This is a genomic window from Streptomyces sp. NRRL F-5126 (assembly GCF_000721265.1).
Taxonomy (GTDB): domain Bacteria; phylum Actinomycetota; class Actinomycetes; order Streptomycetales; family Streptomycetaceae; genus Streptomyces.
The window spans coordinates 57,432-114,083 of the sequence record NZ_JOFZ01000007.1; the positions used below are offsets into that span (position 1 = coordinate 57,432).

Here is a 56,652-nt window from a genome sequence, read left to right on the forward strand (position 1 = left end):
GCCCACGACAAGGCGGTCACCGAGGCCACGGCCACCGGATCCGCCGAACGCATCGACGACGAGACGCAGGGCCTGCTGCCGTCCTCCGCCACGGGCTCGGCGGGCGGCACCATCGCCGGCGTGCTCAGGCGGCCGCGCTCCTGCTACATCTGCAAGACCCGCTACGTCGAGGTCGACGCCTTCTACCACCAGCTCTGCCACACGTGCGCGGCCGAGAACCGGGCGCGCCGCGACGCGCGTACGGACCTCACGGGCAAGCGTGCCCTGCTCACCGGCGGCCGGGCCAAGATCGGCATGTACATCGCGCTGCGGCTGCTGCGCGACGGCGCCCACACCACCGTGACGACACGTTTCCCCGCCGACGCCATCCGGCGGTTCAAGGCCATGGAGGACAGCGCCGACTGGATCCACCGGCTGAAGATCGTCGGGATCGACCTGCGCGACCCGGCGCAGGTGGTCGCGCTCGCCGACTCGGTCGCCGCGGCGGGGCCGCTCGACATCCTGATCAACAACGCGGCCCAGACCGTGCGCCGCTCGCCCGGCGCCTACAGCGAGCTGCTCGCGGCGGAGTCCGCGCCCATGCCCGCCGGCGAGCTGCCGGCGGCCGAGGTCATCGGCGCGTTCGGCAGCGGCGCCCAGACCGTGCTCCCGTCCGGCCGCGAGTCGCTGACCGCCGCGGACGTCACGGAACTCGCGCTCGTCGGCGGATCCGCCTCGCTCGCGCGGATCGAGGCCGGTACCGCCATCGACGCCGGCGGCCTCGTGCCCGACCTGCACGACACCAACAGCTGGGTCCAGACGGTCTCCGACGTGGACCCCGTCGAGCTGCTCGAAGTGCAGCTGTGCAACTCGACCGCGCCGTTCATCCTGATCAGCAGGTTGCGCCCGGCCATGGCGAGGACCGGCGGCGAACGTGCCTACGTCGTCAACGTGTCCGCCATGGAGGGCGTCTTCGCCCGCGGGTACAAGGGAGCGGGCCACCCGCACACCAACATGGCGAAGGCCGCGCTCAACATGCTCACGCGTACCAGCGCGCAGGAGATGTTCCAGACCGACCGCATCCTCATGACCGCAGTGGACACCGGCTGGATCACCGACGAACGGCCGCATCCGGACAAGGTGCGCCTCGCCGAGGCCGGGTTCCACGCCCCACTCGACCTGGTGGACGGCGCAGCCCGCGTCTACGACCCGATCGTGCGCGGCGAGCGCGGCGAGGACCTCTACGGCTGCTTCCTCAAGGACTACGCGCCCGCCAACTGGTAGGGGCCGAGTGGCCCGAAAGACCCCCCGAAAGTGAGCTCTACGGAGCGAGAAGACGCTCATCTGGTTAACCTTGGACGCACGGACGGCCGACAAGGGATCCACCATCCCGACGCCCGCCCGCTGGGACAGGCCATGCACACGGTCCAGGTCCCGTTCCGAGTAACGGCGCCACCGCGACGGAACTGCCCCTGTCCCAGAGGTACGCGACACGAAGGAGTGCGCGGTGACACCAGAGATGGCACAAGCGGAACCACACCCCGAGAACGGCGCCGAACGGCGGTCCCAGGACCCCGAGAAGCTCGGCAGCCTTGAGGTGTGGGCGAGGTCGGCCCCCATCCGGCTCGCGGGCTACGAGGACGACCTCGCCGAGCCGCACATCCTGCAGGGCGTCGACTGACCCGGCGCGCCCTGCCGGCGGCAGGGGGCGAACCGGACGCGGGTGCTCGCGGCACCCGAACTTCGGCGGAATTTCACCGAACGCTCTCCGTCGGCCCCTGCCCGCGGAACTAATATCCCGTTCCGTGCCGACACGCAACGACGACATCGACGACGCGCCGCCCGCGGCGCCGCCGGCCGAGCCGGCCCCCGGCCGCGGACTCCGGCGCCACGTGCGCGGCGGGTGGGTACTGCTCGCCGCGTGCGTCGTGGCGGCCGCCGCGGTCGGTGGCGTCGCCCTCGCCCTGACCGGGGGCGGCGACGCCCCGGCCGCGGCCGCCCCCGCCGACGGCCTGCACCACACCGCCGTGGAGGCGGCCGACTCCGCGGAGCAGTGCGGGAAAGGGTGGCTCCACCCGCGACCCGGCCTCCAGGTCTTCGACGTGCACAACATCGCCACCGGCGCGGCCGAGGTCTACCTGACCGATTCGTCCGGCGCGTTGCTCGGCGAGGTCGACGGCCTCGGACCCGGTACCACCCGGTCCATCCGGGTACGGCTCGGCAAGGGCAGCTACCGGTTCCGCTGCCTGGTCGAGGAGACCGACGCGGTGAGCGGCCCCACCGTGCGGATCGCCTCGGGCCCGGCGAAGAGCGGCCCCGCCGTGCGCCCCGTCAACCAGCACGACGTCATCCCGCCGACCCTCACGTACCAGAAATGGGTGGCGAAGGGGTTCAAGGACGTGCTCGGCAAGGTCGGCGACCTCAAGTCCGCCGTCGACGGCGGCGACCTCGCGGCGGCGCGGCGAGCCTGGCTGCCGGCCCACCTCGCGTACACCAGGCTCGGCGGCGCCTACGGGGCGTTCGGCGACCTCGGCGACGCTGTCGACGGCACGGACGCGGGGATCGCCGGCGGCGTTCACGCCAAGGACTTCACCGGCTTCCACCGGGTGGAGTACGGCCTGTGGCACGGGCAGTCCGCCAAGGAGTTGCAGGGCCCGACCGACCGGCTCGCCGACGACCTGCGCCGCCTCAGCGACCAGTGGTCCACGACCAGGATGGACCCGCTGGACACCGGCCTGCGCGCGCACGAGATCACCGAGGACAGCATCCAGCTCGACCTGACGGGCCGCTCCGACTTCGGCAGCGGCACCTCGCTCGCCACCGCGAGGGCCGGGCTCGACGGCACGGCAGAACTGCTCGACGTGCTGCGCCCGCTGCTCGCCCCCAGGGACCCGGCGCTGCCCCGGCTCGACGCCGCCGTCAAGGCGGCGAAGGCCGATCTCGACGCGCTGCACAAGGACGGCGGCTGGCGCGCCCCGCGCACGCTGTCGAGGACGCGACGGGAACGCGTCGACGCGGACTTCGGCGACCTCGCGGAGCAACTCGCCCCCGTCGCCGTCATCTTCGACATCCGGAGGACCTCATGACCGTCCGCGCAAGACCGGGCGAAGGCGAACGCGACCCGGCCGGGGAGGGCGGCGGCGAGAGCAGCCCCTCCGGTGTGGGCCGGCGCTCCTTCCTGCACCGCGCGCTCGCCGCGTCCGCGGCGGGCGCCGCCGTCGGGGCGGGTGGCGTGGGCGCGGCGAGCGCGGCGGACGGCGGCCAGGACCCGAGCGCCGGCTCCGGCGGGCAGGGCGGCGGCGCGCCGGGCGACCGCCGCTTCGCCTTCCACGGCGAGCACCAGGCCGGCATCCTCACCCCGCTCCAGCGCAGCGCGGTCTTCACGTCCTTCGACGTCACGGCGCGCGATCGGGCGGAACTCGCGGACACGCTCAGGACGGTGACGGACCGGCTGCGGTTCCTCACGAAGGGCGGAACCCCGGAACCACTCGGCATCTCCGCGCCGCAGCCCGACTCGGGCGTCCTCGGCCCCGTGGTGCCGGCGGACGGCCTGACCGGGACACTGGGCGTCGGCTCCGGCCTCTTCGACGGCCGTTTCGGGCTCGCCGCGCGCAAGCCGCGCAGGCTGCGCCCGATGGACACCTTCCCCGACGACGACCTCGACCCCGCGTGGTGCCACGGCGACCTGATGCTCCAGCTGTGCGCCGACCATCCCGACACCGTCACCCACGCGCTCCGCGACATCGCCAGGCACACCAGGGGCGCGCTGCAGATCCGCTGGCGCCTCGAAGGGTTCGTCTCCCCGCCGCGCCCGTCCGGAACGCCCCGCAACCTGCTGGGGTTCAAGGACGGCACGGCCAACCCGTCCACCACCGACGCGAGAGCGATGGACCGGCTGGTGTGGGTGGCGAAGGACTCGGGGGAGCCCGCATGGGCCGCGGGCGGCAGCTATCAGGTGGTGCGGGTCATCCGCATGCTGGTGGAGTTCTGGGACCGCGTCTCCCTGCGCGAGCAGGAGCGCATGTTCGGCAGGTCGAGGGAGACCGGCGCCCCGCTGGACGGGCAGCGCGAGTTCGACCGGCCGCAGTTCGCCAAGGACCCGCAGGGCAACGTCATCCCGCTGGACTCGCACATCCGGCTGGCCAACCCCCGCACGGCGGCCACCGCGGACATGCGGATGATCCGCCGCGGCTACAACTACGACCGGGGAGTGCGGGACAACGGCGACCTGGACACGGGCCTGGTCTTCTGCTGCTACCAGCAGGACCTCGACCGGCAGTTCGCGGCCGTGCAGAAGCGCCTGGCCGGCGAGCCGCTGGTGGACTACATCACGCCGTACGGCGGCGGGTACTTCTACGCCCTGCCCGGCGTGCGCGACGCCTCCGACTGGCTCGGCAGGACCCTGCTGGTCTGAACGAAGAACCCATCGGGCGCCGCGGCGTCCGCCGCCGTCAGGCCGCAGCGACGCGCCGCAGCGTGCGCCCGAGGCGGCGGGCGTACGCGTGTTGCAGCGGCGGCAGGAGGGGACCTACCGCTCGCGTGTACCACCGGTTCGGCCTGCTGAAGGCCATGACGGTGAACCAGACCGACCCGTCCTCCCGCATGTCGACCACGAACGACTCCTCGCCGTGCAGCGGGTGCCCCGTCACGGCGCCGTAGCCGAAGCCCGTCCTGTCGCGCTCGTAGAGCGCCCACACCACCCGGCACCGCGCGGGGATCCGCAGCGGACCCGCGCCGAGGGCCACCTCGACCACGGTGCCGGGCCGCACCCATGCGGACGCGGCCCGCACGCGCGCGCCGGAGAGCCGGTGCATGCGCCAGGTGGTCACGGCCGTCCCAGCGAGGTCGAACGCCGTCCTGCCACGGCCGATGCGGGTGCGGTAATGGAGGTGGCGGTAGCCGTCCGGCAGCGGCCCGAGCCGGGTGGCACCCACTTCGGGATAGTTGAAGGACTCGCTCGTGCGGGCCGCCTCGGGTTTGCTCATTCGGGGCCTCTCCTCGGCACGACCGGCCGCCGCGGCGACGGGGCGGTCCCACGGGCGGCCCAGCGCGGCGCCACGGGATTCACAAGACGGGCGAGGCGCCGCGCGGTGACGGAGCGGCGGCGGCGACCGTCCGGCACTCCCGGCGTACACACCCGTCTGACCAGCGAGAACATGCCGCCCAAGCGAATTTGAACGTGTTCAAGTAGCGGCTACGAGCCTATGCCACAACCGCGGAGCGGGCAAGGGCAGGACCCCGGCGGCCGCCGCCACCACGAGGGCCCGCTTGCGGACCCGATCATGATCGGGCAGACAGGGATTGACACTCGGTCAGGAGCAGGCGGGAGAACTCTGGTGCGCTCACCCAACCGTCGTCGGCTCGCGGCGCTCGCCGCGCTGTCCGTGGGAGTCCTGTGCACGGCGGGCTGCGGCGGGGGAGCGGGGGCCGACGAGGCCGCGAACGTCCAGAAGCTCTACTTCGAGTCCGCCGGTGCGCGCGGTCCCGCGCCCTTCACGCCGTCCACCGTCTCCCACGCCCAGAGTGCGCCACGCACCCCTTCCGCCTCCGCGGGCACCGCCACCGCGGGGACGGGCAAGGCCGCGGGCGCCGAGGCGAGCGGCCGTGCACGCACGCTGCCGGGGTCCACGCCGGGCCTCTACGGAGGAGTCCAGGGGGTCTCCAGCTGCGATGTGGAACGCGAGGTTCGCTTCCTGACCGAGGACAAGGCCAGGTCGGTCGCGTTCGCGAAGGCCGCGCGCGCCGGAGGCGACGGGGTGCCCGGGTTCCTGCGCGGCCTGACCCCCGTCGTGCTGCGCGCCGACACCAGGGTCACCAGCCACGGGTACCACGACGGAGCGCCGACGTCCTTCCAGTCGGTGCTCCAGGCGGGCACCGCCGTCCTGGCCGACGGCCGCGGCATGCCGCGCGTACGGTGCAGCTGCGGCAACCCGCTCGGACCCGCCGTCCCCATGGAGGGGCCCGTCTCGCACCGCGGCACCGTCTGGCACGGCTACCGTCCCGGCCGTGTCCTGCTGATCTCACCCGCCCGGCGGCCCCTGCCGACCCTGACCGTCGTCAACAGCGCGAACAACACCTGGATGGACCGGGCGACGGGCACGGCGGGCGACGAAGACGGTGCCCCCGGCGTGACGCCGCCGTACGGCCCGGGCGCCGACCTCTTCGACCCCGACCAGGTGAGCCCGCAGGAGCCGATGCCCGACTCCCCGTCGGACAGCCCCAGCGCTGCGCCCAGCGGCACCACGCCGCCGCCGTCCACCGCACCGCCGCGTCCCAGTGCGCCGCCCGTACCCACGGGCGCCCCCACGGACGCCCCCGACAACCCGCTGCCGTCCGAGCAGCAGGCCGCGCCGGGAGGCAGCCCCGTCCCCGCCGCCCCGCAGCCGAGTGACGTCCTCTTCGGGCCGGACAGCGGACGGGGCTGAGCGGGACCGTCCGCGCGGGGCCGAAGAATGCGATAAACGGCAAACGATGACAGAGTGGCTCCATGGTTGATAGGGCAGCAGGTCCCCTGTCGCTCCCCGAAGACTGGCCCGCCCGATCGGACATCAGCCTCTCCCTCAACCGCATGGGCACGTTCGATTGGGACCTCGACAGTGGGCTGATGCACATGGACAGGCCGGCCCTCGGGGTCTTCGACCTGCGCCCCGAGGAGTACGACGGCAGGCCCGACACGCTGGCGGCGCGCGTACCGGGGGACGAGGGGACCAGGCTCGACGCCCTCATCAGGCAGGCCGTCGACGACGGCAGCGACAACTACGGCGCCTACTTCAAGGTCAGGCGCCGCGACGGCTCGCTGCGCTGGAGCCACACGCAGGGCAGCCTGCGCAGGGACGACGAGGGCCGCCCGTACCGCATCATCGGCATTGTCAGGGACGCCGCCCAGGAGCTCGCGGACTCAGCGGCCCGCCTCGAACTCGACGCGGCACGCCGCGTGCGCACCAGCGTCGTCGAGGGCACCACGGCGGCGCTCGCCCACGCGAGGACCGTCCTGGACGTCATCAACGTCCTCAAGGAGTCGAGCGGCCTCGCGCACCTCGGCGCGAGCAGCGTGGTGATGGGCCTGGTGGAGTCCGGCCGCATCCACTTGGTCGCGGAGGGCCCCGAGGGATCCTTCGTGCCAGGCACCCGGGTCACGCGCATCGACGACCGCTATCCGATGAGCGACGCCGTGCGCACCCTCAGCCCGTGCTTCATCGACTCCGCCGAGGACTTCGCCGCCGGCTACCCGGAGCTCTGGCGGCACATAGGCGCGCTCGGCATCACCGCGGCCGCCTACCTGCCGCTGATCGCGCAGGGCAGGCCCATCGGGGCCATCGGCCTGCTGTACGGGGACAAGAGCGGGTTCAGCGGCGAGGACCGCAACCTGCTGGTCGCCCTCGGCAGCAGCATCGCGCAGAGCCTGCAGCGCGCCATGCTCTTCGAGCAGGAGCACGACCTGGCCGAAGGGCTCCAGCAGGCGATGCTGCCCCGGCGCATCCCCCAGGTGCCCGGCGCGCAGATCGCGGTGCGCTACCGCTCCGCGCGGCTCGGCCGGGACATCGGCGGCGACTGGTACGACGTGATCCCGCTGCCCGGGGGCAGGATCGGCGCGGTCATCGGCGACGTACAGGGCCACGACACACACGCCGCCGCCGTCATGGGCCAGCTGCGGATCGTGCTGCGTGCCTACGCCGCCGAGGGGCACGAACCCGCGACGGTGATGGCCCGTGCCTCGTCCTTCTTGCAGGAGCTCGACACCGACAGGTTCGCGACCTGCATCTACGCGGAGGCCGACCTCACCACGGGCGTGGTCCAGCTGGTGCGGGCGGGGCACGTCGACCCGATGCTGCGCGACACCGACGGCAGCTCGCGCAGGCTGCCGGTGCCCGGCGGCATGCCGCTCGGTCTCTCCGCACTCTTCGGGACGCTCGAGTACCCGGTCAAGACGCTGGAACTCGATCCGGGCCAGGCGCTCGTCATGTACACCGACGGCCTCGTGGAGCGGCCGGGAGCCGATCTCGACGACGGACTGCTCGAACTGGCGGAACTGGTACGCACCGGGCCGCACGACCTCCAGGCGCTCGCCGACCGGCTCTGCGCCGTCGTGGACGAGCGGGGCGGCGAGGACGACGTCGCCGTGCTGCTGCTGCGCCGCAGGGGCGCGTACGTGCCCCAGTCGGGCGGCCGGCTCCAGCAGCGTGTACCGCCCGGCGACCCGCAGGCGCTGCGCTCGGCACGGCAGATGATCCGCGCGGCCGTCGGGGCGTGGGGCGGACGCGAGCGCTCCGACGACATCGAGCTGGCGGCCGACGAGCTGATCACCAACGCCCTGGTGCACACCTCGGGGGACGCCGTCGTCGTGGTACGCGTCGTCACCGGCGCGCAGCGGCGGCTGCGTGTCGAGGTCGAGGACGGTTCGAGCGCGCTGCCCCGCAGGCGCGAGGCGGGCGGCTCCGGCGTCTCGGGGCGTGGCCTGGTGCTCGTGGGCTCGCTCGCCGAGTCCTGGGGCGTCGAGTCGAGGGGCAGCGGGAAGTGCGTGTGGTGCGAGTTCGTCGTGCCCCGGGGGAGCCACCACCTCAGGTGAGTCCTGATGCACCGGTGGGCACGGAGATGTTGACGCCGCCGTGAGGTGCGATCAGCATGCGACTGCGACCGCCGCGCCCAGGAGCTCTGACCGCCTGATGCCACTCCCCGACCTCGTCGACGCCCACCACCACTTCTGGGACCTCTCCGTGCGCGACCAGGCGTGGATCAACGGGCCCGCGATGGACCCCATCCGCCGCGACTTCGGCCCGGCCGACCTGGAGCCCGAGACGCGTGCCGCCGGCGTCACCGCCACGGTCCTCGTCCAGACGGTGCACGACGCGCGCGAGACGCCCGAGTTCCTCGCGCTGGCACAGGGCAGCCGGCTCGTCGCGGGCGTCGTCGGCTGGACCGACCTCACCCACCCTGCCGTCGCCGACCGCATCGCCGCGCTCACGGAGGCGCCCGGCGGCAACCGGCTCGTCGCCATCCGCCACCAGGTACAGGCCGAACCCGACCCCGAGTGGCTCCTGCGCCCCGATGTCAGGCGCGGCCTCGCGGCCGTCGCCGCCGCCGGTCTCGCCTACGACCTCGTGCTGGTCCCCCACCAGCTGCCGGCCGCGGCGCGAGCCGCCGCCCTGCTGCCCGGGCTGACCTTCGTGCTCGACCACCTCGGCAAGCCCCGGATCGCGGCCGGGCAGCGGGAGCCGTGGGCCCGGGACGTCGCCAGGCTCGCGGAGCACGCCAACACCGCCTGCAAGCTCTCCGGGCTCGTCACCGAGGCCGCCTGGGACGCGTGGAGTACCGGGGACCTGCGGCCGTACGCCGATACGGTCATCGAGGCGTTCGGTCCCGACCGCCTGATGTTCGGCTCCGACTGGCCGGTCTGCACACTGGCCGCCACGTACGGTGAGGTGCTGGACGCGGCACGCTCGCTGGTGGCGGGCCTCGGCGGAGCCGAGCGCGCGGCGGTCCTCGCCGGCACGGCCCGCCGCCTCTACGGGCTCGGCCCGGCCTGACGCGCCCGGCTAGGCGCGCTGCACGGGGCTCGTGTCGTCCAGCAGCCCCTGGCGTACGACATCGGGCAGCGGGCCCGCGCCCAGCAGCCCCTCGACCGTGCGGACGGTCAGCGACTGCCAGGTGACGGCCCTGCGCAGCATGGTGTGCTCGCCGCGCGCGACGAGGACGGCGCACGCCCGGGCGCCCGCCCGCCTGGCCCGCGCCGCGAACTCGACGCTCTCCCGCGGCTGCGTGGTCCGATCGCGCTCGCCGTGCAGCAGCACCGCCCGCCGCCCGGCGAGCTGGTGCACCGGCTCACCGGGCGGGCACCACGGAGCGAGCGCCACCACGCCCTCCACCAGGTCGTGGCCCCCGGCGGACAGTGCCGCCCTGCCGCCCATCGAGTGGCCCACCAGCACCACCGGCAGCCTGCCGAGCAGCAGCCCGAGCTCGTCCAGCGCGCGCAGCGTGTCGCGCGCCGCGTCCGCACGGGCCCCGTTCCAGCCGCGGCAGCGGTAGCGGACCCGCCCGACCACGACCCCGAGCCCCTCGGTCGCCCGCAGCAGGCCGCGTGTGACCGGCCGCATCCGGCCCGCGGCCACGTTCAGCCGGGGTGGCGGTCCCTCGCCCTCGGCGCTTCCGCCGTGCAGGACGAGGACCGCGGCGCGCGGCCGCGTCTCGGTCCTGTCGAGGACCAGCGCGGGCCGCACCGGGGCCCGCTCTCGTACCGATGCGTGCACGGTCTCTTCCTTCCGTGGTCCGCCGGGCGTTCACGCCCCACTTCCGGCACGCTGGAGACATGCCGGAAGTTCCCGAAGTCGAAGCGCTGCGCGCGTTCCTCGACGCGCATCTGGTGGGCAGGGAGATCGTGCGTGTCCTGCCTCTCACGGTCAATGTCCTCAAGACGTACGATCCGCCGCTGAACGCCTTTGAGGGAACAACCGTGACCGGTGTCGGCCGTCGTGGCAAATATCTCGACATCGCCGGGAGCCGGGCAGGCGGCCCGCCGCTGCACCTGGCCGTCCATCTCGCCCGGGCCGGCTGGCTCCGCTGGAAGGACTCCTTCCCCGAAACTCCGCCGCGACCCGGAAAGGGGCCGCTCGCGTTGCGCGTCGTCCTCGCTGACGGATCGGGGTTCGAACTGACCGAGCAGGGCACCACCAAGCGGCTCGCGGTCCACCTGGTACGCGAGCTCGCCGACGTCCCGGGCGTCGCGACCCTCGGGCCCGAGCCGCTCGACCCCTCCTTCGACCGCGCGGCGTTCGCCCTGCTGCTCGCGGGCGAGCGGCGCCGGATCAAAGGCGCGCTGCGGGACCAGCGCCTCATCGCCGGCATCGGCAACGCCTACAGCGACGAGATCCTGCACGCCGCGAAGATGTCGCCGTTCAAGCAGGTGCAGAACCTGTCGGACGAGGAAATCACCACCCTGTACGACACGATGAAGGCCGTCCTGACCGAGGCCGTGGAGCGCTCGCAGGGCGTGGCCGCGGGACGGCTCAAGGCGGAGAAGAAGAGCGGCCTGCGCGTGCACGGCAGGGCGGGCGAGAAGTGCCCGGTCTGCGGGGACACCATCAGGTCGGTCTCGTATCGCGACTCGTCGCTCCAGTACTGCCCGACGTGCCAGACGGGCGGCAAACCGCTCGCCGACCGCAGGCTCTCCCGGCTGCTCAAGTAGCGCGCGGCGGCGCTCCGCGGTCAGAACAGGTGCATCGACAGGTGACCGAGGGGAAGGCCGAGTTGCCACGCGGGCGTCCACACCTGCGGGCCCTCCTGCTCGGCGCGGCGCGGCGCCGTGAGCGACGGTGGCACCACGGCGTCCAGGTCGGGCGCGAGCAGCTCCGTCTCCTCCAGGCGGCGCCAGGCGGCGCAGGCCAGTTCGAGGTCCGCCGAGCCGGGCGCGCTGCCCGTCCCGCCCTCCGGGCCGATGGAGAGCGCCTCCAGCGCGCCGAGGCGCTCGCACACCCACGCGCGCCAAGCGGGCCCGTACTCCGTCAGTTCGCGCCACTGCGCGATCCTGTCCGCACTCAGGCCGTGCGACCGGCCCCCGGAAAGGAACACGGTGAGGGCGAGCGCGGCGTGACCCGCCCGGTACTCCAGCGTGGACGGCGGCATCAGGTCGCCGCCGCGCAGCAGTTCGTCCGCGATGTACTCCGCGTGCATCCACGCCATCGGCACCAGTAGGCCGCCATCGGGCCCTTCGGTACGTTCCTGACGCATGGTCCCCGCCTTCCTCGTTCCGGCCGCTGTGCGCGGCCCTGCTTCACGGAGCATTGAACCGGCGGCGGACGCTCCGCGTGGCCAGAAGCGGCGGATCGGAGGCCCCGGGAGCCGGGATTGTGACGCGCGCGCCCGGTGGGGTTCCAGGGGCGCCGCACGGTCGCCCGTTCGTCACTCTCCGTCAATGGTGTGACGCGATCGACACCGGACGCGCGGCGGTTACGGGACCACGGTCACCGGCCAGCGCCCCGCCTTGACGAGGCGCACCGCGACCGACCCGATGATCCTGTGCCCGGCCGACTCGGAGGCGCCGACGACGACGGCGTCCGCCGTCAGTTCCTCCGCCGCGGTGACCAGCCCGTTGAACGGGTCGCCGCGGAACGTGTGGAACTCCCAGCGCAGGTCCCATATCCCCTTGATGCGCTCGGAGTTCTTCCGCAACTCCTCGATCAGGCCCTCCGCGATCTCGCCCGTGGTGTCGGCGACGGGCGCGCCGAGCGCGGAGCCCGCCGGCAGCACCGGCTGGACGTAGACGATGGCGAGGAGCGCGTTCTGCCGGCGGGCGAGACCCGACGCGTACGCCGCCGCCCTGTAGGCGGACTGCGATCCGTCGACGCCCACGACGATCACCTTCGGACCGTCGGTACCGCGTTCGAACTGGGTGTGCTGCTGTTCGGGCTCCGTCACGGCAGGCAGGTTATACGGTTCCGCGCCACAGTCCAGGTCCCGCGGTGCCACTCGGAGCGGTAAGGCGCGGCCGCGCACGGCAAGGCTGCCTGCCCGCTGTCAAGCCGAGACTCCGCTGCGTAGCCAGATCAGGTGCTTGTCGCCCCCCGGCCGTGTTGGTGAGCGGTGCCGGGCTTCGGCCGTGCGAGCTATTAATCATGAAAAACGATCAAATGATTCATGGGCGCCGCCGTGTGCTGCGCCTCGGCGCGGGGCTCGGCGCCGCGGCCGCCACCGGTCTGGTCGCCGCCTGCCAGGCCGCCGCCCCAGAGCGCCACGCCGCCGCGAAGGCCACCGCGCCCGCCGCGGGACCGCAGGCCGCCGTCCAGCGCAACCCCGCCGCGTACCGGCTGCGGCCCATGACGGCGGGGGTGGCACCCGCGCGCGGGAAGGCGGCCCCGCCGGTGCGCGAGAAGCCGTTCTACGAACTGCCGGTCGCGGGCCGCGCCGTGGTGCTCACCTTCGACGACGGGCCCGAGCCCACGTACACGCCCGAGGTGCTCGACGCCCTCGCCGCGCACGACGTCAAAGCCATGTTCTTCGTCTGCGGCGAGATGGTGTCCTACTTCCCCGACCTGGTACGCCGGGCCGCGGACGAGGGCCACCTCATCGGCAACCACACCTGGAGCCACCCGGCGCTGCCGAGGATGTCCATGGACAAGATCAAGGACGAGATGGGGCGCACCAGCGACATCGTCGAGAAGACCACGGGGGTCGCGCCGAGCTGGTTCCGTGCCCCGTACGGGTGGTGGGACAAGAGGACCTTCACCTACGGCGCGCACCTCGGCATGGAGCCGCTCGCCTGGTACGTGGACACCATGGACTGGTCCGAGCCGGGCACGGACAAGATCGTGAAAACGGTGCTCGACGGCCTCGGGACCGGCCGGGTGATCCTCCACCACGACGGCGGCGGCGTGCGCAAGCAGACCGTCGCCGCCCTCCACCGCTACCTGCCGCAACTGGCCTCCCACGGCTACACGACCTCGCTGCCCCGCCCCTGACACCCCTCGGGCCGGCCCGTGGGCGCACGGGCCGGCCCGAGGGCAGCACTGTCAGGTGTCGCGGTCAGCTCTTCTTCGCTCCGTGCGTGGCGACCAGCCGCGCGAAGACCACCACGTTGCCCTGGTAGCCGGTCGCCTTGGTGTAGCCGCCCCCGCAGGTCAGCACGCGCAGTTCCGGGTACCCCGTGTCCGCGTAGACCCGTACGCCCGGGAAGTTCTTCTTCGAGAACACCTCGATGTCGTAGATCTCGAACACGGCGACCCGGCCGTCGAACCGCACGGCGTCGATGTGCTCGCCGCGCTTGAGGGCGCCGAGACCGTAGAAGACGGCGGGTCCGGTCTCGTTGTCGACGTGGCCCACGACCACCGCGGTCCCCGACTGGCCGGGGGAGACCCCGTTCTGGTACCAGCCGGCCATGTTGCGGTCGGACGGCGGCGGCGCCTCGATCCAGCCGTCCTTGTCGAGACCGACGTCCATCACGGGGGTGTCGACCTTGATCTCCGGGATCCGCACCCGCGCGAGGGGCGCGTAGGGCAGCGGCTTGACGGGAGTCGCGGGCAGCGCGTCGGCGGCCGGGTCGCGGTGCAGAGCGTCCAGCGACGCCGCGGCCGCCGGCTGCGGCGGACCGGACGGCGTGTCCACGCCGTTGCGCATCAGCGCGACGCCCGTGAGCATGACGAGCGCGAGAGCCCCCCAGGGTGAGCGTCTCCTCTTCTCCTGGCCCAGGTGATCCCGGCGCATGAGTCTCCCTTCGTGGGCAGCGGCCTGTAGGCAACGTAAGGGCGCGCCGCCGCGACGGCGATCACTGGCGGGCGAACGGGTGGCGTGCCGGGCCGCTACGACCCGTCGGAGTACTGGCCGGGCAAAACTTCTGACGCCGCAAAACCCATGGTGACCTGCTGCTTCACCGCCAGATCCGGCTTCCTGACGGCGTGTCGGGCGCTTCGGTGCGCCGAGGCCGAAATGCACCCTTTCAACCCTGAGGTGAGGGTTCGTCATGGAGGGCGTCCTCGTCGATCATGCCGGAGCGCCGCTTCGGAGCGCCTTCCGTGGAGGTTCAACGATGCGTGTTTCACGCGTTCTCGCGGTGACCGCGGGCGCCTGTGCCGCGATGGCGTTCTCCGCACCGCTGGCCAGTGCCAACAGCGGTCCGGTCAATGTCCAGGTCACCCCGTACCGGGTGCACCAGGGCGGCACGCTCCGGGTCACCGTGGACGGCTGCGGCCACGGCGGCACGGTGACGTCCAACGCCTTCCGGTCCACCCGGCTCTCGGTGAACTCGTCGGGGCATTCGAGTGCCACGGCGCGGGTCTACGACAGGGCCACGCCCGGCAAGTACAACCTGGCCGTCAAGTGCAGCGACAACCAGAGGCTGGCCACGAAGGAGTTCACCGTGGTCTCCGGGCGCGGCGCGCTCGGCGGCCTCGGCGGTTCCGTCGGCCCGAGCTCGACCGAGATGACCGTCGGCGCCGGGCTGGTGGCCAGTGCGGCGATCGGCGGGTCGATCTTCGTCCTCCGCCGCCGCCGCGCTCTCGGGGAATTCTGATCACAGCCCCGGCTCCGCCGCCTTGTCGTGGCAGCGGAGCCGGGGCTGTCGCGGGTCAGTGCCCGCGGCTCGCGGTGCGCCTGCGGGCCGCGTACACGGTCCCGCTCGCGGCGATCAGGACGAGCGCGGCACCCGCCGCGATCTCCGGCGTGCCGGAGCCGATGGAGCCGCCGAGGCCGCCACGCACCCCGGAGGGCACGATCGGGGTCGGCGTCGGTGCCGGCCCGGCACCCGCGATGGTCAGGCTCGTGGTGCCCGACCTGCCGTCACAGGTGAAGGTCACCCGGTACGTCGCACCGCGCCTGGCGTCCCGGTCGACCGTGGCGTGGGCGGTGCCGCCCCTCGGAATCCTGGTCCTGTCGAAGACCGCGGAAGAGGCGTAGGCGGTGTGGTCGCAGTCGCTGACGGACAGCGTGACCCGGCCGCCGGCCGCGATCGTCGAGGGGGTCACGGAGAAGCCGAAGGGCGTGATGTTGCCGCCTTCGGTCGCCGCTGAGGCGACCGGGGCGGTCAGGGAGATGGCGGCCACCGTCAGCAGGGCGGCGGATGCGGCACGTATCGTGCGCATGGGGCGGTCCTCCGAGTCCCGAGGGGCAGCCGCGGAACCGGTTTCCGCTGGTCATGGGAGATGCACCTCGACGTACACGACGCTAGGAGCGCCGTACCACGGCCGCGATCGCTGACGGACGAATGGGGCACGCGTGTCCCCCGGGCGGCGGACACGCGTGTCGTGGACGTCAGGATCCGATGCCCGGGAACAGGTCGAGGAACGGACCCGATGTCGCCGAGATGCCCCGGCCGTAGGGTGCGTCGAAGTCCCAGATCAGGAACAGCAGGAACGCGATCAGAACGCTGAAGAGCCCCGCGAGGAGCAGCTCCCTGAAAGTGCGTCTGATCTGGAGCAGGAAGATCAGCCCCACCGTGACCACCGCCCCGGCGATCAGGCCGAACCAGACGACGCCCGGCATGGTGGCGCCCGCGTTCTGGCCGCGCGCGCCCCTGGCGTCGTCGGCCGCCGCGATGTCGTCCATCAGCGGCTGGTAGACCTGCCCCTCCAGGTCGGTGCGCGGCGCGTACGAGGCCGCGTCCGTGCGCAGCTTGTCGAACAGCCGGGTGCCGCGTGGGCTGAGCGCCTCGTGCTCCGCCATGTGCGGCCATTCCTTGTGCACCACGTAACCGACGTACGCGTCCACGTCGCCCCTGATCTTCGCCCGGACCGCCGGCGGGTAGACCTGCACCCGCTCGCTGATCTCGTGCAGGGTCTGCGCCTCCTGGCGCACCGTGTCCTGGGCGGCGCTGCGCGCCTCCCAGACTCCCGCGATCGCGAGCCCCAGCACGATCGCGTAGATCACGCCGATCATCATCACCATGTAGTCGAGGACGTCGGGCGTCTGGGTGGGGTCGTCGTCGTCGCCCACCCGCCGCCTCACCCAGCGGTGGTTGACGACGACGATGGAGAGGACGACCGCGCAGGCGGCGGCCATCGCGATGCTCAGAACGAGCCATTCCGTCATGGAGTCTCCGGGTTCAGCGGGATCGGGGGCGCAGCACGGCGACGGCGAGAACCGCCGGCGCGGTGATCAGGAGCATCAGCAGCACCGGCGAGGTGTGGCGCGCGGGCTCCTTGCGCACGGTCTTGTGGTAATCCGGCAGCGCCACGGCCGACGGGGCGGGCCTGGGGCTCGCACGGCTCGGCTTCGGCTTCGGCTTCGGTTTGGGTTTCGGTTTGGGCGGTGGCGCCGGGGGCGGCGGTGGAGCGTGCGTCACCGGTGGGGGCGGCGGCCTGCGGACGGCGGGCATCGGCGGCGGGGCATGCCGCACGGGTGGCTTCGGCGTCGCCTTCGGCGGCGGGGGAGTGGGCGGTGGCTCGGGCGTGCGGGACGGCGTCGGGGTCGGCGTGGGCGTGGGGGTCGGCGTGGGCGTCGGTTCGGGCGGCGGGCAGGGGCGGCAGTGGTGGCCGCCGGCCACCGCGACCGCCCACACCCCGTCGGGCCCCGTCGAGGCGTAGGCGCAGCTGTCCGCCGCGGCGGGCGTGGGCAGTGCCGCGGCGGACAAGCACACGAGGGCGCAGGCGGCCAACAGCCGTCCTGCGTGGGATCCGTACACGGCGGAGAGCCTGGTCCGCGCGCAGGGCCGCCACTCCGAAAGTCAGAGGAATCCCCCGAATAGGGGGAACTCGCCGGCCTCGATTCGAAGAACGAGCGATTTCATTCGTCACCCGATCCGGCACACACGGCAACGCGCTTGTATGCTCCCTGAGTTAGCGGAGCACGAAGCGGAGTGCCGAACAGCGGGGCCCGGCTGTGCCGGTGGCGCGCGGTTGCGCGCATACGGTCACTTCCGGACGGCCGAGAGTCACGGGAGGCGCGAGGGGAAGGCACATGCCGGTGGTGTGTGACCAAGAACGGGGCGCGGATTGCCGTTCGGGCTCGCTCTCCTGGCATCCGATCAGTAGCCTCGGCTCGAACACCGGGCCGGGCGAGAGGCCATGACCCGTGGCGGACACTCGTTGGAGACCTGGATGGAACGTCCCGCGTGGGCCCCGCAGGGCATCGACATACCGATGCCGGGCGTTTCCCGCATGTACGGCAACGACCTGGGCGGTTCGGACAACTTCGAGGCCGGCGCGGGGCGCACCGCGTGAGCGTCCCCCCGCCCGCGCCGGGCACCCACGACGAGGAAGCGCTCGAGGACAGGCTCCGGCGGTTCGCCACGATCTGGAGCCGCGCGGTCTTCCCGGCGTCCGCCACGTCGCTGACGCGCCCGGAGCTCGAAGAACACCTGCTGCCGCTGGCCAGGCAGATGCGGGAGGCGCTGCACGCCCGCCCGTTCGACACCGCCCCGGCCCACAGGACCGGCGCCGCACTCGTGGCCGCCCACTGCACCGACCCCGAGGCACTGGCCCGCACCCTCGGCGTCATCGACTCGTACCTCGTCCTCTACTGCGGCGGTGGCGACCTCGGGGGCGAGGAGAACAGGGCCAGGTGCGCCCGGCTCCAGCACGCACTCGCGGGCGGCTTCGCGCAGGCCCTGCGCGAGCGGACGCTCTCGGAGCAGGAGGCCATCGCACGGTCCGCGCTCACGGCGCGCTCCGACGCGGAGGAGGCGCTGCGCGCCACCGAGGCGCGGTTCCTCGCGGTCTTCGAGGGCGCGGCCATCGGCATCGGCATCGCCGACCTCGAAGGCAACATCCTGGAGGTCAACGACCGGCTCACCACGATGTTCGGCGGCCTCGAACACCACGTGCGCAGCCGCAGCGTGACCGAGTGGGTGCACCCGGAGGACAAGCCGCAGGTCTGGCGGATGCACGGAGAGCTGGTGCGCGGCGAGCGCGAGCACTTCAGCATCGAGAAGCCCTTCTACCGGGGCGACGGCACCGTCCTGTGGACGAACCTCACCGTCTCCCTGCTGCGGGACGCCGGGGGCGCGCCGCAGTACCAGCTGGTGCTGATCGAGGACACCACGGAGCGCCGCCTGCTCAACCTGCGACTGCGCTACGAGGCGACGCACGACGCGCTCACCGGGCTGCCCAACAGGACTCTCTTCTTCGAGCGCCTGGACAAGACGCTCGCGGCGGGTGACGGCGCCCGTTTCGGCCTGTGCTATCTGGACCTGGACGGCTTCAAGGCCATCAACGACAGCCTCGGCCACTCGTCGGGCGACCGGCTGCTCGTCGAGGTGGCCGACCGGCTGCAGAGCTGCGCCACCGGGCCCGGCGAGATGGTGGCACGGCTCGGCGGCGACGAGTTCGTCGCACTGACCACGGGTGCCGCCCTGACCACGGGGCAGGACACCGGGGAGGAAGCCCTGGAACTGGCCACCCGCATGCTGAACGCGCTCGGGTCCCCCGTCCGTCTCGACGGCCGGGAGTTCACCGTGCGGGGCAGCATCGGCATCGTGGAGGGCGTCGCCGCCGAACACACCGCGGCCGAGGTGCTGCGCAGCGCCGACATCACCATGTACCGGGCGAAGGCCGCGGGCGGCAACCGCTACGAGACGGCCGACCCCGAGTCGGACGAGCGCGCCATCACCCGGCACGGCCTGACGACGGCGCTGCCCGCCGCGCTCGAACGGGACGAGTTCTTCGTCGAGTACCAGCCACTCGTCCACCTCGGCGACGCCTCGGTGCACGGCGCCGAGGCCCTCGTGCGCTGGAACCACCCGCAGCACGGGATACTCGGACCCGACCGGTTCATCGCGCTGGCGGAGCGCACGGGGCTGATCGTGCCGCTCGGGCGCTGGGTCCTCGAACAGTCCGCGCGCCAGGCGAAGCAGTGGCTCGACGACCGCCCGCCGGGCGAGCGCGACCGTCCGCTGCGCGTCAACGTGAACCTGTCGCCCGCCCAGCTGCACCACCCGGCACTCGTGTCCGACACCGTCGACGTGCTGGACCGGGTCGGCCTGCCGCCGGGCGCCCTGTGCCTCGAAGTGACCGAGTCGGCGCTGATCGGCGCGGACGAGGACCTGCTCAAACCGCTGCGTCAGCTCGCCGAGATGGGCGTGCACATCGCACTCGACGACTTCGGCACCGGCTACTCCAACCTCGCCAACCTGCGCAGGCTGCCCGTCGGCGTGCTGAAGCTGGATCGTTCCTTCACCCAGGGCATGCAGCAGCACCCCGCGGACCCGGTGGACCTGAAGATCGTCGAGGGGATCGTCTCCCTCGCGCACAGCCTGGACCTGACGGTCACCGTGGAAGGCGTGGAGACCGGCGCCCAGGCCGACCATCTGCGCCGGCTCGGCTGCGACACCGCGCAGGGCTGGTACTACGCCCGCCCGGGCCCGCCGGAGCGCCTGCGCGAGCTGTCGCTGACGGACGCCGTGTAAGCGCTCTCAGCCGGGTCCGGCGGCCCGCTCGGACAGCCGGACCCCGTGGTCCGGGATGCGGCCCCGGGCGCGGGTGGCGCGGCGGTACCGATCCGGGCCGCGGCGCGGAGCCCGTATCCTCCCGCGCGACCGCGGGTGCCGGGGAGGGTCGCGCGGGGGCGGCCCCACACGGTCCGGGAGACGGGCACGGCGCGGGTGGCGCGGGATCGCGACGGCGGTCTGTGCCGGTCCGGCCGCGCCGCGGAGCCCGTATCTCCGGCGCGACAGCCGGTGGGATCGCGACGGCGGTCTGTGCCGGTCCGGGGCGCGGAGCCCGTATGCCTCGCGCGACCGCGAGGGTCGGCCCCACACGGTCCGGGATGCGCCCCGGGCGCGGGTGGCGCGTTGCCGCCGTGGCGGCGAGGGAGCAAGAAGGCGGTCGGTGCCGGTCCGGGCCGGGCCGCGGAGCCCGTATGCCCGGCTCAGTGCCCGTCGCCGGCCGGCGACGGGCGGGAGGCGAGCAGCAGTCGCTGGAGCTCGCGCGCCGCGCGCGGAGGTGCCACGTCGCTGCGGTGCGCCAGCGCGATCGTCCTGCGCAGCCCCGGCGGCGCCAGCGCCGTGACGCGCAGGTCGCGGCCCGCCCGCTCCGCGACCATGCTCGGCACGACGGCGACGCCGAGACCCGCCCGCACGAAGCCGAGCACCGCGTCCATCTCGCCGCCCTCCACGATGAACGACGGCTCGAACCCCTCGGCGTGGCACGCGGCGACCGTCAGCTCGCGCAGGTCGTAGCCGTGGCGGAACATCACGAGCGGCTCACCCTGCAGGTCCGCGATGCGCACCGGCCGCCGGGGCGCGGGGCCCGCGGCAGACGACACCACGACCAGGTCCTCCTGGAGCAGCTCGACCGTGGTCAGCGCGGGCGAGGGCGTCGGCAGCGGCAGGACCACCAGCGCCAGGTCAAGCCCGCCGCGCGCCAGCTCGCGCACCAGGTCGTGCGAGCCGCTCTCCTCGATGCGCAGCTCGATGCCCGGATGCAGGTCGTGGAAGGCGCGCAGCACGTCGGGCAGCAGGCCGGTGCACAGGCTCGGCGTGGCGCCCAGCCTGATCCGGCCGCGCCGCAGCTGCACCAGCTCCTGCACCTCCTGGCGCGCGGTGTCCGCGTCCGCCAGGATGCGCCGGGCCAGCGGCAGCAGCGCCTCACCCGCCTCGGTCAGCGCCACGTTGCCGCGAGCCCTGCTGAACAACGTGGCCCCCAGCTCGTGTTCGAGCGCACGGATCTGCTGGGACAGCGAGGGCTGCGACACGTGGACGTGCTCCGCGGCGCGCGTGAAGTGGCGCGTCTCGGCGACGGCGACGAAGTAGTGGAGCTGATGGAACTGCACCCGCTCATGATAGGCGCAGTCTATGGACATGAGCCAGACCATGTCTTGGACCTCTGGTGGGTCGCGGCCTTACGTTCACCCCATGGCTCTGGCTACGCGCACGGACAAGCGGCCTTCCCTGCCCAGAACGGTCTGGGACTCCACGGTCGGCAAGAAGACGGTGATGGCCGTCAGCGGCCTGCTCATGCTGGCCTACCTCGTGGCCCACATGTACGGGAACCTGAAGATCTTCTTCGGCCCCGGCACGTTCGACGGCTACGCGCACTGGCTGCGCGTCATGGGCGAGCCGCTCCTCCACTACGCGTGGGCGCTGTGGATCATCCGCGTCGTGCTGGCCGCGGCGGTCGTCGCGCACGCCGTCACCGCCTACCAGCTCAGCCGCCGCGACCGCGCCGCACGCCCCACCAAGTACGTGCACAGGAAGGCGCGCACCAGCTACGCGACCCGCACCATGCGCTGGGGCGGTGTGATCCTCGGCCTGTTCATCGTCTGGCACATCCTGGACCTCACCACCGGCACCGTGCAGCCGGGGTTCGTGCCCGGCCACCCGTACGCCAACGTCGTCGCGGCTTTCCACGAGTGGTGGAACGACGTCGTCTACATCGTCGCGATGCTCGCGCTCGGCCTCCACATCCAGCACGGCTTCTGGAGCGCGGCACAGACCCTCGGCGCGGGCAGCAAGGCCCGCGACCGCACCTTCAAGACCCTCGCGAACCTGCTGGCGCTCGTGCTGACGCTGGGATTCGTCGCCGTACCCGTCGCCGTCATGACCGGACTGGTGAGCTGACATGAACGAATACACCCGATACACCGCGGGCGAGCCCGTGGTGGACACCAAGGCCCCCGCCGGGCCCGTCGAGGAGCGCTGGAGCCGGCGTCGTTTCGAGGCCAAGCTCGTCAACCCCGCTAACCGCAGGGGGCGCACCGTCATCGTCGTCGGAACCGGCCTCGCCGGCGGCGCCGCCGGCGCCACGCTCGCCGAACAGGGCTACCACGTGGTGCAGTTCTGCTACCAGGACTCGCCGCGCCGCGCCCACTCCATCGCCGCGCAGGGCGGCATCAACGCGGCGAAGAACTACCGCAACGACGGCGACTCGATTTACCGCCTGTTCTACGACACCGTCAAGGGCGGCGACTTCCGCTCCCGCGAGTCCAACGTGCACCGCCTCGCCGAGGTGTCCGTCGAGATCATCGACCAGTGCGTCGCGCAGGGCGTGCCGTTCGCCCGCGAGTACGGCGGCCTGCTCGACACCCGCTCCTTCGGCGGTGTCCAGGTCTCCCGCACCTTCTACGCGCGCGGCCAGACGGGGCAGCAACTCCTGCTCGGCGCCTACCAGGCGCTCTCCCGCCAGATCGCGGCGGGCAACGTCGAGATGCACCCGCGCACCGAGATGCTCGACCTGATCGTCGCCGACGGCCGGGCCCGCGGCATCGTCGCCCGCGACCTGATCACCGGCGAGATCTCCACCTACTTCGCGGACGCCGTCGTGCTCGCCTCCGGCGGCTACGGCAACGTCTTCTACCTGTCGACCAACGCGAAGAACAGCAACGCGACCGCCGCCTGGCGCGCGCACCGCCGCGGCGCGTACTTCGCGAACCCCTGCTACACGCAGATCCACCCCACCTGCATCCCGCGCTCCGGCGACCACCAGTCGAAGCTGACGCTGATGAGCGAGTCGCTGCGCAACGACGGCCGCATCTGGGTCCCCAAGCAGCGTGGCGACGACCGGCCGCCGAACGAGATCCCCGAGGACGAGCGCGACTACTACCTGGAGCGCATCTACCCGTCCTACGGCAACCTCGTCCCGCGCGACATCGCCTCCCGCGCCGCGAAGAACGCCTGCGACGAGGGCCGCGGCGTCGGCCCGGGCGGCCAGGGCGTCTACCTGGACTTCGCCGACGCCATCCGGCGGATGGGCCGGGGCGCCGTGGAGGAGAAGTACGGCAACCTCTTCGAGATGTACGAGCGCATCACCGCGGAGAACCCCTACGAGGTCCCGATGCGCATCTACCCGGCGATCCACTACACGATGGGCGGGCTGTGGGTCGACTACGACCTCCAGACCACCGTGCCCGGCCTGTTCGCCATCGGCGAGGCCAACTTCTCCGACCACGGCGCCAACCGGCTCGGCGCGTCCGCGCTGATGCAGGGTCTGGCCGACGGCTACTTCGTCCTGCCGCCCTCGCTCGGCGACTACCTGGCGCGCAACCCGGGCCTCGCGCCGCTGGACGACGACCACCCCGCGGTCGCCGAGGCCGTCGCCGAGACCGAGGACCGGCTCCGGCTGCTGCTGTCCGTCGACGGCGACCGCACCCCCGACTCCTTCCACAAGGAGATCGGCGAACTGCTGTGGGAGCTGTGCGGCATGGCGCGCACCGACGAGGGGCTGCGCAAAGCCCTCGACCGCATCCCCCAGATCCGCGAGGAGTTCTGGCGCCGGATCAAGGTCCCCGGCACCGGCGACGAGCTCAACCAGGCCCTGGAGAAGGCCAACCGCGTCGTCGACTACCTGGAACTCGCAGAACTGCTCTGCCTCGACGCGCTGCACCGCACGGAGTCGTGCGGATGCCACTTCCGCGAGGAGTCCCAGACCGGCACGGGCGAGGCCGCACGCAAGGACGAGGAGTTCAGCTACGCCGCGGCCTGGGAGTTCACCGGCACCGGCACGGCACCCGTCCTGCACAGGGAAGACCTCGCCTTCGAATACGTCCACCCCACCCAGCGGAGCTACGCATGAGGCTCACCCTGCGCATCTGGCGGCAGGCGAACGCCGGCGCCGACGGCGCCATGGCAACCTACGAGATCGACGGCATCACCGAGGACATGTCCTTCCTCGAGATGCTCGACGCGCTCAACGAGAAGCTCATCCTGGCGGGCGACACCCCCGTCGCCTTCGACCACGACTGCCGCGAGGGCATCTGCGGTGCCTGCGGCGTCGTCATCAACGGCGACGCGCACGGCCCCGAGCGCACCACCACCTGCCAACTGCACATGCGGCACTTCGACGACGGCGACACCATCGACGTCGAGCCGTGGCGCGCCGGGGCGTTCCCCGTCGTCAAGGACCTCGTCGTGGACCGCTCGGCGTTCGACCGGATCATCGGCTCGGGCGGCTACGTCACCGCGCCGACCGGCGCGGCGCCCGAGGCGCACGCGACGGCGGTGCCCAAGCCGGCCGCGGACTCCGCCTTCGAGCACGCCGAGTGCATCGGCTGCGGCGCCTGCGTCGCGGCGTGCCCCAACGGCGCGGCCATGCTGTTCACGTCGGCGAAGGTCAACCACCTGAACGTGCTGCCGCAGGGGGCCCCGGAGCGCGAGACCCGCGTGCTCGACATGGTGGCGCGGATGGACGAGGAGGGGTTCGGCGGCTGCACCCTGGCAGGCGAGTGTGCGACGGCCTGCCCCAAGGGCATCCCCCTGACGTCCATCACCTCGATGAACAGGGAGTGGCTGAGGGCCACCCGCAAGGCCGGCCGCTGAGCGGGACCGCCGCGGCGCGCCACCCGTTCGGAGCAGTCGCGCGTGAGCGGCGCGCCGGCCGGCCGCGCCGCCGGTCGGACGCCGCCCGGTACCCCCTAACGGGCGGTTCGGTGCACCGGACGGCCCTGTCCGCTTCGCTCCTCGCGCGATCATGACTTCCACTGGAGGTCAGACGGCCCCACTCGGGTGAGCCGTGCCCGCCTTCATGGCGGCTTCCGAAGGAGTCCGGATGAAGAAAACCGCTGTGAGAGCTGCCGCCATGGTGGCGGCCGCTCTCTTCGCGTCGACGGCGACCGCCTGTTCGAGCAGCGGCTCGTCCTCGCACCACAAGGGGGACACGGCCGAGCACGTCAAGGCCGCGGCCGACAGCGCCTCCCCGTCGTCGTCCATGTCCGCCGGCATGAAGGACGCCGCGGCGACCATCATGACGAGCAAGGTGCCGGGACTCGGCGAGATCCTCGTGGACGGCAAGGGCCACACGCTCTACATGTTCGCCAAGGACACGACGGACAAGTCGATGTGCACGGGCTCGTGCGCCAAGGCGTGGCCGCCGGCCATCGTGACGGCCACGCCGAAGGCCGGGACCATGTCCGCCTCGCCGACCATGTCCGAGACGATGTCGCCCACCGCGTCGGCTTCGGCGTCGAAGCCGGCCTCGCCGAGCCCGTCGTCGTCCGGCATGGTCAAGGAGTCGCTGCTCGGCACGGTCAAGCGCAGCGACGGCACGCTCCAGGCCACCTACGACAAGCACCCGCTCTACTACTTCGCCGAGGACAAGAAGGCGGGCGACGCGCTCGGCCAGGGGTCGACGGCCTTCGGCGCGAAGTGGTACGTGCTGGACGCCCAGGGCCAGCGCGTCACGGCGATGCCGACGAACAGCGCGAGCCCGAGCAGCACCGGCAGCCCCACCTCGACCGCGTCGCCGACGAGCGGCAGCAGCGGCAGCCAGTACTGACGCCGCCCGTGGGCCCCTCGGGGCCCACGCCTGTGCCGGGGCCCCCGGACGCGACCGGCGTCCGGGGGCCCCGCGGCATGTCGCACGGCCGCCACGATGTCAACACAGCATTGACATGCGGGCTTCTGAAGGCCCGTTCGGGGGCGCATCCGGGCATCGCCGCCCGCGGCCGGCGACGGACGGCGGGGGACGCGCGCCCCGGCACGCTTCCGTGCCCTCTGCCTGTCTCACCGCATGGACGTGATCTGCGTCATGGCGAGCTGCTGCGCTGACCTGCCGTTTCGACCAGTGCGTCCCGGATGGGCGGGATGCGCGTGACGGCCGTGACGGCCGGGCATCCGTTCGAGCTATCTACACGACATATGGAAGTCATATGGAGGAGATAGATTACTTGCATCAACCAACGTTCCGCGTTCGCGCGCGCCGCGGGTGGCACGCGTTCGCGCACGCGAAGGAGTCAGGACATTGTGGGTATGAGCCGAACAACCGCAGCACAGCCGTCGCGGACCGGCCCCGGCGAGCGCTACAAGTGGATCGCGCTGTCGAACACCACGCTCGGCGTGCTGATGGTGATGATCAACCAGTCGATCGTGCTGATCGCGCTCCCCGACATCTTCCGCGGAATCGACCTGAACCCGCTCGACCCCGGGAACACCAGCTACCTGCTGTGGATGCTGATGGGTTTCATGGTGGTAACGGCCGTCCTGGTGGTGACGTTCGGCAGGCTGGGTGACATGTTCGGCCGCGTCCGCATGTACAACATGGGCTTCGCGGCCTTCACCATATGTTCGATCGCGCTCTCGCTCACGTACTTCAACGGCAGCGCGGGCGCCCTGTGGCTGATCGGCTGGCGCATCGCGCAGGGCATCGGCGGCGCGCTGCTGTTCGCCAACTCGACGGCGATCCTCACCGACGCCTTCCCCACGCGCCAGCGCGGCACGGCGCTCGGCATCAACTCGATCGCCGCCATCGCGGGATCCTTCATCGGCCTGATCCTCGGCGGTGTGCTCGCGCCGGTCAACTGGAAGCTGATCTTCCTGGTGTCCGTGCCGTTCGGCATCTTCGGCACCGTGTGGGCATACCTCAAGCTGCACGACACCGGCGTGCGGGTGCACGCCAAGATGGACTGGTGGGGCAACATCACCTTCGGCATCGGCCTGATCGCCGTGCTGGTGGGCATCACCTACGGCATCCAGCCCTACGGTTCCTCCACGATGGGCTGGGGCAACCCGATGGTGCTGGCCGCTCTCATCGGCGGTGTAGTTGTCTTGGGCATCTTTGTGTGGATCGAGCGCACCGTCGAGCAGCCGCTGTTCCGGCTCTCGCTCTTTCGGCTGCGCGCCTTCACCGCGGGCAACATCGGCAGCCTGATGATGGCCCTCGGACGCGGTGGCCTGCAGTTCATGCTGATCATGTGGCTCCAGGGGATCTGGCTGCCGCTGCACGGTTACAGCTTCGAGAAGACACCACTGTGGGCCGGCATCTACATGATCCCGCTGACCGTGGGCTTCCTGCTGTCCGCGCCGCTGTCCGGCTGGCTCTCCGACCGGTTCGGGGCCCGCATGTTCACCGTCGGCGGTGCCGTCGTCACCGGGGGCGGTTTCGTCGCGCTGATGGTGCTGCCGACGAACTTCAACTACTGGCTCTTCGCCGTGCTGCTGTTCGTCAACGGCCTCGGCTCCGGCCTCTTCGCGTCCCCCAACAGGGCCGAGATCATGAACTCGCTGCCCGCCGACGCGCGCGGCGTCGGCGCGGGCATGGGCGCGACGTTCCAGAACTCCGCCTCCGTGCTGTCCATCGGCATCTTCTTCAGCCTGATGATCGCCGGCCTCTCGCACACGCTGCCGAGCGCCATGCACTCGGGCCTCGTCCACCAGGGCGTGCCGGAGAACGTGGCCTCCGGTGTCTCGCAGCTGCCGCCCATCGCGGTGCTGTTCGCCGCTTTCCTCGGCTACAACCCGTTCCAGCAGTTGCTCGGCGACCAGCTGAAGAACCTGCCCGATCACGGCGCGTCCATCACCAGCAAGCAGTTCTTCCCCGACCTGATCTCCGGCCCCTTCCACTCGGGCCTCGTCGTCGCGTTCTGGTTCGCGATCGCCGCCTGCGCCGTCGCGGTGGTCTCCTCCCTGCTGACGGGCAGGCTCGGCCGCGCACACGGCGTCGTCCCGCCCGAGCCGCTCGGTGAGGAGCTGGCCGCCGTCTCGGGCGAGGCCGGGCTCGCCATGACCGAACTCGTCGTCCCGGAGGGCGAGAGCGTCAGCGGCGAGGCGGCGGGCGCCCGCAAGAATCCGGTCGATTGATCCTCGGGCCGTTCACGGCACCCGGCATGCGCGAGGTGCGCGTGCCGGGTGCACGGGTGACGCCCCTGACGTCGAAGCCGCCGGAACCCTGCCGTCCACCGTCGATTTTCTGACGTTTCCGTGACCCCGCCAAGGGCACTCTTGTGCGAGCGGAAACGAGTGGCCTTAGGTTGGACCGGAGCGCTTGGCCCCGACCGGGCCGGCGCCACTTCGGCCTCGACAGGAGGACCCGGCCATGTCACCCGACGACGTCGCAGGTGGGCGCGGTGCGCTCACCGAGGAGGAAGCGGAAGCGCTGCTCGACGGCATCTGCTTCAAGACGGGCCCGCCCCGCACCGTGGGGGTAGAACTGGAATGGCTCGTTCACGACCGTCACGACCCCGAACGACCGGTACCGGCCCACCGCCGCGCAACCGCGTTCGAGCAGCTGCGGGCAGTACCGCTCGCTTCCGCACTCACCTTCGAACCCGGCGGCCAGCTGGAGCTCAGCTCGCCGCCCGCCGCGTCCCTGACGGAATGCATATCCACCGTCGGCGCGGACCTCCACGCCGTACGCGCACATCTGCGCGATGCCGGCCTCGCGCTCGCAGGATACGGCCAGGACCCCTGGCACCATCCCGACCGCATCCTCCACGCTCCCCGCTACGACGCGATGGAGGCGTACTTCGACAGATCCGGCACCACGGGCCGCGACATGATGCGCACCACCGCCTCCGTGCAGATCTGCCTCGACGCGGGCCACGAGGAGCCCGGGCCGCTCGGCCACGGGCGCCGCTGGCACCTCGCCCACCTGCTGGGCGCCGTCCTCGTCGCCGCGTTCGCGAACTCGCCGATGCGGCGCGGCCGCGCCACCGGCTGGCGCTCCACCCGCCAGGCAGTGTGGACGAAACTCGACCCCGGGCGCACCACCGCCCCCGCGGGCGGCCGCGACCCCCGCGTCGCCTGGACGGCCTACGCCCTGGACGCGCCCGTCATGTGCGTCAGGGCGCCCGACGGCCCCTGGGACGTGCCGGAAGGGCTGACCTTCCGCGACTGGATCAGGCGCGGACTGCCGCGCCCACCGGACAGGTCCGACCTCGAATACCACATCACCACGCTGTTCCCGCCGGTCAGGCCGCGCGGCCACCTGGAGCTGCGGATGATCGACGCCCAGCCGGGCGACAACGGCTGGATCGTGCCCCTCGCCGTGACCACGGCGCTGTTCGACGACCCGGAGGCGGCGGAGACCGTCTACCGCGCCGTCAAGCCGCTCGCCGAGACGGCCGGGCCGCTGCCCCCGCCCGGCAACCTCCTCTGGCTGAACGCCGCGCGCCACGGCATGGCAGACCCGGAACTGCGCACGACGGCCGCCGCCTGCTTCACGACCGCCCTTGAGGCCCTGCCGCGCATCGGCGTCGCGCGGGCCGTCCAGGACGCCGTCGCCGACTTCACCGACCGCTACGTCCTGCGCGGGCGATGTCCCGCCGACGACGTGCGCGTCCCCGAACCCGAGAAGGACCTCCGCTGATGACCGACCGACCCGCCGAGAAGCCGAAGAGCGCTCATGGCGCCACCGCACGGGCCGCTCAGGAACAGGGCGCCGCGGCGCTGCGCGACCGCGCCGTGGCCACGCTCACCAGGGCCCGCGACCGCACCGCACTGCTGACGTCCTGCGTCGACGAGCAGGACCTCACCGCACAGCACTCGCCCCTCATGTCGCCGCTCGTGTGGGACCTCGCCCACATCGGCAACCAGGAGGAGCAGTGGCTGCTGCGCACCGTGGGCGGCCGGGACGCGGTGCGCCCCGACATCGACTCCATCTACGACGCCTTCGAGCACCCGCGCTCCGAACGCCCCACGCTGCCGCTGCTGCCGCCCGCCGAGGCGCGCGCCTACGCCGCCGACATCCGCGACCGCGTACTCGACGTCATCGAGCGCACGCCGCTGCACGACGGGACGCCCCTGCTCGACGCGGGGTTCGCCTACGGCATGATCGCGCAGCACGAGCAGCAGCACGACGAGACCATGCTCATCACGCACCAGCTCCGCAGGGGCCCGGCCGTCCTGCACGCGCCCGAACCGCCCGCCCGCGACACGGGCGGCGCCACCGCGCTCCCCACCGAGGTGCTCGTGCCCGCCGGCCCCTTCACCATGGGCACCTCCACGGAGCCGTGGGCACTCGACAACGAGCGCCCCGCGCACCAGCGGCTCGTGCCCGCCTTCCACATCGACACCGTGCCCGTCACCAACGGTGCCTACCGCGCGTTCGTCGAGGACGGCGGCTACGAGGACGAGCGCTGGTGGGCGCCGCGCGGCTGGGCGCAGATCCGCGAGCACTCCATCGGCGCCCCGCTGTTCTGGCGGCGCGACGGCGGCGGCTGGCTGCGCCGCCGCTTCGGCAGCGTCGAGCCCGTACCCGACGACGAGCCGGTGCTGCACGTCAGCTGGTACGAGGCCGACGCCTACGCCCGGTGGGCCGGCCGGCGCCTGCCGACCGAGGAGGAGTGGGAGAAGGCCGCACGCCACGACCCCGCCACCGGCGAGACCCGCCGCTACCCGTGGGGCGACGCGGACCCGGCGCCGGAACACGCCAACCTGGGCCAGCGCCACCTCAGGCCCGCCCGCGCGGGCAGCTACCCGGCCGGCGCCTCGCCGCTCGGCGTGCGGCAGCTCATCGGCGACGTCTGGGAGTGGACGTCGAGCGACTTCCTGCCCTACCCGGGCTTCCGGGTCTTCCCGTACCCGGAGTACTCGCAGGTGTTCTTCGGCGGCGACTACAAGGTGCTGCGCGGCGGCTCCTTCGCGGTCGACGCGGTCGCCTGCCGCGGCACGTTCCGCAACTGGGACCTGCCGGTGCGCCGGCAGATATTCTCCGGCTTCCGCACTGCCCGGGACGCCTGATGTGCCGCCACCTTGCCCGCCTCGGGCCGACCGTGCCGCTCGGCGACGTGCTCGTCGCCCCGGAGCACTCCCTGTACACCCAGTCCTGGGCGCCCAGGCACCAGCTCCACGGCACGGTCAACGCCGACGGCTTCGGTGTCGGCTGGTACGCGCAGGACGACCCCGTGCCCGCCCGCTACCGGCGCGCCGGGCCGATCTGGGCCGACCTCGGCTTCGCCGACCTCGCCCGTGTGGTGCGCACGGGCGCCCTGCTCGCGGCCGTGCGCGACGCCACCGTGCCGGGCGCCGACGGTGAGGCCGCGGCCGCGCCGTTCGCCGCAGGACCCTGGCTGTTCAGCCACAACGGCGCGGTGGGGGAGTGGCCGGACAGCCTCGCGCCGCTCGCCCTCACGCTGCCTGCGCAGGAACTGCTCGGCCTCGCCGCGGGCAGCGACTCCGCGCTGGTCTGGGCGCTGGCCCTGCACCGCCTGCGGGCAGGCGACGCGCTCGGCCAGGCACTGGCCGACACTGTCCGCGACGTGGCCGGGGCCGCGCCGTCCTCCCGCCTCAACCTGCTGCTCACCGACGGCGCGGCCGTTGCCGCGACGGCGTGGGGCGACACCCTCTGGTACCTGCACGAGCCCGGCCACCGCGCGGTGGTGGCCTCGGAGCCCTACGACGACGACCCCCGCTGGCGCGAGGTCCCCGACCACACCCTCCTCGTGGCGACCCGCGCCGACGTGACGCTCACCCCCCTCAAGGAGCCACCCGCGTGAGCCCTTACACCGTGACCCGGACCCTGCCCGAGGACGCCACAGGAGCGGCGCTGCGCGCCGACGTGCGCGCCGGCCTGACCGCGACCCCCAAGTCCCTGCCGCCCAAGTGGTTCTACGACGCGCGCGGCAGCGAACTCTTCGAGGAGATCACCCGGCTGCCCGAGTACTATCCGACCCGCGCGGAGCGGGAGATCCTCGCGGGCCGAGCCGCCGAGATCGCCCGGGCCACCGGCGCCCGCACGCTCGTCGAACTCGGCTCCGGATCGTCCGAGAAGACCCGCCACCTGCTCGACGCGCTGACCGGGGCGAACGGGCTGCGCGACTACGTGCCGGTCGACGTGAGCGAGAGCGCGCTGACCGGGGCCGCCGAGGCGCTCCTCGCCGACCGCCCGGACTTGCGCGTGCACGCCCTCATCGCCGACTTCACCCGGAGCGTCGAGCTGCCGCCGACCGAGGGGCCGCGGCTCGTGGCGTTCCTCGGCGGCACCATCGGCAACCTGCTGCCCGCCGAGCGCGCCCGCTTCCTCACCGCGGTCCGCGCGCTGCTCGCGGTGGGCGACACGCTGCTGCTCGGCACGGACCTCGTGAAGGACGAGGCGGTGCTCGTGCGCGCCTACGACGACGAATCCGGCGTGACCGCCGAGTTCAACAAGAACGTGCTGGCCGTCGTCGACCGCGAGCTCGGCGCCGACTTCGACCCGCGCGACTTCGACCACGTGGCCCTGTGGGACCGCGAGAACGAGTGGATCGAGATGCGGCTGCGTGCCCGGCGCGCCCTCACGGTCAAGGTGCCCGAGCTCGATCTCGTCGCCCACTTCGAGCCGGGGGAGGAGATGCGCACGGAGATCTCGGCGAAGTTCCGCCCCGAGGGCGTCGACGCCGAGCTGACCGCGGCCGGGTTCACCCCGGCGCGCCGGTGGACGGACGAGGCGGGCCGCTTCGCGCTCTGCCTGGCGACGGCCGTCTGACCCGTCACCGCGGACACGGAGCCGGCATCGCCCATCCGGGCGAGGCCGGCTCTCGCGCGTCGGCGCGAGGCAGCCGTCGCCGGCGGGCCTCCGCACGGCGTTGACACCGCGCGGCGTCCGGGCGGAGACTCGTCGAGCCACGTTGTGAACGAGTGTTCGCACAGCGCACAACCGAGCGCGCCGACCCCGGTGGCGGGAGAGAGCCGAGATCCATGAGCCTGCGCGATGTCTATGTCGTCGACGCCGTACGAACCCAGGTGGGCAGGTTCGGGGGCGGCCTCGCCCGCGTGCGCCCCGACGACCTCGCCGCCCACGTGGTGAAGGCGCTCGTGGACCGCACCCCGGCCCTCGACCCGGCGCGGATCGACGATGTCGTGCTCGGCGACGCGAACGGCGCGGGGGAGGACAACAGGAACGTCGCCAGGATGGCCGCGCTTCTCGCGGGACTCCCGGTGTCCGTGCCGGGCGTCACCGTCAACCGGCTGTGCGGCTCGGGCCTCGAAGCCGTCATCCAGGCCGCGCGCGCCGTCGCGCTCGGCGACGCGTCCGTGGTCCTCGCCGGCGGCGTCGAGTCGATGAGCCGCGCCCCCTGGGTGGTGCAGAAGCCGGAGCGTGCCTTCCCCGCGGGCCACCAGCAGCTCTGGTCGACCACGCTCGGCTGGCGCATGACGAACCCGGCGATGCCCCCCGAGTGGACCGTGGCCCTCGGGGAGAGCGCCGAGCAGATCGCCGACAAGCACGCCATCACCCGCGAGCAGCAGGACGCGTTCGCCCTGGACAGCCACCGCAAGGCCGCCGACGCGTGGAGCGCCGGGCTGTACGACGGCGAGGTCGTGCCGTACCCCGGCACCGACCTCGCGCGCGACGAGTCCGTCCGGGACTCCACGTCCATGGAGGCACTCGCCAAGCTGAAGCCCTCGTTCCGCACCGACGGCACCGGGCGCGTCACCGCCGGCAACTCCTCGCCGCTCAACGACGGCGCGGCCGCGCTGCTCCTCGTGGACGAGGACGGGCTGCGCGAGACCGGCCGCGAGCCGCTGGCCAGGATCAGGACGTCCGCCGTCACCGGCGTCGAGCCCAACCTCTTCGGGCTCGGACCCGTCGAGGCCGTGCACCGCGCCCTGGCGCGCGCGGGCAGCACGTTCGCCGACCTGACCACGTTCGAACTCAACGAGGCGTTCGCCGCCCAGTCGCTCGGCTGCCTCGCCGAGTGGCCCGAACTCGACCCGGCGATCGTCAACCCGCGCGGCGGCGCCATCGCCATCGGCCACCCACTGGGCGCGTCGGGGGCACGCATCGCAGGCTCCGTCGCCCACCAGCTCGCGGCGGCCGGTTCGGGCACCGGGCTCGCCGCCCTGTGCATCGGCGTGGGCCAGGGCCTCGCCCTCGTCCTCGAGCGCTGAGCGAAGGGGCCGCGGACCATGCGCACCACCGTGGGAATCATCGGCGCGGGCCCGGCCGGGCTGCTGCTGGCCCGGCGCCTGCACCTCGCGGGCGTCGACTGCGTCGTCCTGGAGAACCGCGATCGCGCCTACATCGAGGCGCGGCAGCGTGCGGGACTGCTGGAGCAGGGCACCGTCGACGCGCTGCGCGAGGCCGGCGCCGGGGCGAGGCTGGACACGGAGGGCCTCGAACACCACGGCGTCGAGTTGCGCTTCGACGGGGTGTCCCACCGTGTCGACTTCGCCGCGCTCGCGGGCCGCAGCGTGACGGTCTACGCGCAGACCGAGATCGTCAAGGACCTCGTGGCCCTGCAACTCGCCGACGGGCCACCGCTGCTGTTCGGCGCCGAGGCCCTCGCCGTCGAGGGCGCGGACGGCGATCGTCCCAGCGTCCGCTACCGGCAGGACGGCCGCGAAGCGGTGCTGGAGTGCGACTGGGTCGCGGGGTGCGACGGCTTCCACGGCGTGGCGCGCGCCGCGATACCGGCGGCCCTGCGCACCACGCACGAACGGGACTACCCGTTCTCGTGGCTCGGCATCCTCGCCGACGCCGCCCCGTCGAGCGACGAACTCGTCTACGCACGCGGCGAGAGAGGCTTCGCCCTCCTGAGCATGCGCTCGCCCACCGTCTCCCGGCTCTACCTCCAGGTGCCCCATGGCACCGACCCGGGCGACTGGTCCGACGAGCGGATCTGGGACGAGCTCGACACGCGCCTCGCTTGCGGCTCCGACCCGTCCTGGCGGCTGCGGCGCGGCGCCGTGACGGCCAAGAGCGTCACGCCCATGCGCAGCTTCGTCGGCGAGCCCATGAGGTACGGACGCCTGCTGCTCGCCGGGGACGCCGCGCACATCGTGCCGCCGACCGGGGCGAAGGGGCTCAACCTCGCCGTCTCCGACGTACGGCTGCTCGCCCGCGCCTTCGAGGAGTTGCACCGCACCGGCTCCATGCGCCTGCTCGACGCCTACCCGGCCACCGCGCTTCACCGCGTCTGGCAGGCCACGCGCTTCTCGTACGACATGACGACGATGCTCCACGTGCCCGAAGGGCAGAGCGGCTTCGACCGGCGCATCGAACTGGCCCGCCTGCACCGCATCGCGGCCTCGCGCGACGCCTCCGCCGAACTCGCCGCTCTCTACACCGGCCTGCCCCTCGAGTGAACCCGCTCCGCCGCACCACCGACCCGCCAGCCAAGGAGAGCGCCGTGACCCTGCTCGACCCGAACACCTGGCAGCCCGTGCCCCTGACGGGCGGCGACATGCCCGTGGTGGAGCCCGCCACGGGCGAGACGCTCGCGACCGTCTCCCTGGCGGCGCCGACCGACGTGGCGGCCGCCGCGCGCGCAGCGGACAAGGCGCGCCGCGACTGGGCGAGGACCCCCGGTTTCCTGCGGGCGGCCGTGCTGCGCAAGGCCGGCGACCTGTTCGCCGCGCACGCACAGGAGCTGCGTACATGGCTGGTCAGGGAGTCGGGCTCCGTCCCCGGCAAGGCCGACTTCGAACTGCACGTGGCCGCTCAGGAGTGCTACGAGGCCGCCGCGCTCGCCACGCGCCCCACAGGTCAGGTCCTCGCGGGCGAGGAGCAGCGGCGCTCCTTCACCCGCCGGGTGCCGGCGGGCACGGTCGGGGTGATCGCGCCCTTCAACGCCCCGCTGATCCTCTCCATCAGGTCGGTCGCCCCCGCGCTCGCGCTCGGCAACGCGGTCGTCCTCAAGCCCGACCCGCGCACCGCTGTCTGCGGCGGCCTCGCCCTCGCCGCGGTCTTCGCGGCCGCGGGGCTGCCGGAGGAGCTCCTGCACGTCGTGCCGGGCGGCGCCGCGGTCGGCCAGGCCCTCGTCGCCGACGCGTCGGTGCCCGTCCTGTCCTTCACGGGATCCACGGCAGCGGGGCGGGCCGTCGGCGAGAGCGCGGGGCGGCTGCTCAAACGCGCCCACCTGGAGCTGGGCGGGAACTCCGCGCTCGTCGTGCTCGAGGACGCCGACGTCGAGGCGGCCGTCGCCCAGGGCAGCTGGGGCTCGTACTTCCACCAGGGCCAGATCTGCATGACGACGGGCCGCCACCTCGTGCACGCCTCGCTCTACGACGCCTACGTCGAGGCGCTCGCGGCCAAGGCGGACTCCCTCGCCGTCGGCGACCCGTACCGCGACCAGGTCCACCTGGGCCCGCTCATCGACGCGGGCCAGCGCGTCAAGGTGCACGGCCTGGTGGAGTCGAGCACGGCCGGCGGCGCGCGCCTCGTGACCGGCGGCACCTATGAGGAGCTGTTCTACCGGCCCACCGTCATCGCCGGAGCCGGCGACCGCACGCCCGCCTACGCCGAGGAGGTGTTCGGGCCCGTCGCGCCCGTACGCCCGTTCACCAGCCTGGACGAGGCGGCGGCGCTCGCCGCCGACTCCGCTTACGGGCTCTCGCTCGGCGTCGTCACCCGTGACACGGCGCGCGGGCTGGCGCTCGCCGACCGCATCCCGACCGGGATCGCCCACATCAACGACCAGACCGTGAACGACGAGGCGACGGCTCCCTTCGGCGGCGTGGCCGCATCCGGCACGGGGGCGCGCTTCGGCGGCGACGCCAACCTGGAGGCGTTCACCGAGCTGCGCTGGACGACGGTACGCGAAAGCCCGGCCGCGCATCCGTTCTGAAAGCGCGGCCGGGCTCGTCCCGAAGCGGCCACCGCCCCGCGGTGGTGGGTGGTTCAGGCGGCGATCACTCGGCGGTCTCGGTCTTCTCCTTGGCCTCCGCCTCGGCGATGGACTTGCGGACCTCGTCCATGTCCAGCGCCCTGGCCTGGCCGATCACGTCCTCCAGCGCCGCCTCCGGCAGGGCTCCCGGCTGGGCGAAGACCGCGACGTTGTCGCGCACGATCATCAGGGTCGGGATGGAGCTGATGTCGAACGCGGCCGCGAGCTCCTGCTGGGCCTCCGTGTCGACCTTCGCGAAGACGAGGTCCTCGTGGCGCTCGGAGGCCTTCTCGTAGACCGGGGCGAACTGGCGGCAGGGACCGCACCAGGAAGCCCAGAAGTCGATCAGAAGGAAGTTGTTCTCCGACACTGTCTGGTCGAAGTTCTCCTTCGTGAGTTCCATCGTGGCCATGGCCTGATTACCTCTTCCTGTTTCCGGTTCAGCCGCTTCGGACAACGGTGTGCGCCGAGGGCGTATTCCTGCCGCCCCTTCCCCCTGATCGTCTGGCCATGCCGCCGTACGCCCAGCAGACTGAGCGCATGACGCAAGCAATGGAGTACGACGTCGTCGTGGTGGGTGCGGGACCGGTCGGGGAGAACGTGGCGGACCGTGCGCGGGCCGCCGGCCTCAGCGTGGCGATCGTGGAGAGTGAACTGGTGGGCGGGGAGTGCTCGTACTGGGCCTGCATGCCGAGCAAGGCGCTGCTGAGGCCGGTGATCGCACGGGCCGACGCCCGCAAGATCCCGGGCCTGCGAGCGGCCGTGCAGGGACCGCTCGACGTCCCCGCCGTGCTGGCCAACCGGGACGCGTTCACCTCGAACTGGAAGGACGACGGCCAGGTCGAGTGGGTGAACGGCATCGGCGCCGACCTCCACCGGGGCCACGGCAGGCTGGCGGGCACGAAGCGGGTCGGCGTCACCACGCCCGAGGGCCGCGAGGTCATCCTCACCGCGCGCCACGCCGTCGCCGTCTGCACCGGCAGCAGGGCCGCCGTGCCCGGCCTGCCGGGCGTCGCGGGTGCCGGCGTCTGGACGAGCCGGGAGGCGACGAGCTCTCCCCGCGTGCCCGGCCGCCTCGTCATCGTCGGAGCCGGCGTCGTCGGCAGCGAGATGGCCACGGCCTACCAGGCGCTCGGCTCGAAGGTCACCCTGCTGATCCGGGGCGGCAGGCCGCTGCCCGGCATGGAGCCGTTCGCCGGCGAACTCGTCGCCGACGCGCTCACCGAGGCCGGGGCCGTCGTGCGGACCAACTCGTCCGCCGCGTCCGTCGAACGCGACGGCGCGGAGGGCCCGGTCACCGTCGTCCTGGAGACCGGCGAGCGCATCGAGGCGGACGAGGTCCTCTTCGCCACCGGCCGCGCCCCGCGCAGCGAGGACATCGGTCTGGAGAGCGTCGGGCTGACGCCGGGGCAGTGGCTGGACGTGGACGACACCCTGCGCGTCGACGGGCACGACTGGCTGTACGCGGTGGGCGACATCAACCACCGCGCGCTCATGACCCACCAGGGCAAGTACCAGGCGCGCGTGGCGGGCGACGCCATCGCGGCGCGTGCGCAGGGCGTCCCGCTGCTGGAGACCGACCGGTGGGGCATGCACGCGGCCACCGCCGACCACGCCGCCGTCACGCAGGTGGTCTTCACCGACCCGGAGGTCGCCACCGTCGGCCCCACCCTGGAACAGGCCGAGCGCGCCGGGCTGCGGGTGCGGGCGGTTGACCAGGACATGGGCGCGGTCGCGGGCGCCGCGCTGTACGCCGACGGGTACACCGGCCGCGCGCGCATGATCGTCGACCTGGACCGCGAGATCGTGGTGGGCGTGACGTTCGCCGGCCCCGGAGCGGGCGAGCTGCTGCAGTCGGCGGCCGTCGCGGTGGCCGGTGAGGTCCCGATCGACCGCCTGTGGCACGCGGTCCCGCCGTACCCGACGATCAGCGAGGTCTGGCTGCGCCTGCTCGAGGCGTACCGCGGCTGACGCCGCGCACGGCACCGCACCGCGCGGGTGTGCTCCGCGCGGTGCGGAAATCCGTGCGGAGATCTGTCATGCAATACCGGGCGGATTCTGTCCTCTACCGGTCATAGCGTGAGGTCACACGACCACTTCAGACGCACGGAGCAGACCAATGAACTTCGCATCGACCCGCATCATCACCGCCGACGTCGCCCGGCTCGCCGACTTCTACGAGCGCGTCACCGGCGTACGGGCGAACCGGTACACCGAGGACTTCGCCGAACTCGTCACCGACTCGGCCACGCTCGCCATCGGCTCGACCCGCACCGTCCCGCTGTTCGCACCGGGCAGCGCCGAGCCGGCCGCCAACCGCAGCGTCATCATCGAGTTCTTCGTCGAGGACGTGGACAGCGCCCACCGCGACCTGGCGGGCTTCGTCGAGGAGTTCGTCAAGGAGCCCACCACGATGCCCTGGGGGAACCGCGCACTGCTGTTCCGCGACCCGGACGGCAACCTGGTCAACCTCTTCACCCCGGTCACCCCTGAGGCCATCGAGAGGTTCGCCCGCTAGGGCCGGTCGGGGCCTGCCGCGAGGATCCGGTGCCGGCCTCGGCCGCGTGCCTGCTCGTGCGGTGGCTGAACATCGTCGCGACCATGCCGAGGACGCGGGCGATCAGCCCCGTCTCGCTGCCGGCGAAGCCGCACAGCGGTGACGCGGCACTGAAGCGCGCGACACCATTGCAGGAGCAGCCCGCCGAACGGGATCACGTGTGCTCTGGTCGATGACGATCATCATCTGTCCGCAGCAGAGCACCGCGAGCGCCCACCACGGTGATCTGCTTCCTTCCTGCGCGGCCCCGCCCATGACGCGTCCCGTGCGGGCGGAGGAAGGCACCCTTGCTGTGCCGGAGTCACCCCGGTGTGACTCCGGGGGCGGCACGTCAGCGGCGCGCCGCGGGTGCGCCGGTCCCTACGGCCGCCGCCTCGCGGGGCCCCGCGCCCGTACGTGCCCACCGCCCGGCGATGACCGAGCACACCACCAGCTGCATCTGGTGGAACATCATGAGCGGCACCACGGCCGGGCCCGCGCCGGGGCCGAACAGCACGGCGGCCATCGGAACCCCGTTGACCAGGCTCTTCTTCGAGCCCGCGAACACCACCGTGATCCGGTCCTCGCGCGGGAAGCCGAGCACCCGCCCGAGCAGCGACGTCGTCCCGAGCGCGGCTGCCAGCAAGGACGCCTCCACCACGGCGAGCAGCAGCAGCCGCGCGATCGGCACCCGCTCCCACACACCGCCCACGACGCCCGCGGAGAACGCGTTGTACACGACCAGGAGCACGGCCCCGCGGTCGACGCGGCCCAGCCCCCGTCTGTGGCGGGCGACGGCCGCGCCGATCCGGCCGCGAGCCAACTGGCCCAGCAGGAACGGCAGGACGATCTGTGTGCACAGCCCCGCGACCCGCCCGGGCGAGAACGGTGCCTGACCGCCGATGAGCAGCGCCGCGAGTGCCGGGGTGGCGACCATCCCGAGGAGGCTGGAGTAGGTGCCGGCGCACACGGCGGCGGAGACGTTGCCGCCGGCGATCGACGTGAACGCGATCGACGACTGCACCGTCGAGGGCACCAGGCACAGGAAGAGGAACCCCGTGTAGAGCTGCGGGCCGAGCACCGCGGGCACCAGCAGCCGCCCGGCCACACCGGCCAGCGGGAACATCACGAACGTGCTCGCCACGATGGCCAGGTGCAGCCGCCAGTGGCGCAGCCCGGCCACCGCCTCGGCGGTGCTCAGCCGCGTGCCGTACAGGAAGAACACCAGGCCGACGGCCGTGTCCGTCACACCGCCCGCCACCGTCGCCGCCGTACCGCGCACCGGCCACAGCGTGGCGCACAGCACCGCTGCGAGCAGGGCGGCGACGTACGGGTCCACGCGCAACGGCACACGGCCCGCGCGCCGGCCGGGGCCGTCCTCGCGCGCAGGGCGCGCGGGGAGCCCGGGCCGCGTCACGGCACCCGCACCGCGTCGGCCGCGCCGGCTCTCGTCCCGTCGTCGGTCTCGTCGAGCCAGGACCGCACCGAGTCGTTGTGCTGGCCGAGTGTGGGCGGCGGCAGATGACGGGTCCTGCCGCCGCCGTCGAACCGCCACGGCATACCCGGCAGCGTGATGGGCCCGAGCGTGGCGTGCTCGACCCGGACCGCGAGCCCCTGCTGCCTGGTCTGCTCCCAGGCGTAGACCTCGTCGATCGTGCGGACCCGTCCCGCCGGCACGCCGGCCTCCGCGAGCCGTTCGAGCCACACATCGGCGGGTGGCCGCCGCACCACACCCGCCGGCTCGGCGGGCGCCCACCGCAGCACGCCCTCGAGTTCGGCGGCCAGTTCGGCGCGCCGCCCGACCCGGTCGGCGTTGGTGGCGTACCGGGGATCGTCGGCCGCGAGACCGGTGACGGACGCGACCGCCTGCCACAACTTCTCGCTCCCCGCGGCGATCTGGATCGCCCCGTCCGCGCAGCGGAAGAGCCCGTAGGGGGCGATCGACGGATGCTGGTTGCCGGTGGCCTCCGGCACCTGCCCCGCGACGGTCCAGCGGGTCCCCTGGAAGCTGTGCACCCCGATCATGGCCGACAGGAGCGATGTGCGCACCACTCGCCCGCGGCCCGTGCGAGCGCGGTCCAGCAGAGCCGCCAGCACGCCGCTGACCCCGAAGATGCCCGCGAGCAGGTCCGCGATCGGCACACCGCACTTCGTGGGAGCGCCCGGCTCGCCCGTGAGGCTCATCAGCCCCGCCTCGCCCTGGGCGATCTGGTCGTAACCCGGGCGGTCCCCGTGCGGACCGCCGTGGCCGAACCCGCTGATGGAGAGGATCACAAGCCCGGGATTGAGCAGGTGCAGCCGTTCGGCCCCGTAGCCGAGGCGGTCCAGGGTTCCGGGCCGGAAGTTCTCGACCAGCACGTCCGCGCGCCGCACGAGGCGGCGCACGAGCGCCCTGCCCTCCGGGCTCCTCAGGTCGGCGGCCACGGACTCCTTGTTGCGGTTGCAGGCGAGGAAGTAGGTGGACTCGGTCTCCACCGCCCCGCCGGACGGCGGCGAGACGAACGGAGGCCCCCAGCCGCGGGTCTCGTCACCGCCGGGCGCCTCGACCTTGATCACACGTGCGCCGAGGTCGCCCAGCATCATCGCGGCGTGCGGCCCCGCGAGTGCGTGCGAGAGGTCGAGGACGAGCCGGCCGTCGAGCGGGCCCTGCCCGCTGGTCACTGCGTCAGGCATGAAAGGACTCCCGGGTGTACGTGGCGGCGGTCGGGCGGTGTGGTGTGACGCGGCGCTCGCGGCGTCACACCGGGCCGCCGGTGGGACCGTGTGCCGCGAACCTAAGTGCCCGGGGATGAGCGCTGCCTCCCGCGCGGGTTAACGGATCTTCACCTTCCCGGGTGTGAAGCGACGATGAGCCGGTACGGGCGGCGTACCGCCTGTGTAATGGGCGGCATGGCACTCGCGGAGTTGTTGATCGTGGAGGACGACGCGGACATCGCCTCCGAGCTGGAGCAGGCGCTGACCGGCCACGGGTTCGGGGTGGCGTGCGTGGGTACGGGGGCGCTGGCCGCGCAGGCGGCCCTGCGGCGGGCGCCCGATCTGGTGCTGCTCGACCTCGGGCTGCCCGACATGGATGGCGTCGCGCTCTGCCGCAGGCTGCGGGCCTTCCTGCCCGTGGAGAGCGTCATCGTCGTACTCACCGCCCGCACACGGGAGTTCGAGGTGGTGGTCGCCCTCGACGCGGGAGCCGACGACTACCTGACCAAGCCGTTCAGGCTGACGGAGCTCCTCGCACGCCTGCGCGCCCACCTGCGCAGGCGGGCCGCGACCTCGGGCCCGCCGGTGATCCGGGTCGGCTCCACCAGCATCGACACGCAGGCCAGGCGCGTGACCGTGGAGGGCGTCGAAGTGGCCCTGCGCCCCAAGGAGTTCGATCTTCTGGTGGTTCTGGCGAGGGCGGCCGGGGCGGTCGTCAGCCGGGAGCGGCTGATGGCAGACGTGTGGGACGAGCACTGGTTCGGCTCCACGAAGACACTGGACGTGCACGTGTGCGCCGTACGGCGCAAGCTCGCGGACGCAGACCCGGACGGGTCCCGGCGCATCGTGACGGTGCGCGGCAAGGGGTACCGCTACGACACGGCCCGCGCGGCGGTCACCGACGGCCCGGCCGCCCGCTGACGCCCGAAGCGGTCGGTGCCGTGGTCCGGTTGTGCCCTGCGGTGCGACTTACGGGGGTTCGCGCGGCCCGCCGGGCCCGCTCGCAACGGCCCGGCACGCCACGGCTTGGCCCGGGCGGTTGGTGCCGTGGTCCTTCGGCCGGCGCGGCCGCCTCACGGCGCCTCCGGGTCGGCCGCGGGCAGCATCAGGCTGAACACCGGCCGCGGGCCCGCCCTTCGCAGTAGCAGCCTGCCGCCCTCGGCCTCGGCGAGGGAGCGGGCGAGTGCGAGGCCGATGCCGTGCCGCCTGCCGGGATCGCCGGTGGACTCGAAGACCTGGTCGCCGTCGGCCGCCGGTCCCGGCCCGTCGTCACCCACCTCGATCGCGACGCCCGCCCCCACATCGATGGCGGTCAGCCGGATCTCGCCGCGGCCATGGGTCAGGGCATTGTCCACGAGCGTCTGCACCACCTGCACGGTCGCAGCCACCGAGGCACGCGCCAGGGGCAGTTCCGGCTCGCACCGCACGGTGAGGCGGCGCCCCGCGTCCGCCGCGGCGTCCCGGTTGCGCCGGGCGATGCGCTCAAGCACCTCCGCCGCGTCGACACGCTCACCGCCCCCGTGCGTCTCGCGCGCCAGGCGCAGCAGGTCGTCGATGGTCCCGCCCAGGTGGTCCGCGCGGCGCAGCGCGGTGTCAAGGGCCCTGCGCCTGCCGCGGTCGTCCAGCGTTCGTGCGGCTTCGAGGCCGAGGACCAGCGCGGTCAGGGGCGTGCGCAGTTGGTGGGAGACGGCGGTGCTGAACGACCTCTCCCGTTCGAGCACCTCGCCGAGGCGGCGCGCGGTCGAGGCCAGCGCGCGCCCGGCCGCGTCCGCCTCCCGGATGCCGCTGCGCACGGGCTGGATGGTGAAGTCGCCGGCGCCCAGGGCCCGCGCCGTCTCGGTCAGCCGCTCCAGCGGCACGGCGACCCGCCGCGCGAGGTGCACCGCGAGCAGGACGGAGAGGCCGACGATGGCCGCCCCGGTGGCCGCGAGCAGGAGCCAGGTGCCTGACCTGCGATCGGTGATCGAGTCCCACGGCGTCCACACGCGCACGACGGCCGTGACGACACCGTGGCGCGCGACGGGCACGGATACGGCCAGGTGGCTGCCCTCCACGCCCTGGTGCAGCGAGCCGTCGCCCGCAGCCTCGGCCACGCGTGAGGACGGGGGGCCGCTGCCGCTCAGCCGGTGGCCCTCCGGCGTGTAGAGGGCCTCTCGCGCCGCCTCCGGAGGGCGGTGGGCGGCGTGGGCCGCGCCGGGCCCGTACGCGGCGTCGCGGGGTAGGCCCGCGGCGAGCCACACGGCGTCCCGCTGCAGCCGGGCGACGGCGCCGCCGCGGTAGAGCCGGTCCATCGACCAGGCGAGCGGCACGGTGAGCACGGTGACCGCGCACGCCGCGACGGCCACGATCGATACGAGCACCCGGCGGCGCAGCGGACTGCCGTCCCCTCGCGGCCCCTCCGGAGGCGCGTACGAGCCCGCCGTGCCGACTGCCGCCCTCTTTCCGCACGTCATCGCCACGGAGCCAGCCTAGCGAATCAACTACATAATGTAGGAGTCGATGGGCTCGGCGTGACCGGCCACCTCAGGCGAGCAGCCGGCGCCCGTACCAGTCCCTGGAGCCGCCGATGCCGGGCAGGACGAAGAAGTACCCGCCGCCGAACGGCTGTACGTAGTCGACCAGCGGCTCGTCGACGAGCCGCTCCTGCACGGTCTCGAACTGGCGGTGCAGGTCCTGCTGGTAGCAGGCGAAGATGTGCCCGCACTGCAGGTTGCCGTTCTCGTCCATGCCGAGGTCGTAGTTGTACGAGCGGCGCAGCAGGCGCTGGTCACGCGTGCGGTGGGTGCGCGGGTTCGCCAGGCGGATGTGGGAGTCCAGGGGGATGACCTTGCCGTGGGGGTCCTTCGCGTAGTCGGGGGTGTCGGTCTCCACGTTGCCGTCCAGCGGGGCGCCGCTGTCGCGGCGGCGGCCGAACATCCGCTCCTGCTCGTTGATCGAGACGCGGTCCCAGAACTCGACCAGCATCCGGATCAGCCTGACCACCTGGTACGAGCCGCCCTGCGCCCAGGCCGGCTCGGCCGGGTCGTCCACCCACACCAGGTCTTCGGCTGTCGTGCGGGTGGGGTTGGCCGTGCCGTCCTTGAAGCCGAGGAGGTTGCGCGGGGTGCCCGAGGGGCGCGGCGGGGAGCCGTAGCCCTCGATCTTCCACCGCAGCTGCATGCCGCCGCGGGTGTGCTTGGTGAGGTCGCGGATCGCGTGGTGGAGGGTGTCGGCGTTGTTGGCGCAGAGCTGGAGCAGCAGGTCGCCGTGGGTCCAGCGCGTTTCCAGCGCGTCATTGGGGAACGTCCGCATCGGGGCGAGGTGCAGCGGCTTCGCGGCGGACAGGCCGAAGCGGTCGTCGAAGAGCCCGGCCCCCACCGAAAGGGTCATGGTGAGCCCGTCGGCGGGGACGCTGGGCCCCAGCACGTCGCTGTCGGACGGCGGCTGTCCGATGCCGAGGTTCGGCGGTGTGCCGCCGGAGGTCAAAAAGCGGGCACGTTCCGTGAGGGTGTGCATGAGGTCGACCAGGTCCGCGCGGCCCGCGGCCGTCACGTTGAACGCCGCGAACATGGAGGAGCGCTGCTGGTGCGGCGGCGCAGGGGTGAGGACGCCTGCCTGGTGCGCGCCGTGGAACGGGTACGACGACGGGGTGTGGCCGCCGCTCGCCGTGCCCGTGTCGTCGGCGTGGGCGCCCGCGGCGAGAAGTCCGCCGGTCAGAGCGGTGCCGGCCGCGCCGGCCGCACCGCCTTGGAGGAACGCGCGTCGGCTGACGCCCATGGCAGGTCTCCTTGGTCGGGTCGTGAGGGTCGAAGTCGTGGGGGTGGTACTCGCACCGCGGGTCAGCGGGAGAGCGGTACTTCCAGCAGGTCGGGAACGGCGTCCAGGGTTTCGAGCACGCTGCCGATGCGGGCGTCCACCTGCTGGCGCTGCGCGAGCGGCACGTCGTCGAACGGCCGCCAGGCGCCGTGCTGCCGCGTGGCCTCCAGCGCCTTGTCCAGCGCGTCGAGCTGCTTGCTCGCGGTCGGCAGTAGTCCGGGGGAGCGGGGCCGCAGCAGCGGGGCGAGTTCGCCGAGGACGACGCGCGTCCCCTCGACGTCGGCCTCGGTCTCCGCGTACATGGCGCCCGAGCCCTGGTCGGCCGCGCCGGTGAGGCGGTCGCGCAGGGCGTCCTCCAGGATCTCGTGTGCGCGCAGGGGCAGGTCAGTAGGGTCGACCGTGAGCTGCGGCAGCTTCTCGCGCAGTGTCGCCACGTCCTTGCCGAGCCGGTCGGCGACCGGGAGCAGGCTCGCGGCGCTCTCGCCGTGCCACAGCCCGTACTCGACGCGGTGCAGGCCGGTGAAGTCCTTGTCGTGGACGCCGCCCGGCAGGCCCTGCGGCAGCCCGTCCACGGCGTCCCCGAGGTCGCCGAAGCTGCCGTAGGCCGCCCCGATACGGTCCCAGGTGAGCTGGGCGGGCAGCCAGTCCCGGCGCGCGGTGTCCAGGTGGTGGTGGGCGATGTCGCCGCGGACGGCCGCCACCTGCCCCGCGAGGGTGGTGAGCTGCGGGCGGACGTAGGCGCGGTACTGGGCGGCCGCGGGCTTCAGGTCGGCCACGGACACCTGCTTCACGGCGACGGGGGCCGGGCCGGACGACCCGGAACCGGCGACCGCGCTCGCCGTGACGGTGCGCGAACTCGTCGTCCCCTTGCCCGACATGAGGCACTTGAACGTGTAGGCGCCGGCGCCGAGCGTGGCGGTCATCGTGCCCGTGGTGGCGGGGCCGAGCGTCTCTATCTCGCCGACGATGGCGCCCGAGGCGTTGTCCAGGTTGATCTCGCCCGCCCGGCCCGACTTGTTGGCCACCTGGAACGTCTGCGTCCCCGCGCGGGCCGAGGTCCAGTCGCTCGCGCAGCCGGATGCGGTGACGGTGACCTTGGTGCCCTTCGACGTGCTGCCGCCGGAGGGCAGGAACACGACGACCCCGGTCGCGGCCAGGGCGGGCGCGACGACGAGCACGGCGCCCACCGTCCACGGGCTGCGGCCGGCCAGGAAGCCGGGCCTGGCGGGAGCGCCGGGGACGCGGGCCCCGTCCTCGGCGGCGGGCGCGGAGGCGGCCGGGGCATGCCCGGCCGTCGCGGAAGACCCGGGTGCGGCCTCGTCCGTACGGGGTGCGGGGGAGGGGCGGCGCGCGGCGGCGGGCCGCGTCGCGCGGACGAAGAGGGTGAGCGTGATGCCCAGGTAGACCACCCACGCGACGACTTGGAGCACCGTCATGCGGGGCGTCAGTTCGGTGACGCCGGTGATGAGCGTGACCCACCACGAACTCGTCGGGACGGTCCCGCTGACGTCGAACGCCGTCCATGTGTGGCCGGGGAGCAGTCCGGCGTTCTGCAGTTCGCCGAGCCCGTACGCCAGCACTCCCGCGGTGATCACCAGCAGCGCGAACGCCGTGCGGGAGAAGAACGCGCCCAGGTTGATGCGGATCGCCCGGCGGAAGAGCAGCCAGCACGCCAGGCAGGCGAGCGCGAGCCCGAGTCCCGCGCCGATCAGCGGGGACACCGTCTCGCCCGAGGCCCTGGCCGCCGTCCACAGGAACAGCGTCGTCTCGAGACCCTCACGGCCCACGGCGAGGAAGGCCGTGGCGGCGAGGGCGCCGGCCCCCACCTGGGAGGCGGCGGCCACCTTGGAGCGCAGATCCCCCGACAGGCTCGCCGCGGTCCTGCGCATCCAGAAGACCATCAGGGTCACGAGCACCACGGCGAGGACGCTGAGCGTGCCGCCCACGATCTCCTGGCCCGCGCTGGAGAGCACGTCGGTGGAGAAGGTCAGGACGGTCGCGAAGCTCGCCGCGACGGCCACCGCGCCGACCACGCCCAGCCACACCGGCGCGGTGGAGACCCGCTTGCCCTCGCCGGCGGTGCGGCGAAGGGCGGCCAGCAGGATGCTGACCACCAGCCCCGCTTCGAGTCCCTCCCGCAATCCGATCAGCAGATTGGGGAACGCGTCAGCCCAAGTCATAGTCGGTAAGGTAAGCCATGCCTTAAGGGCGGTCGCCATCGGCCCACATGTTCGAGCCGCCCGACGCGCCCGCCGGGCCGGTCGCCGTCGCGCTCCTCCTCCCTTGACGCCTCGGCGCACAGGCGTCCGCCGACGTGAAGTTCCCTTCTGCGGGAACGACTCCGTCGTCTACTACATCTCGTAGAATGAAGCGGGTGACCGCGTGCCGAGACCGTGCGAGGAGATGGCCATGCATACGCGTGCGGAGAGAGAGGAAGGCGATCGGATCCTGGTCGTGGTCCCGACGTACAACGAGGCCGGGAACATCACTTCCGTCACCACCCGGTTGCGAGCGGCCGTCCCCGGTGCCGACGTCCTGATCGCGGACGACGGCAGCCCCGACGGGACGGGCAGGATCGCCGACGAGCTCGCCGAGTCGGACGAGCGCGTGCACGTGCTGCACCGTCCCGGCAAGCGGGGGCTCGGCGCCGCGTACGTCGCAGGGTTTTGGTGGGGCATCGAGCGGGGGTACGACGTGCTGGTCGAGATGGACGCCGACGGCTCCCACCGGCCCGAGGAACTGCCCCGCCTGCTCGCTGCCCTGGACGCGGGTGCCGACGTCGCACTCGGATCGCGCTGGGTCGAGGGCGGGAGTGTCGTGAACTGGCCCAGGTCGAGGCAGTGGCTCTCGCGCGGCGGCAGCGCCTACTCCAGGTGGCTGCTCGGCCTGCCCCACCGCGATGTGACGGGCGGCTACCGGGCACTCAGGGCGCGCGTGGTGGCGGGGCTCGGGCTCGACGCGATCAGGTCGCAGGGCTACTGCTTCCAGATCGACCTGCTGCGGCGGGCGTCGGCGCGTGGCGCGTCGATCACCGAGGTGCCCATCACGTTCGTCGAGCGCGAGATCGGCGCGTCCAAGATGAACAGGGCCATCGTCGTGGAGGCGGTGTGGCGCGTGGCGGTCTGGGGGACGCTCCGGCGAATCGGCCGGGAGGACGGGGTCAGTCGCGGGTCGGGTGGCCCGCGGCGGCCGCGACGTGGCGGCCGCCGTCCGAGAGGCGGTGCCCGTCCGGGTCGGTGACGTGGTGGCGCGTGGACACCGAGAGGTGCCCCGGGGCCGCCATGTCGAAGAGGTGGTCCATGTCCTGGGCGGACAGGATCAGGCTGATGCCGCAGACGGCCATCAGCGCCACGTGGGCGACCACGAGGTACCGGCGGGACGGCGGGGGCGGGGCCAGCAGTGCCTGGACGCGCTGCGGCACGGGACCTCCGGTCACGGCGAGGCCGTGCCGCGGCCGGCGGCCCGCCGCGAGCGCCGCTCTGGCGACGGCCCTGGCCACGAGCGGCCTGTCGCCGACGGCGACCGCGGCCTCCTCGTCGGCCCAGCGCTCCAGCGCGAAAGCGCCCGCCCGCTCGACGGGGCGCAGTAGCGGGTTGACCGCCCCAGCCAGGTGGAACACCAGCAGGAAGACGTGGTGGCGGTGGCGCAGGTGCGTCCGCTCGTGCGCGATCAGGGCGCCGCGCTCGTCCTTGTCCAGCGCCCGCAGCATCCCCGACGTCACGACGATCCGGCCGGGTGACCCGGGCAGCGCGTACGCGTCGGGTTCGGCGTCGTCCACGACCTCGATCTCCCGGCCGGGTGCGAGAGCCCGGCTGTGGCGCCTGGCCACGAGCAGCAGGCGTCCCCTGCGGTACACGGCGACGGCCAGCGCGCCTGCGCAGGCGACGAGGGTCAGGGCGCAGACGGCGGCCACGGGCCAGCCGACCGGCATGTGCTCGGCCAGCTCGCCCGACGACCAGCCGCCCTCCGCGGCGAGGTCGGGGAACCTGTCGATGAGCGTGAAGCCGAGCATCCCGAGCGCCGCCGCCCAACCCGCGCCCGCGACGACCGCGGCCAGCGCGAGCAGCCACGACGCGAGGAACGGACGAAGTTTGCGTGCCGCCGAGGGAGCCATGAGGGCCAGCACGGCACTGACGGCGAAGGGCGTGAACAGGGCGATGCGCAAGGTGTCAGTCCTCTGCGTGTCCGCGCAGCAGTTGTTCCAGCAGTCGTTCGTCCTGCGGCGGGAGCTCCGAGACGAACCGGGCCAGCACCGCCGCACGGTCGCCGCCGGTCTCCAGCAGGGCCCGCATGCCGGCCGCGGTGTGCCCTGCCTCGTCCCGCACCGGCGTGTAGTGGTAGCCCCTGCCGACGCGTTCGCGGGTCACAAGGCCCTTGTCGAACAGCCTGGACAGGATGGTCAGCACGGTGGTGTATGCCGGGTCACCGGTTATCTGCTCGCGCACCGTGGCAGCCGACACCGGCCCGCCCGCCGCCCACAGCGCGGCGAGCACCTCGCCCTCCAGCTGTCCACGCGCCCGCCTGCCGTGCGGTGGAACCTCGTCCTCAGCCAAACCGCGTACCTCCGTCTTCCGCGATCGTATGTCCCGGCCGTGGCTTCCGAATAAAGTACTACCGGTTGTAGAGGCCGGTCGACGGTGGGAAACGAAAACGGTCCGCGGGTCACGGGCGTCGCGCGGCCCACACGGAGCGCTCGGTGCGTACCGCGAGGTCGCCGCGGTGCAGGACGCTCTCGGGGCTCTCGGCGTCGAGGAGCCGATCGAGCGCGGCGAGGTCCTCGGGCGAAAGCGCCCCCTCGACGGTGGTGCGCATGCTCCCCAGGCTGATCAGGGCGTAGCGGCCGATCGCCGGGGACCGGGACCCGGCGATGTGCACGGTGATCGTGCGCTCCTTCTCGACGGAGAATCCGGCCGCGGTCAGCTTCGGCCCCCAGTCGGCGCCGCGGTGCGGAACGTGCTCGGCGTGGTACCGCTCGCTTGCCGCGTGGCAGCGCTCCTCCAGGCCCGGCCGCTCTTTCGGGCCGTCCTCCGGCAGGAAGCGGGGGAAACCGGCGAGCTCCACGACGGCGAGCAGCCCGCCGGGTGCGAGCGCGTCGCGCACCCGGCGCAGGGTGCGGTCGGGGTCGGCCATGTGGTGCATGGACGCCGACGCCCACACCAGGTCGGGCGTACCGAGGTCGGGCCATGACGCGTCGAGGTCGGCCTGGACGGTGCGCACGCGATCGCCGACTCCCAGGGCGCACGCCTTCTCCCGCAGGCGCTGCAAATGGCCCGCCGAGGCGTCGACGGCGGTGATGTTGGCCTCGGGCCAGCGTTCGAGCAGGGCGAACGTGCCGGCGCCCGTTCCGCAGCCCAGGTCGACGATCTGCCGAGGACTCGACGACAGGGGCAGCCAGCCGGTGAGGGAGGCGATGTGGCCGGCGAGGATCTCGGCGTCCAGGTCGAGGACCTCGGCCTGAATGTCCGGGTCGATTGCGTGCCGGTCGCCTGCGTGGCCGTGTTCGTGCGGGGTGTGGGTCATGCCGCCACGCTAGGCAGGGGATGCCCAGAACGCACGAATTCTTGCTGATATGGCAAGCGAATGCCCTCTCGGGCTGCCCGATACGCATGCTCGATCGGGCCCTCTTGCGTGGAACGCCCGGTGGTCCATTTCTATCTACATGATGTAGTAGGAGTCATCGGCCGCTCGCTCCAGGAAGGAATGCGCCGTGGACGACATCGTGCTCGCCGGCCGTACGGACCAGCAGGCGATCCGTGCGCCCGGCGCGGTGCCCGGGGCGGGGCGCCGCGCCCGCCCCGCCCCGGAGGTTCCGGCACAGTGGCACCGCGGCTTCACGCTGCTCGCCACCATCAGCCTGTTCATCGGAACCCGCTCCGCGTGGACGCACGCGATGGCGAGCGACCCGCCCGTCGCCGCCGTCATCTCCGCCGGTTACGCGGGCATCCTCGTCTGCGGCGTGCTCGCCCTGTCCGTCCGCGGCAGGCGCGCGCTCGCAGCCGTCGACCTGGGCGTCCTCGCGATCGGTATCGCGCTGGTGGTGTGCCGCTACTGGCTGGACCACGCCGGCAGCGACGAGGGGGTCCTCACCGCACAGGCGGCCCACGAGATCCTGAGCGGCCGCCCCGTCTACGGGCAGCCCTGGCCCTGGCTGTTCGGCACACCGCGCGTCGGCGTCACCAAGACCATGGCCGGAGGCGGCGACTACACGTACGGCTATCCGCCGCTCACCGCACTTCTCGCCGCCCCGGTCCACGCCGTTGTGCACTCCACGGCCGCCGCGACGCTCGTCACCACGGGTGCGCTCATCGCGGGCACTGTCGCGCTGTGGTGGACGGTGCCCCCCGCCTGGCGCTCTGCGGCGACCGCCGTCTGCCTCGGCTTCGGCATGCTGCCCGGGTACGCGCGGCTCGGCTACCCGGCGGTCGTCGCGCTCGCCCTGCTCGTCCCGGTGGTGGTGCGCTGGCCGGAGACCGGCGCGGGGGGACGGCTCGGGCGCCGCGGGATGCTGCGCGCCTGCTGCCTCGGCGCGGCGTGCGCGGCCCAGCAACTGGCCTGGTTCCTCGCGCCGTTCCTCATCATCGGCGTGTACGCCGTGCGCCGCGGCGAACTCGGCGGCCGTGCCGCACTCGCGGTCACGGCCCGCTACGCCGGCACCGCGGGCCTGGTCTGGCTGTCGATCAACGCCTACTTCATCGCCCGGAGCCCGCGCGACTGGCTCGACGGCACGCTCCTGCCGATCACCCAGGGCGCCATCCTGCACGGCCAGGGGCTCATGGGTATCTCGTACTACTTCAGCGCCGGCAGCAGCCGGCTGGACTTCTACTCCTACGCGGCGCTGCTGCTGCTCGCAGGCCTCCTCGGCGCGCTCTTCCTCTTCCCCCGGCGGCTCGGCCCCGCGCTCACCGTTCTTCCCTGGCTGCCCTTCTACCTGGCGACCCGCTCGCAGGACGGCTACTTCCTGCTGATGACGCCGCTCTGGCTGGCAGCGGCCGCCACCGTCCCGGCCTCGTCGCACTCAGCGGCATGGCGGCCCGCGCTCACCCGCCGCAGCCGGCGCGGGGTGAAGGCGGTGCTCGCCGCGGGTGTCGTGGCGCCGTCCCTGCTGTGCGCGGGTGTGGCCGCCGCGAGCCCGCCACCGCTGTCCATGGGCGTCACGGCGCGACTCACCGACACGCCGCGCCACGGCATCACCGCCGCGACGGTGCACGTGGTGAACAGGACCGGCGAAACACTCACGCCCCATTTCGCGAGCCGCACGGGCCAGGGCGCCTCCCGCTGGTGGACCGTCACGGCCGGGCCCGCCTCGCTGGCACCCCACGCGTCCGCCACGTACGAGCTGAGCCCGCACGGCGGGTTCAGGCCGGTGCCCCGGGGACCGCACGCGCCCCTCCACCTGATCGCCGTCACGGCCGACCCGATGACGATCACCACCGCGCCCTTCCCGTCACCACCTGCGTGACCGCCGCCCCCGGAACCCATGCTGACCTGCGCGGGGTCTAGAATCGACCGTCCCACGCCCCCTACAGAACCGGCAGAGCCGTGCCCCTCCCCAAGGCCGAACTCCATCTCCACATCGAAGGCACTCTGGAGCCGGAGCTCGCCTTCGCCCTCGCCGCGCGCAACGGCATCGCACTGCCGTACGCCGACGCGGAGGAGTTGCGCCACAAGTACCGCTTCAGCGACCTGCAGTCCTTCCTCGACCTGTACTACGAACTGATGGCCGTCCTGCGCACGGAGGACGACTTCGCCGATCTCGCCGAGGCCTACCTGACGCGCGCCGCCGCGCAGGGCGTCCGCCACGCGGAGGTCTTCTTCGACCCGCAGGCGCACCTCGCCAGGGGCGTGGAGATGGCGACCGTCGTGGGCGGGCTCGCCAGGGCGCTGGAGCGTGCCCCCGAACGCCACGGCATCTCGACTTGCCTGATCATGTGCTTCCTGCGCGACGAGTCCGCCGAGTCGGCCGCCGCCACGCTGGACGCCGCGCGACCCCACCTGGACCGCATCACCGGCGTCGGCCTCGACTCCGCCGAGGTCGGCCACCCGCCGTCGAAGTTCCGCGAGGTGTACGAGGAGGCCGCGAAGCTCGGTCTGCGACGCGTCGCACACGCGGGCGAGGAGGGCCCGCCCGCCTACATCACCCAGGCTCTCGACGTCCTCGGCGTGGAGCGGGTGGACCACGGGCTGCGCTGCGTCGAGGACCCGGACCTCGTGGCACGACTCGTGCGCGACCGGGTGCCGCTCACGCTCTGCCCGCTGTCGAACGTGCGGCTGCGCACCGTCGACGTCCTGGCGGACCACCCCCTGCGCGCCATGCTGGAGGCCGGCCTCATGGCCACGGTCAACTCCGACGATCCGGCGTACTTCGGCGGCTACGCGGACGACAACTTCCATGCCGTGCGTGAGGAGCTCGGCCTCAGCGACGACCAGCTGCGCGAACTGGCGCGCAACTCCTTCCTCGCGGCGTTCCTCGACGACGAGGACCTGCGCAAGGCGTACCTCGCCGAGGTCGACGCGTACACGTTCTGAACGGCCGCCGACGCCCGGCGCGCCGGGCCGCGCGCTCACACCGCCAGGTCGTCCTCCGCCACGCCCGCCTCCCCGGCGACGTCACCGGCCCGCGCCCGGCCCGGTGCCGCCCGTCCGCGCAGCCGGTCCATCTGGCGCCACTCCGGCCGCAGCCCCGCGAGGTTCGTGGTGAGGAAGTAGGCGGTGCCGCCCGCCAGCAGCACCGGGACGAGACCGAACGACGCGACCGCGGCCCCCGCCACCAGGCCGCCGAGCGGCACGCCCACCCAGGCGGTCGCGTTGCCGAGCGCGCTGACGCGGCCGAGCAGCCTGCGCGGTACCCGCTCGAACGAGAGCGCGCCCAGTATCGGGTTGAGGAACCCGGCGCCGAAACCGCCGACCGCGAACACCGAGAGCACCGCCCACAGCGGCGCGCCCGAGGCGAGTACGAGGAACCGCGGCGCCCCGGCGAGCAGGAAGCCGGCGAAGAACACCGGCCTGCGGCGCATCCGGGGCGCGAGCGCGGCCGCGATCAGGCTGCCCCCGATCGCCGCGCAGCTCATGACCGTGCCGGTCAGCCCGATCGCGGCGGGGCCGCCACCGGTGTCCTTCGCCCACACGGGGATCAGCACCGTCGAGAACCCGGCGTCCAGCAGGTTCGTGACGCCGACCATCACGATGATCGTCAACAGCAGCGGCTCGCCCCGCAGGAACGCGAATCCCTCGCCGAACCGGCGCCAGTAGCCGGCCGGCGGCGCGTCCGCGCCGACGGTGTCATCGTCGGCGATGTCTCGTGGAGCTTCCTGGACGGCCCGGCCCATGGAGCGCGGCAGGGCGGCGGCGACGATGAGCGAGCCGAGCGCGAAACACCCCGCGTTGGCGGCGAGAGCGGTCATGGGCCCGAGCAGAGCCACCACTGAGCCGCCGACCGCGGGGCCCACGGTGGACGCGAGGCGCTCGGTGACCCCCGCGAGGCCGGTGGCCCGCTCCAGCGGAACCCGGGCGCGGTCCGCCGCCTCCGGCACCATGATCTCCTTGGCCAGGTCGCCGGGGCCGCGTACCGACCCGATCAGCGCGACCAGGCACAGCAGCAGCGGGAAGGTGAGCAGGCCGCGGGCGTGCAGGAGCGGGATCACTGCTGCCGCGGCCGCGCTGACAAGATCCGTCGTCCACGAGACGACACGTGGCCCCACCCGGTCGACGAGCGGACCCGTCAACGCCTTGACCAGGACATAAGGCGCCATCTCGCAGAAGGCGACCAGGCCGGTCCTGGTGGCGCTGCCGGTGGTCGCCAGCACGAACCACGGAAGCGCGATGGCCGAGACACGGGTGCCGGTGAGCGACACCAGCGTCGCCGTGAGCACGCCGATCAGCGGGCGCATGCGCCCGAAGCCGCCTGCCGGCCCGGGTATGCCGCCGGGCGCGCTCCCCGCGCCGGACCTCGCGGCCCGGCGTCTCACGCCGTCCCCCCGCCGGCGTCGTCCGGCTCCGGCAGGACGTACGTGATCACCGAGACGCGCGACGCCCCGGCAGGGGCGCCTTCCGCGGCTTCCGGCGTGTCCTGCCGGTAGCGCTCGACGACGGCCCGCAGCTCCTCGCCGAGTTCTGCCGCCTCCTTCGGGGTCAGCCGCAGCAGCCGGTCGCTCATCTCGAACGCGTCACGCCACGGGCGCGGCGCTGTGGCCATCTCGTCGAGCGCCTGCTGGACGCGCAGCGTGTAAGTGGCGGCCACGGAACCCAGGAAGGCGAGCGCGGCCTCGGGCTCGCGCTCCGTCAGCTCCCCGCCGTCGTACCGCGTCAGCCGGTGCACCGAGCGCCACCAGCGTTCGCGCGCGTTGCCCCGGCCGGTGTCCTCGGCCACGAACCCGGCGGCTGCGAGCCGGCGCAGGTGGTAGCTCGCCGTACCCGAGTTGACGCCGAGCCGCTCAGCCAGGCGCGTCGCGGTGGACGGCCCGTGCTTGCGCAGCAGGCCGATCAGCCGCACCCGTACGGGGTGCGCGAGCGCGCGCAGCCCGCGCGCGTCGAGGACAACGGTCTCGTCGCCGGTCTCGGTCATGGCGGCAGCCTAGCGACCGCAAACAGTTCTTCGCAAAGAAGTCTTTGCGAAGAACTGTTTGCGGTCGGGCTATCACCGGCCGGGCTCAGGCGTCCGAGACCTCAAGCGCGGTGATCCGCTGGGCGCCCGCGGCCGTCCCTGGCGCCGCGCTCCTCATCTCCAGCCGCAGCCGCGCCGTGGTGAGGCGGTCGAACGAGACGACCGTCGCGTCGCCCGTGGCCTTCGGCCAGGCGACGTGGGCGTGGCGCGCCGGCACGTAACGCTCGCCGTCCCAGTACGACACCGCCACCGACGCGGGCAGCGAGTGCCTGTCGTCCACGGTGAACGCCACCGACACCGTCGCGACCGTACGCGGCTCCCGCCAGGCCAGCGACACCCAGTCCCCGGCGCGCGCGCCGCTGAAGGCGGGCAGCAGCGCGGTGGCGCTCTTGGTGAACGCGTT

At 73.0% G+C, this 56,652-nt stretch carries 51 protein-coding genes (2 of these 51 running past the window's edge); 31 read left to right on the top strand and 20 right to left on the bottom strand.

The genetic code is table 11. The features are described 5' to 3' along the window. The 4 genes from IH48_RS0116480 to efeB (IH48_RS0116495) all read left to right on the top strand — a co-directional run. Positions 1-1,263, top strand: partial view of an SDR family NAD(P)-dependent oxidoreductase gene (locus IH48_RS0116480; protein WP_078849786.1) — the 3' portion only. It extends 267 nt beyond the left edge of the window; the window shows 1,263 of its 1,530 coding nt (coding positions 268-1,530); its start codon lies off the left edge, out of view; it ends in the stop codon at positions 1,261-1,263. Between the two features lie 223 nt (positions 1,264-1,486). Continuing rightward, entirely contained in the window at positions 1,487-1,660 is a 174-nt protein-coding gene (locus IH48_RS36295; protein ID WP_158710312.1) for a hypothetical protein, read from the top strand. 124 nt (positions 1,661-1,784) lie between these two features. Next, the gene (locus IH48_RS0116490) at positions 1,785-3,065 is read left to right on the top strand and encodes an EfeM/EfeO family lipoprotein (RefSeq protein ID WP_234434282.1); all 1,281 of its coding nucleotides are present in this window, start codon (positions 1,785-1,787) and stop codon (positions 3,063-3,065) included. Then, positions 3,062-4,393, top strand: coding sequence for an iron uptake transporter deferrochelatase/peroxidase subunit (gene efeB, locus IH48_RS0116495; RefSeq protein ID WP_078849787.1), 1,332 nt, complete (start codon positions 3,062-3,064; stop codon positions 4,391-4,393). Before IH48_RS0116490 ends, efeB (IH48_RS0116495) begins: the two co-directional genes overlap by 4 nt. 37 nt (positions 4,394-4,430) lie before the next feature. Here the strand turns inward: efeB (IH48_RS0116495) and IH48_RS0116500 are convergent, their stop codons facing one another. Further along, positions 4,431-4,964 carry a DUF1990 family protein gene (locus IH48_RS0116500; protein WP_051839918.1) on the bottom strand — a complete coding sequence of 178 codons (534 nt, stop codon included), beginning with the start codon at positions 4,962-4,964 and terminating at the stop codon, positions 4,431-4,433. Positions 4,965-5,315: 351 nt separating this feature from the next. Here IH48_RS0116500 and IH48_RS0116505 point away from each other — a divergent pair, with 351 nt between their 5' ends. From IH48_RS0116505 to IH48_RS0116515, 3 genes are all read left to right on the top strand, one after another. Continuing rightward, on the top strand, positions 5,316-6,404 hold the full coding sequence (locus IH48_RS0116505) for a DUF6777 domain-containing protein (RefSeq protein WP_030904324.1): 1,089 nt from the start codon (positions 5,316-5,318) through the stop codon (positions 6,402-6,404). A 62-nt stretch (positions 6,405-6,466) separates the two neighbouring features. Beyond that, positions 6,467-8,545, top strand: a complete 2,079-nt coding sequence (locus IH48_RS0116510; protein WP_030904334.1) for a SpoIIE family protein phosphatase — start codon at positions 6,467-6,469, stop codon at positions 8,543-8,545. Between the two features lie 97 nt (positions 8,546-8,642). After that, entirely contained in the window at positions 8,643-9,503 is an 861-nt protein-coding gene (locus IH48_RS0116515) for an amidohydrolase family protein (RefSeq protein WP_030904336.1), read from the top strand. A gap of 9 nt (positions 9,504-9,512) precedes the next feature. Here IH48_RS0116515 and IH48_RS0116520 read toward each other — a convergent pair whose 3' ends face one another. Further along, complete coding sequence (locus IH48_RS0116520; RefSeq protein WP_078849788.1) at positions 9,513-10,223, bottom strand: alpha/beta hydrolase; 711 nt, start codon at positions 10,221-10,223, stop codon at positions 9,513-9,515. Between the two features lie 59 nt (positions 10,224-10,282). Here IH48_RS0116520 and IH48_RS0116525 point away from each other — a divergent pair, with 59 nt between their 5' ends. Then, positions 10,283-11,158 (top strand): Fpg/Nei family DNA glycosylase, encoded by an 876-nt coding sequence (locus IH48_RS0116525; protein WP_030904340.1) that lies wholly within the window; start codon positions 10,283-10,285, stop codon positions 11,156-11,158. 20 nt (positions 11,159-11,178) lie between these two features. Here the strand turns inward: IH48_RS0116525 and IH48_RS0116530 are convergent, their stop codons facing one another. Continuing rightward, a complete protein-coding gene (locus IH48_RS0116530; protein WP_030904341.1) occupies positions 11,179-11,700 on the bottom strand; it encodes a hypothetical protein in 522 nt (173 codons plus the stop codon). 219 nt (positions 11,701-11,919) lie between these two features. Next, positions 11,920-12,387 carry a universal stress protein gene (locus IH48_RS0116535; RefSeq protein ID WP_030904343.1) on the bottom strand — a complete coding sequence of 156 codons (468 nt, stop codon included), beginning with the start codon at positions 12,385-12,387 and terminating at the stop codon, positions 11,920-11,922. Positions 12,388-12,599: 212 nt separating this feature from the next. Here IH48_RS0116535 and IH48_RS0116540 point away from each other — a divergent pair, with 212 nt between their 5' ends. Continuing rightward, entirely contained in the window at positions 12,600-13,427 is an 828-nt protein-coding gene (locus tag IH48_RS0116540) for a polysaccharide deacetylase family protein (protein ID WP_234434283.1), read from the top strand. Between the two features lie 64 nt (positions 13,428-13,491). Here the strand turns inward: IH48_RS0116540 and IH48_RS0116545 are convergent, their stop codons facing one another. Continuing rightward, the gene (locus IH48_RS0116545) at positions 13,492-14,169 is read right to left on the bottom strand and encodes a class F sortase (protein WP_030904347.1); all 678 of its coding nucleotides are present in this window, start codon (positions 14,167-14,169) and stop codon (positions 13,492-13,494) included. Between the two features lie 322 nt (positions 14,170-14,491). On the opposite strand from IH48_RS0116545, the gene IH48_RS0116550 reads away from it, so the two are divergent. Beyond that, on the top strand, positions 14,492-14,974 hold the full coding sequence (locus IH48_RS0116550; protein WP_030904350.1) for a hypothetical protein: 483 nt from the start codon (positions 14,492-14,494) through the stop codon (positions 14,972-14,974). A 55-nt stretch (positions 14,975-15,029) separates the two neighbouring features. Here IH48_RS0116550 and IH48_RS0116555 read toward each other — a convergent pair whose 3' ends face one another. Further along, on the bottom strand, positions 15,030-15,542 hold the full coding sequence (locus IH48_RS0116555; protein ID WP_030904352.1) for a hypothetical protein: 513 nt from the start codon (positions 15,540-15,542) through the stop codon (positions 15,030-15,032). A 169-nt stretch (positions 15,543-15,711) separates the two neighbouring features. After that, positions 15,712-16,488, bottom strand: coding sequence for a DUF4239 domain-containing protein (locus tag IH48_RS0116560; RefSeq protein WP_030904354.1), 777 nt, complete (start codon positions 16,486-16,488; stop codon positions 15,712-15,714). A gap of 212 nt (positions 16,489-16,700) precedes the next feature. Here IH48_RS0116560 and IH48_RS35830 point away from each other — a divergent pair, with 212 nt between their 5' ends. The 3 genes from IH48_RS35830 (at position 16,701) to IH48_RS0116585 (ending at position 19,801) form a co-directional block, all read left to right on the top strand. After that, positions 16,701-16,982 carry a hypothetical protein gene (locus IH48_RS35830; RefSeq protein ID WP_199809956.1) on the top strand — a complete coding sequence of 94 codons (282 nt, stop codon included), beginning with the start codon at positions 16,701-16,703 and terminating at the stop codon, positions 16,980-16,982. 513 nt (positions 16,983-17,495) lie between these two features. Continuing rightward, complete coding sequence (locus IH48_RS37055) at positions 17,496-17,618, top strand: hypothetical protein (protein ID WP_267885317.1); 123 nt, start codon at positions 17,496-17,498, stop codon at positions 17,616-17,618. Then, positions 17,615-19,801 carry a putative bifunctional diguanylate cyclase/phosphodiesterase gene (locus tag IH48_RS0116585; RefSeq protein ID WP_030904358.1) on the top strand — a complete coding sequence of 729 codons (2,187 nt, stop codon included), beginning with the start codon at positions 17,615-17,617 and terminating at the stop codon, positions 19,799-19,801. Before IH48_RS37055 ends, IH48_RS0116585 begins: the two co-directional genes overlap by 4 nt. Positions 19,802-20,262: 461 nt before the next feature. Here IH48_RS0116585 and IH48_RS0116590 read toward each other — a convergent pair whose 3' ends face one another. Continuing rightward, the gene (locus IH48_RS0116590) at positions 20,263-21,165 is read right to left on the bottom strand and encodes a LysR family transcriptional regulator (RefSeq protein WP_030904360.1); all 903 of its coding nucleotides are present in this window, start codon (positions 21,163-21,165) and stop codon (positions 20,263-20,265) included. An 82-nt stretch (positions 21,166-21,247) separates the two neighbouring features. On the opposite strand from IH48_RS0116590, the gene IH48_RS0116595 reads away from it, so the two are divergent. From IH48_RS0116595 to IH48_RS0116650, 12 genes are all read left to right on the top strand, one after another. Beyond that, on the top strand, positions 21,248-21,952 hold the full coding sequence (locus IH48_RS0116595; RefSeq protein ID WP_051839920.1) for a succinate dehydrogenase cytochrome b subunit: 705 nt from the start codon (positions 21,248-21,250) through the stop codon (positions 21,950-21,952). Position 21,953: 1 nt separating this feature from the next. Further along, positions 21,954-23,903: a fumarate reductase/succinate dehydrogenase flavoprotein subunit gene (locus tag IH48_RS0116600; RefSeq protein WP_030904373.1), complete on the top strand. Its 1,950-nt coding sequence runs from the start codon at positions 21,954-21,956 to the stop codon at positions 23,901-23,903. Beyond that, a complete protein-coding gene (locus IH48_RS0116605) occupies positions 23,900-24,646 on the top strand; it encodes a succinate dehydrogenase/fumarate reductase iron-sulfur subunit (RefSeq protein WP_030904375.1) in 747 nt (248 codons plus the stop codon). Before IH48_RS0116600 ends, IH48_RS0116605 begins: the two co-directional genes overlap by 4 nt. A gap of 229 nt (positions 24,647-24,875) precedes the next feature. Beyond that, the gene (locus IH48_RS33400) at positions 24,876-25,601 is read left to right on the top strand and encodes a hypothetical protein (RefSeq protein ID WP_158710313.1); all 726 of its coding nucleotides are present in this window, start codon (positions 24,876-24,878) and stop codon (positions 25,599-25,601) included. Positions 25,602-26,074: 473 nt separating this feature from the next. Then, entirely contained in the window at positions 26,075-27,901 is a 1,827-nt protein-coding gene (locus IH48_RS0116615) for an MFS transporter (RefSeq protein ID WP_051839924.1), read from the top strand. A 235-nt stretch (positions 27,902-28,136) separates the two neighbouring features. Continuing rightward, on the top strand, positions 28,137-29,408 hold the full coding sequence (gene egtA / locus IH48_RS0116620) for an ergothioneine biosynthesis glutamate--cysteine ligase EgtA (protein WP_030904381.1): 1,272 nt from the start codon (positions 28,137-28,139) through the stop codon (positions 29,406-29,408). Further along, on the top strand, positions 29,408-30,781 hold the full coding sequence (egtB, locus tag IH48_RS0116625) for an ergothioneine biosynthesis protein EgtB (protein ID WP_078849790.1): 1,374 nt from the start codon (positions 29,408-29,410) through the stop codon (positions 30,779-30,781). The genes egtA and egtB overlap by 1 nt, the downstream gene beginning before the upstream one ends. Further along, on the top strand, positions 30,781-31,536 hold the full coding sequence (gene egtC / locus IH48_RS0116630) for an ergothioneine biosynthesis protein EgtC (protein ID WP_030904384.1): 756 nt from the start codon (positions 30,781-30,783) through the stop codon (positions 31,534-31,536). The genes egtB and egtC overlap by 1 nt, the downstream gene beginning before the upstream one ends. Continuing rightward, entirely contained in the window at positions 31,533-32,504 is a 972-nt protein-coding gene (gene egtD, locus IH48_RS0116635; RefSeq protein WP_030904386.1) for an L-histidine N(alpha)-methyltransferase, read from the top strand. Before egtC ends, egtD begins: the two co-directional genes overlap by 4 nt. Positions 32,505-32,716: 212 nt before the next feature. Beyond that, positions 32,717-33,907: a thiolase family protein gene (locus tag IH48_RS0116640; protein WP_030904388.1), complete on the top strand. Its 1,191-nt coding sequence runs from the start codon at positions 32,717-32,719 to the stop codon at positions 33,905-33,907. An 18-nt stretch (positions 33,908-33,925) separates the two neighbouring features. After that, complete coding sequence (locus tag IH48_RS0116645) at positions 33,926-35,104, top strand: 4-hydroxybenzoate 3-monooxygenase (protein WP_030904389.1); 1,179 nt, start codon at positions 33,926-33,928, stop codon at positions 35,102-35,104. Positions 35,105-35,148: 44 nt separating this feature from the next. Then, the gene (locus IH48_RS0116650; protein WP_030904399.1) at positions 35,149-36,585 is read left to right on the top strand and encodes an aldehyde dehydrogenase family protein; all 1,437 of its coding nucleotides are present in this window, start codon (positions 35,149-35,151) and stop codon (positions 36,583-36,585) included. A 64-nt stretch (positions 36,586-36,649) separates the two neighbouring features. Here the strand turns inward: IH48_RS0116650 and trxA are convergent, their stop codons facing one another. Then, a complete protein-coding gene (gene trxA / locus IH48_RS0116655) occupies positions 36,650-37,036 on the bottom strand; it encodes a thioredoxin (protein ID WP_030904402.1) in 387 nt (128 codons plus the stop codon). A gap of 128 nt (positions 37,037-37,164) precedes the next feature. Between trxA and IH48_RS0116660 the strand changes: the two genes are divergently transcribed. Then, the gene (locus tag IH48_RS0116660; RefSeq protein WP_030904403.1) at positions 37,165-38,595 is read left to right on the top strand and encodes a dihydrolipoyl dehydrogenase family protein; all 1,431 of its coding nucleotides are present in this window, start codon (positions 37,165-37,167) and stop codon (positions 38,593-38,595) included. Between the two features lie 148 nt (positions 38,596-38,743). Continuing rightward, positions 38,744-39,142: a VOC family protein gene (locus IH48_RS0116665; RefSeq protein ID WP_030904404.1), complete on the top strand. Its 399-nt coding sequence runs from the start codon at positions 38,744-38,746 to the stop codon at positions 39,140-39,142. Between the two features lie 370 nt (positions 39,143-39,512). Here IH48_RS0116665 and IH48_RS0116670 read toward each other — a convergent pair whose 3' ends face one another. Beyond that, a complete protein-coding gene (locus IH48_RS0116670) occupies positions 39,513-40,511 on the bottom strand; it encodes a bile acid:sodium symporter family protein (RefSeq protein WP_030904405.1) in 999 nt (332 codons plus the stop codon). 62 nt (positions 40,512-40,573) lie between these two features. Then, positions 40,574-41,833 (bottom strand): CaiB/BaiF CoA transferase family protein, encoded by a 1,260-nt coding sequence (locus tag IH48_RS0116675; RefSeq protein ID WP_030904406.1) that lies wholly within the window; start codon positions 41,831-41,833, stop codon positions 40,574-40,576. Between the two features lie 216 nt (positions 41,834-42,049). On the opposite strand from IH48_RS0116675, the gene IH48_RS0116680 reads away from it, so the two are divergent. Continuing rightward, the gene (locus tag IH48_RS0116680) at positions 42,050-42,775 is read left to right on the top strand and encodes a response regulator transcription factor (RefSeq protein WP_037842360.1); all 726 of its coding nucleotides are present in this window, start codon (positions 42,050-42,052) and stop codon (positions 42,773-42,775) included. A 152-nt stretch (positions 42,776-42,927) separates the two neighbouring features. Here IH48_RS0116680 and IH48_RS0116685 read toward each other — a convergent pair whose 3' ends face one another. The 3 genes from IH48_RS0116685 to efeU all read right to left on the bottom strand — a co-directional run bounded on the left by IH48_RS0116685 (position 42,928) and on the right by efeU (position 47,829). After that, on the bottom strand, positions 42,928-44,307 hold the full coding sequence (locus IH48_RS0116685) for a sensor histidine kinase (protein ID WP_078849791.1): 1,380 nt from the start codon (positions 44,305-44,307) through the stop codon (positions 42,928-42,930). A 70-nt stretch (positions 44,308-44,377) separates the two neighbouring features. Next, positions 44,378-45,610, bottom strand: a complete 1,233-nt coding sequence (efeB, locus tag IH48_RS0116690) for an iron uptake transporter deferrochelatase/peroxidase subunit (RefSeq protein ID WP_030904409.1) — start codon at positions 45,608-45,610, stop codon at positions 44,378-44,380. Positions 45,611-45,672: 62 nt separating this feature from the next. After that, on the bottom strand, positions 45,673-47,829 hold the full coding sequence (gene efeU / locus IH48_RS0116695; RefSeq protein ID WP_030904410.1) for an iron uptake transporter permease EfeU: 2,157 nt from the start codon (positions 47,827-47,829) through the stop codon (positions 45,673-45,675). A gap of 229 nt (positions 47,830-48,058) precedes the next feature. On the opposite strand from efeU, the gene IH48_RS0116700 reads away from it, so the two are divergent. Beyond that, positions 48,059-48,889 (top strand): polyprenol monophosphomannose synthase, encoded by an 831-nt coding sequence (locus tag IH48_RS0116700; RefSeq protein WP_051840005.1) that lies wholly within the window; start codon positions 48,059-48,061, stop codon positions 48,887-48,889. Here the strand turns inward: IH48_RS0116700 and IH48_RS0116705 are convergent. The 3 genes from IH48_RS0116705 to IH48_RS0116715 form a co-directional block, all read right to left on the bottom strand. Continuing rightward, on the bottom strand, positions 48,810-49,814 hold the full coding sequence (locus tag IH48_RS0116705) for a M56 family metallopeptidase (RefSeq protein ID WP_051839930.1): 1,005 nt from the start codon (positions 49,812-49,814) through the stop codon (positions 48,810-48,812). The genes IH48_RS0116700 and IH48_RS0116705 overlap by 80 nt on opposite strands. 4 nt (positions 49,815-49,818) lie before the next feature. Beyond that, entirely contained in the window at positions 49,819-50,202 is a 384-nt protein-coding gene (locus IH48_RS0116710) for a BlaI/MecI/CopY family transcriptional regulator (RefSeq protein ID WP_030904413.1), read from the bottom strand. A 109-nt stretch (positions 50,203-50,311) separates the two neighbouring features. Continuing rightward, complete coding sequence (locus IH48_RS0116715; RefSeq protein ID WP_030904414.1) at positions 50,312-51,169, bottom strand: class I SAM-dependent methyltransferase; 858 nt, start codon at positions 51,167-51,169, stop codon at positions 50,312-50,314. A 187-nt stretch (positions 51,170-51,356) separates the two neighbouring features. On the opposite strand from IH48_RS0116715, the gene IH48_RS0116720 reads away from it, so the two are divergent. Both IH48_RS0116720 and IH48_RS0116725 read left to right on the top strand, forming a co-directional pair. Continuing rightward, complete coding sequence (locus tag IH48_RS0116720; protein ID WP_324604311.1) at positions 51,357-53,108, top strand: hypothetical protein; 1,752 nt, start codon at positions 51,357-51,359, stop codon at positions 53,106-53,108. An 80-nt stretch (positions 53,109-53,188) separates the two neighbouring features. Beyond that, positions 53,189-54,175: an adenosine deaminase gene (locus IH48_RS0116725; protein ID WP_030904416.1), complete on the top strand. Its 987-nt coding sequence runs from the start codon at positions 53,189-53,191 to the stop codon at positions 54,173-54,175. A gap of 35 nt (positions 54,176-54,210) precedes the next feature. On the opposite strand, the gene IH48_RS0116730 is transcribed toward IH48_RS0116725, so the two are convergent. From IH48_RS0116730 to IH48_RS0116740, 3 genes are all read right to left on the bottom strand, one after another. Further along, entirely contained in the window at positions 54,211-55,536 is a 1,326-nt protein-coding gene (locus IH48_RS0116730; protein WP_051839932.1) for an MFS transporter, read from the bottom strand. Between the two features lie 74 nt (positions 55,537-55,610). Continuing rightward, a complete protein-coding gene (locus tag IH48_RS0116735) occupies positions 55,611-56,210 on the bottom strand; it encodes an ArsR/SmtB family transcription factor (protein WP_030904418.1) in 600 nt (199 codons plus the stop codon). An 85-nt stretch (positions 56,211-56,295) separates the two neighbouring features. Next, on the bottom strand, positions 56,296-56,652 hold the 3' portion of the coding sequence (locus tag IH48_RS0116740) for a glycoside hydrolase family 2 TIM barrel-domain containing protein (RefSeq protein ID WP_030904419.1). It continues 2,763 nt past the right edge of the window; 357 of the gene's 3,120 nt are visible here — the last part of the coding sequence; its start codon lies beyond the right edge, outside the window; the stop codon is at positions 56,296-56,298.

What these genes read in the sequence shown, in the direction of transcription:
- IH48_RS0116550 (WP_030904350.1), top strand. Translation starts at nt 14,492, where the DNA reads ATGCGTGTTTCACGCGTTCTCGCGGTGACCGCGGGCGCCTGTGCCGCG.
- IH48_RS0116660 (WP_030904403.1), top strand. Translation starts at nt 37,165, where the DNA reads ATGACGCAAGCAATGGAGTACGACGTCGTCGTGGTGGGTGCGGGACCG.
- IH48_RS0116530 (WP_030904341.1), bottom strand. Translation starts at nt 11,700, where the DNA reads ATGCGTCAGGAACGTACCGAAGGGCCCGATGGCGGCCTACTGGTGCCG.
- IH48_RS0116525 (WP_030904340.1), top strand. Translation starts at nt 10,283, where the DNA reads ATGCCGGAAGTTCCCGAAGTCGAAGCGCTGCGCGCGTTCCTCGACGCG.
- IH48_RS0116615 (WP_051839924.1), top strand. Translation starts at nt 26,075, where the DNA reads ATGAGCCGAACAACCGCAGCACAGCCGTCGCGGACCGGCCCCGGCGAG.
- IH48_RS0116715 (WP_030904414.1), bottom strand. Translation starts at nt 51,169, where the DNA reads ATGACCCACACCCCGCACGAACACGGCCACGCAGGCGACCGGCACGCA.
- IH48_RS0116500 (WP_051839918.1), bottom strand. Translation starts at nt 4,964, where the DNA reads ATGAGCAAACCCGAGGCGGCCCGCACGAGCGAGTCCTTCAACTATCCC.
- IH48_RS0116680 (WP_037842360.1), top strand. Translation starts at nt 42,050, where the DNA reads ATGGCACTCGCGGAGTTGTTGATCGTGGAGGACGACGCGGACATCGCC.
- IH48_RS0116675 (WP_030904406.1), bottom strand. Translation starts at nt 41,833, where the DNA reads ATGCCTGACGCAGTGACCAGCGGGCAGGGCCCGCTCGACGGCCGGCTC.
- IH48_RS33400 (WP_158710313.1), top strand. Translation starts at nt 24,876, where the DNA reads ATGAAGAAAACCGCTGTGAGAGCTGCCGCCATGGTGGCGGCCGCTCTC.
- IH48_RS0116545 (WP_030904347.1), bottom strand. Translation starts at nt 14,169, where the DNA reads ATGCGCCGGGATCACCTGGGCCAGGAGAAGAGGAGACGCTCACCCTGG.
- IH48_RS0116540 (WP_234434283.1), top strand. Translation starts at nt 12,600, where the DNA reads ATGATTCATGGGCGCCGCCGTGTGCTGCGCCTCGGCGCGGGGCTCGGC.
- IH48_RS0116730 (WP_051839932.1), bottom strand. Translation starts at nt 55,536, where the DNA reads ATGCGCCCGCTGATCGGCGTGCTCACGGCGACGCTGGTGTCGCTCACC.
- IH48_RS0116640 (WP_030904388.1), top strand. Translation starts at nt 32,717, where the DNA reads ATGAGCCTGCGCGATGTCTATGTCGTCGACGCCGTACGAACCCAGGTG.
- trxA (WP_030904402.1), bottom strand. Translation starts at nt 37,036, where the DNA reads ATGGCCACGATGGAACTCACGAAGGAGAACTTCGACCAGACAGTGTCG.
- efeB (WP_030904409.1), bottom strand. Translation starts at nt 45,610, where the DNA reads ATGGGCGTCAGCCGACGCGCGTTCCTCCAAGGCGGTGCGGCCGGCGCG.
- IH48_RS0116510 (WP_030904334.1), top strand. Translation starts at nt 6,467, where the DNA reads ATGGTTGATAGGGCAGCAGGTCCCCTGTCGCTCCCCGAAGACTGGCCC.
- efeU (WP_030904410.1), bottom strand. Translation starts at nt 47,829, where the DNA reads ATGACTTGGGCTGACGCGTTCCCCAATCTGCTGATCGGATTGCGGGAG.
- egtB (WP_078849790.1), top strand. Translation starts at nt 29,408, where the DNA reads ATGACCGACCGACCCGCCGAGAAGCCGAAGAGCGCTCATGGCGCCACC.
- IH48_RS0116600 (WP_030904373.1), top strand. Translation starts at nt 21,954, where the DNA reads ATGAACGAATACACCCGATACACCGCGGGCGAGCCCGTGGTGGACACC.
- IH48_RS0116555 (WP_030904352.1), bottom strand. Translation starts at nt 15,542, where the DNA reads ATGCGCACGATACGTGCCGCATCCGCCGCCCTGCTGACGGTGGCCGCC.
- IH48_RS0116700 (WP_051840005.1), top strand. Translation starts at nt 48,059, where the DNA reads ATGCATACGCGTGCGGAGAGAGAGGAAGGCGATCGGATCCTGGTCGTG.
- egtA (WP_030904381.1), top strand. Translation starts at nt 28,137, where the DNA reads ATGTCACCCGACGACGTCGCAGGTGGGCGCGGTGCGCTCACCGAGGAG.
- egtC (WP_030904384.1), top strand. Translation starts at nt 30,781, where the DNA reads ATGTGCCGCCACCTTGCCCGCCTCGGGCCGACCGTGCCGCTCGGCGAC.
- IH48_RS37055 (WP_267885317.1), top strand. Translation starts at nt 17,496, where the DNA reads ATGGAACGTCCCGCGTGGGCCCCGCAGGGCATCGACATACCGATGCCG.
- IH48_RS0116605 (WP_030904375.1), top strand. Translation starts at nt 23,900, where the DNA reads ATGAGGCTCACCCTGCGCATCTGGCGGCAGGCGAACGCCGGCGCCGAC.
- IH48_RS0116645 (WP_030904389.1), top strand. Translation starts at nt 33,926, where the DNA reads ATGCGCACCACCGTGGGAATCATCGGCGCGGGCCCGGCCGGGCTGCTG.
- IH48_RS0116685 (WP_078849791.1), bottom strand. Translation starts at nt 44,307, where the DNA reads ATGACGTGCGGAAAGAGGGCGGCAGTCGGCACGGCGGGCTCGTACGCG.
- IH48_RS0116665 (WP_030904404.1), top strand. Translation starts at nt 38,744, where the DNA reads ATGAACTTCGCATCGACCCGCATCATCACCGCCGACGTCGCCCGGCTC.
- efeB (WP_078849787.1), top strand. Translation starts at nt 3,062, where the DNA reads ATGACCGTCCGCGCAAGACCGGGCGAAGGCGAACGCGACCCGGCCGGG.
- IH48_RS0116515 (WP_030904336.1), top strand. Translation starts at nt 8,643, where the DNA reads ATGCCACTCCCCGACCTCGTCGACGCCCACCACCACTTCTGGGACCTC.
- IH48_RS0116560 (WP_030904354.1), bottom strand. Translation starts at nt 16,488, where the DNA reads ATGACGGAATGGCTCGTTCTGAGCATCGCGATGGCCGCCGCCTGCGCG.
- IH48_RS0116735 (WP_030904418.1), bottom strand. Translation starts at nt 56,210, where the DNA reads ATGACCGAGACCGGCGACGAGACCGTTGTCCTCGACGCGCGCGGGCTG.
- IH48_RS0116595 (WP_051839920.1), top strand. Translation starts at nt 21,248, where the DNA reads ATGGCTCTGGCTACGCGCACGGACAAGCGGCCTTCCCTGCCCAGAACG.